Origin of the sequence: Mangrovicoccus algicola, assembly GCF_014903745.1 — a bacterium.
GTDB classification, from domain to species: domain Bacteria; phylum Pseudomonadota; class Alphaproteobacteria; order Rhodobacterales; family Rhodobacteraceae; genus Mangrovicoccus; species Mangrovicoccus algicola.
The window spans coordinates 1-57,631 of record NZ_JACVXA010000033.1; the positions used below are offsets into that span (position 1 = coordinate 1).

Below are 57,631 nucleotides of genomic sequence, written 5' to 3' on the forward strand. Positions count from 1 at the left end.
GGTCCGGTCGCGGCGCAGCCGCAGCCGCCCCGCCACGGCCCGGGCCAGGGGCAGCGCCGCCAGCGCCGCCCACAGGGGCAGCGCATGGGCGGGGTCCCAGACCGGCAGCGGGAAATGCAGCGAGCGGTTCGACAGATGCACCGGCCCCAGCGACAGCGCCTCGCGCACATGCGGCAGACCGGTCACGGCGGCCACGAAAAGCACTAGCAGGATCAGCAGCTTGGGCAGGTTGCGCAGAAGCTCCACGTAAAGCAGCGCCAGCCGCGCGCCGACCCGGCTGGGTCCGACCGAGGCCAGCCCCACCGCCAGCCCCGCCAGCGTCGCCAGCACCAGGCTGACCGCTGCGAGAAGAAGCGTGTTGAGAACCCCGGCCAGCACGACCCGGGCATAGCTGTCCTGCGGGGAGTAGCGCAGCAGCGTCTCGCTGACATCGAACCCGGCCTGGCTGCCGAGGAAGCCGAATCCCGGGGTCATGCCGGATCGCTGCATGTTCGACAGGACATTGGCCGCGGCCAGCCCGGCGAGCAGCAGGAGCCCGGCAAGAACGGCCAGGTCGGCAAGCGGCAGCCTGCGCTGCGGAGGTGGTGGAGGACTGGGCGGAATCATGACATACCTCTGAAACTGCGCTCCTTACACTCCTGTATACAGGAACATCGTATTGACGCATAGATGGCAGGACAGGAAAATGCCGACCAACAGGAAGAAAGACCGACCCGAATGAACAGAGCCTCGAAGGCCGAGACCGCGCTGGACTCCATCCGCCGGGATATCTGCATCCATGCCTCCGACGGCGAGACGGTGCTGCACGAAACCGAGTTGTCCCGCCGCTTCGGCATGTCGCGGACCCCGATCCGCCAGATCCTGCAGCGCCTCGCCTATGAACGGCTGGTGCAGACGCGCTCGGGGGTCGGCACCGTGGTCACGCCGCTGCTGGAACAGGACCGCCTGCGCGACCTGCGCAGCTACAAGGGGATCATCGACGCGATCCTGCGCCACGACCTGCCCGCGCTGAGCGTCTCACAGCATGCCGACATCCTGGCACTGGAAGGGTTCGCGCGCTCGATGCAGCCCGATGACCCGGAGCTGCAATACGAGCTTCTGACCCGGCTGCATGCCGGGCTGGCCCAGCTGGTGGAGGACCCGGTGCTGGCCGATGCCTTCTCGGCCAGCTTCTGGCGCGCGGTGCGCTGGTACATGCGCGACCTCGCCGCCGATCCGGGCCGGGCGACCGAGAGGCTGAAGGGCCAGATCGCCGATATCACCGGCTATGCCGACCGGCGGGCCGCGGACCTGTTCGCGCGGGTGCGCGACAATACCCGCGGCTGAGCCCGCCCCGGCAAGGAAAGGCAAGGCGCTCAGGGTTCGCGGATCGCCTCCTGCCGGTAGCGTTTCAGCGGAGAAAGCAGGAAATCCGCGATCCGGCGCTGGCCGGTGCGGATCTCGGCGGTGACGGCCATGCCGGGCGGGATCCGCACCGCTGCGCCCTCGGCCAGGATATCCGGGCGCTCCAGCGCGATGCGCGCCTCGTAGACCAGCCCGGCCGCCTCGGTCTCGATCGCGTCCTGCGACAGCGACACCAGGGTCCCGGGAACGGTGCCGTAGCGGGTGAAGTTGAAGGCCTCCAGCTTCACCTCGACGGGCATGCCCTCGCGGATGCGGCCCATGTCGCGGTTGAGCACGCGGGCGCGGATCTCCATCCGCGCATCGGCGGGAACGATCACCATCAGCGGACTGCCCGGCTGGACCACCCCGCCGACCGTGTGCACGGCCAGCTGCTGCACCGTGCCCGCCACCGGCGCCCGCAGCACCCGCCGGGCGCGGCGGGCCTCGGCCCGCTGCAGCGCCAGCTCGATCTGGGCCAGCGCGGTCTCCGCCTCGGTCAGCGCGGCATAGGCCAGGCGCAGCCGGTCGGCGCGCTGATAGGCCAGTTCTCGATCGATGGCGACCAGCCCCGTCCCCGCCTCCGCCAGCCGGTTGCGGCGGATCTCCAGGTCGTGCTCGGCCTCGATCAGGCTGGCCTGGACCTGCTGCCATTGCGGACGGGTGGTCAGGCCCTTGTCGTAGAGATCGCGGCTGGCGGCCTCGCGTTCGCGCAGGATCGGCAGGATCTCCGCGCTCTTGGCCAGTTCCGAGACCGCCGAGCCCTGCGCCGACAGGCGGCGGCTGCGCTCGGCCTCCAGGCTGGCCCGTTCGGCGGCAAAGGCCGCCAGGTCGCTCTCCAGCTGGGTGCGGTGGATGCGCACCAGCAGCTCGGGCGCGCCGGTTGCCGTCGCGTCGAACCCGGCCTCCTCGCCGAGGAGGCTGCCGATGAAGGCCCGCTGCCGCGCGGTTTCCAGCGCCTGTTCGGCGCGCTGTCGGCTGAGCTGCCCGAAATCGACCTCGTCCTCGGTCGGGTCCAGTTCCACCAGCACCTGCCCGGCCGCGACCGTCTCGCCGTCGGCGACATGGATCGCGCGGACCGTGCCGATCTCCAGCGGCTGGACCAGCTTGTTGCCGCCCACCGCCACCGTGCGCCCCGGGGCGACGGCGACGACATCGACCTTGCCCAGCACCGCCCAGCCGATGGCGATGCTCAGCATCGCGGCGATCACCAGCGCCAGCGCCCGCCCCGCGGGATTGGCCGGGGTCTCAAGGATCTCCAGCGCGGCGGGAAGGAAGTCGCGCGCCGCCCCGGGCAGCGCGGTGGTCCGGGGGGAGGGATCGCCCGTCATCGCCATCACGCAGCGCTCGCGCTGTCGCCGGACTGGATGCGCCACAGCCGCGCATAGGCGCCGCCCGCGCGCAGCAGCGCGTCATGCGATCCGTCCTCCACCACCCGCCCGGCCTCCAGCGTCAGGATCCGGTCGGCATGGCGCACGGTGGACAGGCGGTGGGCGATGATCATCACCGTCCGCCCCGCGCAGATGCGGCGCATGTTCTGCTGGATGATGCGTTCGGATTCGTAATCTAGGGCCGAGGTCGCCTCGTCGAAGATGAGGATCCGCGGGTTGCGCACCAGCGCCCGCGCGATGGCCAGCCTCTGGCGCTGCCCGCCCGACAGGTTCGAGCCGCGTTCGCCGACCAGCGTGTCGTAGCCCTCGGGCAGGTCGGCGATGAACTCCTCCGCCCCGGCCATGCGCACCGCCTCCACCACCCGCTCGAAGGGCATGCCGGGATCGGCCAGCGCGATATTCTCGCGCACGGAGCGGTTGAACAGAAGGTTTTCCTGCAGCACCACGCCGACCTGCCGGCGCAGCCAGCCCGGATCGACCGTGGACAGGTCGATGCCGTCGACCTGGATCCGCCCCGCCGAGGGCAGGTACATGCGCTGCACCAGCTTGGCCAGGGTCGACTTGCCCGAGCCCGAGGGGCCGACGATCCCCACCACCTGGCCCGGCGCGATATCCATCGAGATATCCGTCAGCACGTCGCGCAGGTCGGGCCGGTAGCGGAACCGCACCTGGTCGAAGACGACCCGGCCCTCCACCCGTGCCAGCGTGGCGCGGTTGGGATTGTATTGCGGCTCGGTCGGGGTGTTGAGGATGTCGCCCAGCCGCTGCACCGACAGCCGCGCCTGCTGAAACTCGTTCCACAGCTGCGCCAGCCTCAGGATCGGGCCGGTGACGCGCGAGGCCAGCATGTTGAAGGCCACCAGCTGGCCGACGCTCAGCGCGCCGTCGACCACGGCCAGCGCCCCGAAATAGAGCGTCAGCGCCGTCGTGATCTTGCTGACCAGCTGCGTGGCCTGCCCGGCGATGTTGCCCAGGTTGGTGGTGCGGAAGGAGGCGCCGACATAGGCGGCCAGCTGTTCCTCCCACCGGCGCTGGGACTGGGGCTCCACCGACAGGGCCTTCATCGTCTCCATGCCCGTGACGCTTTCCACCAGGAAGGCCTGGTTGCGCGCGCCATGCTCGAACTTCTCCTCCAGGCGGTGGCGCAGCACGGGGGTGACGAAGACCGCGAGCAGAACGTAGAAGGGAATGGACCCCGCCACGATCAGCGTCAGCATCGGACTGAAATACCACATCACCGCGAAGAACACGACGGTGAAGACCGCGTCGATCAGCAGGGTCAGGGTCGATCCGGTGATGAAGTCGCGGATCGTCTCCAGCTCGCGCACCCGCGCCACGGACTGCCCGACCTGGCGGGATTCGAAATAGGACAGCGGCAGCGCCAGCAGATGGCGGTAGAGCCTCGCCCCCAGCTCGACATCGATGCGGTTGGTGGTATGGGCGAAGATATAGGTGCGCAGCCCGCCCAGGACGACCTCGAAGACCGAGACCACGACCAGCGCGAAGACCAGCACGTCCAGCGTCGTCAGCCCGCGATGGACCAGCACCTTGTCTATCACCACCTGGAAGAACAGCGGCGTCACCAGCGCCGCGAGCTGCAGGAAGAAGGAGGCGATCAGCACCTCGGCGAAGAGCCTGCGGTATTTCAGGATGGCCGGCACGAACCAGGAGATGTCGAAGGTCGAGCCCCTGCCGCCCAGTCTGGCGCGGCGCGCGATCTGGACGACCCGCCCGGTCCAGTCCTCCCGGAAGGCGGCCGCCTCGCGGGCGACGACCTGTCCCGCCAGCGCATCGAGAAGCAGGACCTTGCCCTCGCGCAGCCCGCCCAGCACCATGAAGGCGCCCGAACGCATCTCGACGATGGCCGGGACGGGCAGGTCCTTCAGCGCGGACCACCCGATGCGCGACACCCGCGCCTTCAGATCCATCCGCCGGGCCGCGCGCACCATCGCCTCGGCCGACAGGGGGCGCCCGGGTTCGGCATATTGATGGCGCAGCTGCGCGGGATCGGCGGGCAGGCCCAGGACCTGCAGCAGGTTGACCAGGCAGACCAGTCCGGTATCGGTCGCCGCCCCGTCTTCCTGCGGCCCTGCCCCTGCCGCCGCCGTCTCGGGGGTGTCGCGATGGATCTGTCGCATGTCCTGTCCTCCGGATGGGGGGATGGTTCCTGTACGTGTATACCGGGATACCAATCACAAGTCACAGTTTCATGGCGTTTCCGCGGCCAGCCCCGCGGAATTTCCGCAGGGCTGCCCTTTTTTGCGGCACCCGCCCCGGCGCCCGCCGGACCGGGCCGGTCCGACGCGGCCCGGCTCAGGCGGCGAAGGTCAGCCCGCCCGTGGGTTTCCACGCCGCCGCCAGCGCGATCTGCAGGTCCTCGTCCCCGCGCAACGCGGCATGGCGGTCCTCGATCATGCCCTCGGCCGGCGACCAGGCGGCCATGGCCTCGACCAGCTGCTGCGCCGCCGCCCCCGTCAGGCTGGACCCGGCGATGCGGAACTCGTCCATGCGATGCGCGCTGGTGTCGTCATAGGCGTACCAGTTGCTGATCTGGTGGCGGCTCAGCACCGTCTCGCCACCGCCAAGCACCTCCAGCAGCAGGTGATCGCCGTCGCGGCTGAACCACAGATCCCGGGCGCCGACCTCCTCCGCGGCCTCGCCGATCTGCAGCACGTCGCGGGAGGTGTCGTCCATCGTGCTCAGCGCGCCCGGCCCGTCCTCCAGCGCGTGATCCGGGGTCTCGATGACATTGTCCCCCGCCCCGGCATAAACCACGAACAGGTCGTCCCCCGCGCCGCCGATCAGCGTGTCGTCACCCGCCCCGCTGCGCAGCGTGTCATTGCCCTCTCCGCCCAGCAGGAGGTCGTTGCCGACCCCGCCGAACAGCAGGTCATCCCCCGCCTCGCCATAAAGCGCATCCGCCCCGCCGCGGCCGGTCAGCGCATCATCGCCCGCCCCCCCGAAAATCTCGTTGGCCAGGTTATCGCCCGTCAGCGTGTCGTCGCCGCGCGATCCCGCCAGGTCCTCGATGCCGGCGAGATGGTCGATTTCGGCGCCCAGAACGGCCCGGCCCGCGGCAAGGTCGACCTCCACGCCCCGGTCGAGATCGCCGAAATCGGCCAGGTCGCGTCCCGCCCCGCCATCGAGCGTGTCGCTGCCGGTGCCGCCGGCGAGGATATCGTCGCCCGCCCCGCCCAGCAGCAGGTCCGCCCCCGCCCCGCCATGCAGGCCGGACCCCGTCGCGGCGGCGCGCAGCGTGTCGCCCTGGTCCGAACCCTCGGCCAGCGCAAAGCCCGACAGGCTGTCCGTGCCGCTGGCGGTCACGGCCAGTCCCGCCTGCAGGTCGATCTCCACCGCCCCGCCGCGGTCGCGGTAGCTGACCATGTCGAGGTCGCCCCCGTTGCCGGTCAGCACATTGCCGCCGCCGCCGCCGATCAGCACCTCGGCCACGCCCCCGGCGCCGGCCAGCGTGTCGGCGAAACGGGTGCCGATGATCGTCTCGATCCCGTCGATCCCGCCCCCGGCGACGCCCGCCGTGGCGAAGCGGCCGGTGCCCAGGTCGATCTCCACCGCCGCCGCGGCCGCGGACAGGTCGAGCGTGTCCATCCCCGCGCCGCCGGTCAGGGTGTCCCCCGCCAGGTCCCCGGTGAACAGGTCGTCCCCGTCCCCGCCATCGAGCCAGTTGGCCTGCGCGCCGCCGGTCAGCGTGTCGTCATGGGCGCTGCCGATGGCATTCTCCACCCCGGCGAAGTCGATCCGGGCGCCGCCGGACAGAACCTCGCGCGCCGCGATGTCGATCCGGACGGCCTGCGCCGCCCCGGACAGGTCGATCCAGTCCGACCCCGCGCCGCCGTCGATCTGGCTGTCGACGACCAGGCCCGGCACCGCCCCGGCGAACATGCCCCCGGCCACGATCGTGTCGTCGCCCGCCCCGCCATCGACCACGGCCGCGCCGGTCCCGGCATCGAGATGGTCGCTGCCGCCGCGGCCCCGCAGCACGTCCAGCCCGCCATTGCCGAAGATCCGGTCATCGCCGTCGCTGCCGTCGAGCATGTCGGCGTGATCCGTCCCCGACAGCTCCTCGAAGCCGCTGACCGTGTCGGCGAAGGCCGCGCCGCCGGACGTGCCGGTCACTTCCCCGGTGCGCAGGTCGGCGCGGATCCCGGCGCCGAGCCCGCGATAGTCCAGGCGGTCGGCCTCTTCCGCCAGTTCCGGCGTGCCGGGCGCGGCCGCGGGATCGGTTCCCCCGTCCAGCAGGTCGTTCCCGGCCCCGCCGAAGATCGTGTCGCTGCCCGCGCCGCCCGAGAGCGTGTCATTCCCGGCCCCGCCCTCGATCACGTCGGCCAGCACCGTGCCCTCGATCCGCTCGTCGCCGACACCGCCGGCCAGGAACAGGCCCCGGGCCTGGGCGATCTTGTATTCCTCCAGCCCCGTGCCGATGCGCACCCGGCCCCCGGCCTTCCAGCCCTGCGCCTGCGCATCGTATTCGCCGCGCCACAGCCCGGCCCAGATCTCGGCATCCGCGGGCAGCGCGCCACCCGCGGCCGCAAGGGCCGCCTTGCGCGCCTCGAACGCGGCGATCATCGCCTTGATCCCGTCGCGGGTCAGATATGAATAATGCGAGAATTCGTGATCCGACCAGGTATGGACGGCCTCGACATCGCGGCCCGATTCCGTGGCGGCGGCCGCGGCGCGGACCTCTTCCGCCTCGTATTCGCCGTTCCACTTCGCCAGGAAGGAGGCGGCGCCCGCCCCCTCGTCCCAGACCGACAGCACGACCTGCGCGCCGTTGCTGGTCCTGGAGTTGAAGTAATCCGCCACCCGCACCGAGTTCATCGCCTCGGTATCGTTGTCCGGGTCGTCATCCAGCAGCGCCTCAGGGTTCAGCGGCGCGGCGGCATCGGCGAAGACCCGGTGATCGGGCATGAAGATGAGCAGGTCGTCGCCCTCGCGGCGGAACATCACCGCATCCTCCATCAGCTCGACGCTGTAATCGCCCAGGCCCAGCCTTTCGCCGAGGATGATCTTGTCCTCGGTCTCGTCGCCGAAGCCCAGCTTCTGCCCGGCCGCGTCGAGGATCACGCCGTCCTTCAGCCCGTAACCGAGGATGTAGCGGTCCTGGTCCTTGGACCCGGCCGAGCCGCCGAAGGCCACGGTGTTGCGCCCGCGCATGAGGATCGTGTCATGGGACTTGGTCACGCCGCCATCCTGCAGCGCCGACCAGGCCGCGCCGAAGGTCTCGGGATCCAGCTCCGCCTGGCGGCGCAGCTCCTCCGCCCCAGCGTCGCTGTCGCCGATCATCTCGCCGGCATCGCTGTCGCGCGAGAAGACCAGAAGGTCCTCGCCGCCGCTGCCGGTGAAGGTGTCGCCGTCGCTGAGCGCCTCGACATAGGCCTTGGCGCCGGGCGACAGGGTGATGCTGGCCGCGCCGAGATTATGCACCAGCGCGCGGCTGGAGCTGCCGCCGAGGATGTAGTAGTTGTTCTCGCCCCCGACGCCGAAGACCACGTCATTGCCCGCCAGGTAGATCGAGTTCTTGGCGCCGTAGGCCATGACGAAGTTGTAGCCGCCCCCGGCACGGGCCTTGGACTTGTTGCCCACGACCAGGATCGTGTCATTGCCGTTGCCCAGGCGGATGTCGTTGCGGTCGCCGACGGCCAGAACGGTATTGTTGCCCTGCTGGTCATGCACGGTGTTGTAGGCGCCCAGCCCCAGCAGGTAGTCATCCCCGCCATTGCCGTTGAGATAGCCGTATTTGCCGATGCTGAGGATGAAGTCGTTGCCGTAGCCGCCGAAATTGTGGCCGACCTCGCCCATGGCGATCATCAGGTCGTCGCCATGGCCGCCGAACTGCATGTTGCCGCCGCCCGCCGCGACGAGGATGTCGCCGTCGCCCTGGAGGATGTCGAGCGTCTCGGTGATGTTGCGCAGGTTGTCGAGCGGCCCGCCCTCGCCCACGGACACCACGTCGCGGAAATTCACGATCGTCTCGTAGAGGGCCGAGAAATTGGGAATGCCGGGAATGACCGGGAAGCCGGAGGGGCCGAAATAGAGATCGCCCAGCGAACCGTCCCCCACGGAGTCGGTTTCGTACATGAACGCCTCCAGCTCGGCCAGGGGATCCGTGTCGGTCACGGCCTCGGGATCGGTGTCCTCGCCGTCCTGCGGCTGGAAGAAATCGGGGGTGTTCTCGCCAAGGTCGGGCATGAACCCGCCCAGCATGTTCCCGGCCATGGCGAAGGCGTCATTGCCCAGCAGCGCGTTGATCCCCTGGGCCCCGGCCGAGCCCACGGCCCCGCCGAGGATGCTGGAGGGCAGCGTCAGGTCGATCCAGAAGGCATTGAGGAACTGGCCCGCCACCGCGTTCCAGTCGGTGCCGTACCCCTGGATCGAGCCGTCGGCATTGTAGCCGTAATTGAACATCTCGCCGAAGGTGAAATAGGGAATGGTGATCCCGATATCGCCGAAATTCTGGAACCACTCGACGAATTCGATGGTCCGCTGCGTCGCGGTCCAGTGCTTCTGGTCGGTGGCGGCCTTGTTGAACTTGTCCTTGCTCTGGAACAGGGCATCCGCGTTCTTTTCGTGCGGCGTGTTCACCCACATCGCGATCAGCTCGTTCAGGGACAGCGCCTGGGCATGGGCCGGGAAGAAGGCGGCGATCGAGAAATCGACCAGGAAGGCCGAGGCGTTATCCCCGAAGACGAGGTTGCCCGAGCCGTAGGTGACGACGATATCCGCCCCCGCCCCGGCCTGCACCACGTTGCCGCCCTGCTTGAACCCGTCCGTATAGGCACCGACGATCTCGTCCATCGCGCTGCGGATTTCATAGCCGTCCTGATAGGTGCCCGCGTTGCGCACCAGTTTCTGCGACGCGGCGCGCCGCTCCTTGATCTGGGCATTCAGCGCGGTGTTGTGGCGCTGCGGTCCGAGGACGGGATCCTGGGAGGTCCTGGTGAACAGCCCGGCCAGGCTGCTCATGCCGCTGCCGATGCCCGCCAGGCCGGTGGAGATCGCCTTGGGGAACTTGGTGATCTGCGATTCCGACGTGCGGCGGGCATACTGGCCGGAATTCTGCCCCGCCCCGCTGCCGTAATTCACCGCCGTGCTGCCGGAGACGCCGAACAGCGCGAGCATGCCGAAATTGCCCAGGGCCGACGCCGCGTTGCGTCCGACATCGGCGATCACGGTGCTGCGCTTGGTCGAGGCGAAGGAGACCGGCCCCCCCACCTTGCCGGTATCGCCGAGATAGCCCTTCTGGACCTTGCCGAAATCCAGAGCCGAATTCACCGCAGCCCCGAGCCTCTCGCGATAGCTGGCCGCGGCGGCCTCCTCCGACGGGCTGCCCCCGACCGAACCGATATTGACCAGCAGGTCGTTGGAGAACCCGTATTCGATCACGGCGTTGTTCTGCCCGACGGTCAGTTTCATCCCGTCCATCGGACCGCTTTCGCCGCCGATGCGGAAATTGTTGTCGTCATCGCCCTCGATCACGCTGCCGACCCGGATCACGGCGTTGTAGCTGCCCTTGGTCACCGCGATCTCGGAGCCGTTGCCGACGGTCACGCCCAGGTTGTAGCGGCCCATCATGCCGCGCAGGCTGGATCCGTCGCCGATCTTGATCGCGGCATTCATCGAGCCGTTGAACAGCGACAGCGAATCCCGGCCCCGCGCGGTGCGAAGCGCCCCGTCCCCGTCCAGGTTCAGCCCGCCATCGGGGCTGCCCGCCACGAAGATCCGGTCCTCGCTGACATCGACCGACACATTGGAATCGCCGCTGGCGGCATGCACGAAATCGAAACCGTGGCCATGGTCGCGCTCGCCCGCGGCAAAGGCGGTCTCCTCCTCGGAGCCCTCATCGATGCGGTCGACATAATTCGCCACCAGGTTGAAGCTGCCCCGCTGCCCGACCACCGTGCGGCCGTCGCCGATGCGGAAGAAGATATTGGCGGCGAAATCGAAATCGAGGCTGCCCAGTAGGGTCTGCAGCGCATTGGTGGAACCGACCTTCTGCGCCGCCTCCCCCAGCTGCCGGCCCGCATCTCCCTGCCCCGGATCGGTGCCGTTTGCGGTCTTGGCGAAGGGCTTGGACTTGGAATTCAGCCCCACCTGGGTGAAGATGACGTCGCCCTTGCCGAATTTCGCCCCGATATTGGCCGAAACCTGGTTGGCGACCTGGTTGTACATGGTCGACAGCGAGGGCGACTTGGTCGCGGAATTGCCGATCTTCTGCGCCGCATCCCCGATCGCCTCCGACGCGCCGCCCAGATCCGGGCCGCCGCGCCCGCTGCCCGGCATGCCGTTCGCCGCATCCTCGATGCCGGTTTCGACATCCGCGGCCAGGGTGGTGAAGCGCAGCATCATCGCGGCAAAGGCCTCGTCATTGCCCGGACGCAGCAGGCTGGACAGCCGGTCGGTCTGCATCTGCGGCCCTTCCCGGCCATGCCCGGCCTCGCCGTTCTCGGTCATCAGGATGTCGAGGATCCCCAGGGCGCGTTCGCCGTCATGCGGCGGGATCGGGTCGGTCAGCGCCTGCGTCACCGCCGCGGCGCTGTCCACGGTCTTGGCCGCCTTGGCCGTCCTGCTGCCGGGGCGCACCTTCGACACGGACACGCCGATGAACATGCCGTCGCCGACATGGATGGCGACATTCGCCTGGCCGTTCAGCAGCGCCACGGTGGAGCCGTCGCCGACCTTGGTCGCGACATTCAGGATCCCGTCCGCGGCGATCACCGTGGTCCCGTCACCGACATGGGTGACGATATTGGCCTGGCCCGCGCCGATCATGACCGTCGCGCCCTTGCCGTCGCGGCCCGCATAGCTGTTGCCGATCTTGGTCATCACGTTCAGCTTGCCGACCTGCACCGCGACCGTCGTGCCGTCGCCGACATGGGTCACGACATTGGCGATGCCGCCATAGCCGAGTGCGACAAGCACCCCGTCGCCGGCCTTGGTGACGGCATTGACCTTGCCGCCGACCGCGGCATACATCGCCGAATTGTCGCTGTTGACCACGCTGAGCACATTGGCCTTGCCCAGCATGGCGACCCCGACCGTGCCGTTGCCGACGCGGGTGACGATATTGGCGGTGCCCAGGAAGATCCCCACCATCAGCCCGTCGCCGACGCTGGTCGCCACGTTCACCCGCCCGGCCATGACGAAGACGGTGCGCGCCGCCGCGCCATGGGCATTCACATGGGTCGCGACATTCAGGTTGCCGCCCATGAAGAAATAGGCGTCGCCCGCGCCGACCTTCGTCGCCACATTGACCGACCCCAGCATCACCGCGACATAGCGGCCGTCCCCGGCATGGCTCAGCGTGTTGATATTGCCCATCTGGATGCCGGTGACATTGCCGTCGCCCTGCTTGTGCGCGACATTGAGATAGCCGCCCATCACGGCGACCAGGTTGCCAGTCCTGTCGGCGCTCTGGTCGGTGCGCATCCCGCCGTGATAGACGAAATTGGCCGTCCCCAGCGCGAAGGCATAGAGATCCCCGTCGCCGTCCTTGCCGGCGAAGTTCGAATGCCCCGCCTGGATGGCGACATCCTTGTTGCCCTCGCCCATCAGCGCGACATTTCCCGCGGCCAGCTGAACGGCCACGTCATTGCCGTCCCCGCCGAGAAAGACATTGCCCAGCCCCAGCATCAGCGCGACATCGTCGCCGTCGCCCGCGCTGATATAGTTCAGCGCCGAGGCGGCGATGACGAAATCGTCCTTGGTCCCGAAGGAGGCGACATTGGCCAGGCCCGCCAGGATCGCGGTGTTGTAATTGGCCCCCGCGAATTCGAAACCGAACCCGGCCTTGGCGCCGATCACCCCGTTCTCGTCATCCTCGACATCGCCGATCTGCGCGATATCGGTGCCGGAGGCGACGGAGTCGTCCCCGGCATCCTCCTCCTCCTCGGCGGCGCGGGCGCCCTCGGCCTCGGTCTCCGCCGCCACCTCGTCGGCGGATCTGCGCGCCTTCTCCAGCCCCGCGGCGTGACGCTCCAGTTCCGCATCCACCCCGGCGGTCAGGGCGGCCTCGTCGATCGCGGGCGCCTCCTGCGGCGCGGCGGCGGCGGGGTCGGCGCGCGCCGAGACCTCGGCCTCTGCCATCACCGCCCAGTCATCGCCCAGCTCCGCGCCCGGCTCCGTGCCGGTTGCCGGATCCGCCGGGGCGCCGCGGGCGGCCATCGCCTCCTCCAGGCTCGGGACAGGATCGCCGGGCTCCGCCTGCGGATCGTCGGCGACCGCCGGACCGGTGGCCGCCCCCGCCGTCTCTCCCAGGTCGAGCGCGCCCTCGATCGCCTCCAGGTAGATCCCGGGATCCGAGAAGGCATCCTCCTGCCCCCCCTCGATCCCGTCGATCGTGGTGTCGATCACCGCGCCGGTGGCGCCCGAGATGACATCGACCAGCGTCAGTTCTCCCTCCGCCTTCTCGGAGGCGGCCACATCCTCGCCCCCGTCGCGGATGACGCTGAAAGCGCCGTAGGATTCGATGCGGTTATTGTCGCCGGAGGTGGTGATCACGTTGGCGATGCCGAAGCTGCGGATCGTGTCCGCCTGCGCGCCGGTGGTGATGACGTTGACCGATCCGACCGCGGTGACATCGGCATGGCCATGGATCCGCGCCACGTTGGCGCGACCGCCCAGCAGCGCCGTGGTGGTGCCGGTGACATCGGTCGTCAGCACATTGGCCCCGCCCAGCATGGTGACATCGACATCGCTGGCGGCCCCGGCCGTCTCGGTGCCGGCACCCCGGCCCATCCCGGCCAGCAGGACATTGGCGCCCCCGGCCAGCACGGCCTCCGTGTCGCCCGCGCCGCTGCGCGTCACCACGTTGGCGCCGCCGGCCGCCGTGACCGACAGATCGCCCGATACGACATCATGCACGATCACGTTGGCGATGCCCGCACCGGTGAAATCCAGATCGCCGGTCGCGCCCCGGCGGGTCACGGCATTGCCGCCGCCGCCGCCGAGGAACACGGTATCGCCGTGATCGGTGAGATGGGTGACGATATTGCCCAGCCCGACACCGGTGAAGGCGACGTCGCCGGAGGAGCCCGTCCCGCCCTGGCGGGTGACGACATTCGCCCCCCCCGCGCCCTGGAAAACGATATCGCCGTGATCGACCAGCGAGGTGACGGCATTGCCGATCCCCGCCCCCGAGAAGACCACGTCGCCGCGCGATCCCGTCCCGGCGGCCAGGCGGGTCAGCACATTGGCCGCCCCCGCCCCGGCGAAATGCAGATCGCCGTCATTGACCTCGTGCGTGATCACATTGGCGCCTCCGCCCCCGAGAAAGCGGATATCCCCCGTGCTGAGGGCGTCCCCGGCGCGGGTGACGACATTGGCCAGCCCGATGCCGGTGAAGTCGATGTCGCCATGGCGGATGGTCGATGTGATCACATTGGCGCCGCCGCCCCCTGCAAAGAGGATGTCGCCCTGCGATCCGTCATGGAAGGACTGGCGCGTGATCACGTTCGCCGCGCCGATCCCGGCAAAGTCGATATCGCCGGTCACCACCTCGCTGCGCACGATATTGGCGCCGCCGCCGCCGCGGAAGACGACATCGCCGGTGGAGTCCTCCACCTTGTTGACCCGGCGCACGTCATTGCCCGCCCCGACCCCGTCGAAGCGGATATCGCCGTGCTGGACCCAGGACAGGACCTCGTTCTTCGCCCCGGCGCCCGCGAAGATCACGTCCCCGGTCGTGCCGTCTCCGGCCATCCAGCGCCGCACCTTGTTCAGCGCGCCGCCGCCGGTGAAGACGATATCCCCCTGCAGCACCCGCGAGGTGACGATATTCGCGCCGCCGCCGCCGGTGAAGATCACGTCGCCCGTCGCCAGGTCGGACCCGATCCGGCGGACATGGTTCGCGGCCCCGCCGCCGGTGAAACGGATATCGCCGTGATCCACGAAGGAGCGCAGGATATTGGCCCCGCCGCCGCCGGTGAAGTCGATATCGCCGCGGCTCTCGCCCGCGCCCTCCTTCTCCAGCAGGTCGATCAGGTTGGCCGCCCCGACCCCGTCGAAGGCGACCGATCCGTCGCGGGTCTCCAGGTAGATCTCGTTATAGCCCCCGGCCCCGGCAAAGCGGACCCCGCCGCGATCGGCCACGACATCGATGACGTTCCAGGCGCCGCCCCCGGCGAAATCGACCTCGGCGAAGCTGTCCGTGCCCAGCCCGGCGGCCACGATCTCGTTATAGGCCCCCGCGCCGCGGAAGGTGATGCGGCTCTCGGCGGCCTGGGTGCCGATGATGTTGGCCCCGCCGCCGCCGACGAAGGTCACCTCGGCGCGGCTGGCATTGCCGGTCTCGTCCTGGGCGCGCACATCCACGATGTTGCCCGCCCCGATCCCGTCGAAATCGACGGCCCCGTCATCGGACTGGACGAAGATCGAATTGACAATGCCCGCGCCCGCGAAATCCACCCGCGCCCGGTCGGCCAGCACGTCGATATCGGTATAGCCCCCCGCCCCGGCATAGGAGATGTCGGCGGTCGAGTCCGCGCCGTATCCGGTGGCCGAGATGCGGTTATGGGCCCCGGCGCCGTTGAACTCGATCTCCGTGCGGTTGGCGCCCACGTCGATCACGTTATTGGCCCCTGCCCCGTCGAAGCGGACCTTGGCACGGGTGGTCGCCGACGGCGTCGGCGCCTGGCTCGTCGCGGTGGCGGCCACCGTCCCGATCCTGCTGCCCAGGGACAGCATGCGGTTGCCTGACGCGACCCCGCCCAGCAGCGTCCCGATCTTGCGCGTCGCCTTCTGCACGTCGCCTTCCAGCGTGCCGATGCTGATGCGGTTATCGGCGCCCGCGCCGGTGAAATCCACCTCGGCGTCATCGGCGACCACGCTGATGCTGTTCGCGATGCCGCCCCCGGCGAAGCTCACCTTGCTGGCGGCGGCCCGGGTGCTGATCTCGTTCTTCGCCCCGGCACCGACGAAATCCACGTCGATGCGCGACCCGTCGCCATCCGTGGCGGCGGTGCCCTTGATGCTGTTCGACCCGCCCGCCCCGCGGAAGCGCAGCAGCGCATCGTCGGAGACCGTCTCGAGCTGGTTTGAGAAGGCCGCCCCCGCATAGTCGATGCCGCCCCTGGTCACGATATCGACCGCACCGGCCGCGCCGCGGAAGGTGATGTCGCCCGATCCGCTCTTGCGGACCTTCACCGATCCGGCGGCGCCATTGACCTGCAGCGCGCCGGTCGTGTCCTCCACCGTCACCGCGCCCGCGCCCAGGTTGACCGTGTCGTCGCCGCCCTTGGCCTTCACCGTCCCGGCGATCCCGATCGCGTTCAGCGTGTCGTTGCCCTCGGTTCCCGACAGCTCGCCCGTGAAGGTGAATTCGACCACGTCCTTGATGATCTCGACGGCCTGGGTGACCGCCTTCTTGACTTTCTTGACGGCTCTTCTGATGCGGCGTCCGAAACGGGCCATGGGTCAATCCTGTATCTGAAAGGAGGGCCTCCGCCGGAAACGGCGCGGCGGGGCAAGGGGGCGCGGAAGCGGCCGGGACCTGCCCCGGCCGCCGGAGGGATCACTCGGCGGCGGCGGGCGGCGCGGCATCGGCGCCGGGCAGCAGGCCGGCCTCCACGTGGCGGCTGATGATCTGCTGCATCTTGGGGTCATCGACCAGGCCCTTGATGACGGAGACCATGTAGAGGAACCCGTTGAGCGGCATGATGACCTGCTGCTTGCGGCGCAGGCGCGGTTCGGGATGGCTCTCGCCGGGCAGGGTGGCAACCCCGTCGGCGAGGCTGTCGGGATCCTGGTCCACCATGGTCATGCGCACGATGCCGTTGTTGAAATTGATCGCCGTCACGGTGTCGACATAGATATCCTGCATCATCTGGTCTCCTGTTGCTGCGGGATGCGGCCGGGAATGCCGGAGACGCCGGCGTGCCGCGGTGGTCCCGGATTTGGGTCACTCACTACCTGTATACACGCATACCTGATTCGCGCGCGTTTTGCGCGCTTCCTTTCGCGAAACTTTTGCGACAGGGCACGCCGGGCCCGGTCCTGCCTGCCGCAGGGGCAGCCTGCCTCGATATCGGGCAGTACCGGAACGGCTGCGGTCGCCGGGGCGCGGGGCGCGGGGCGCGGAAGGCATGCGGACGGAATTGCGGGCATGGCGGCTCTCCCTGAAGGGCGCCGGTTGCGGCGCCGGGGCTTTCAGGACAGTCGTCGCGCGGTCGGGAATGGTTCAAAACCCTGCCGGCGGCCGGAAAGGGGACGGCCGGAAAGGGGGCGGGCGGCAGGGCCCGGGATCAGGCCTGCATCTCGTGCACGAAGGCGGCGATCCGGGCCAGCACGGCCGCGCCCTCGGGCAGGGCATCCGGCCAGAGCGGAAAGAGATGGAACAGCCCCGGCACGACGCGCAGCCGCAGGTCGGCCCCGGCCAGCGCCGCCTCGCGGGCCAGGATCAGCGTGTCGTCCAGCAGCATCTCCGCCCCCGCGGCCTCGAGATGCAGGGGAGGCAGGCGCGACAGATCGGCGAGGACCGGCGAGGCCTCCCCCGCGCCGGGATCGGCGCCGGGCATGGCCATGCGGAACAGCCGCGCATCGGTGGCATCGTCATTCATCGCATCCCCGTCGCGGTCACGCGTGCGGCTCCGCCCGCTGCGGTCGGTATTGGGCGAGACCAGCGCCAGCCCCGCCACGTCGCATCGCAGCGCGGCGCTGAGCGCAAGATGGCCCCCCGCGCTGTCGCCGCCCAGGACGGCCGCGGGCCCCGAGGCCCGGGCAACGGCCATCGCGTCCTCCAGCATGGCAGGCCAGGGATGTTCCGGCGCAAGCCGGTAGCGGGGCAGCAGCACCCGCAGCCCCTGCGCCGCCAGATACCGCGCGAGAAGCCCGTGGGTCTCCGGCGCGCCGAAGACATAGCCGCCGCCATGGAACCAGACCAGTTCCGGCCCTGCCCCCGCCGCCAGGCAGGGCACGCCGCCGCGTTCGGTCTCCACCAGCTGCGGCTGCGCTCCGGCCAGCCGCGCGAAGCCGCGGCGCATCTGCGCGGGCGATCCCTCCACCGGGATCCGCGCGATCCGCGCCCGCAGCGCCGCCTCCGTTCCCGGCCGGTCCGTCCTGTCCTGCGTCATCGCGCCTGCTCCCGTGGTGCCGTGCGGGGACAAGCCCGCGCCGCCGTCCCGGTTCCCGCATGGCGCGCGGGAACCGGCCCCGGCCTGCGCTGTTGATCCGGCGACCCAAGGAAAGGAACTGTCATGAAACTGGGTATCGACGGAAAACTGGCGGTCGTCACCGGCGCCGCGGGCGGGATCGGCCGGGCGACGGCACAGGTCCTTGCCGAAGAGGGCGTGCGGCTGTTCCTGACCGATACGGATGCCGATCAATTGCAGGCCGCGGCCGCCGAGATCGGCCCGGCGGTGGGCGGCACCCGTGCGGCCGACCTCTCCGATCCCGGGGCGATCGCGGATCTCGCCGGGCGCATCGCCGAGGCCGGGGGGGCCGACATCCTCGTGCACATGGCCGGGGTGACCGGGGCCAAGGGCGACCCGCTGGAGATGCGCGACGAGGACTGGGCGGAATGCTGGACCGTCAATTTCATGTCCGCCGTCCGCATGAGCCGCGCCCTCGTGCCCGCGATGGCGGCGAAAGGCTGGGGCCGCGTGGTCTTCACCGTCTCGGAGAACGCGGTGCAGCCCTATCCCGACGAGGCGGTCTACAATGCCTCCAAGGCGGCGCTGCTGAGCTATACCAAGGCGCTGTCGCTGCCCTACGGGCCGAAGGGCGTGCTGGTCAACGCGGTCATGCCGGCCTTCATCGAGACCCCCATGACCGACGGCATGATGGAGAAGCGCGCCGAGGCGATGGGCGTTTCCAGGGAGGAGGCGATCGAGAGCTTCCTCGCCGAGGAGCGCCCCTATCTGAGCCTGCGCCGCCGCGGCCGCCCCGAGGAGGTCGCCTCGGTCGCGGCGCTGCTGTGCTCGGACCGGGCCGGGTTCACCAACGGTTCCGCCTGGCGCGCCGATGGCGGCGCCGTGGCCTCCATCGACACCTGAGGAGAGACGCAGATGACCGACGGACATGTTTCCCACCTGCCCGAGCCCGAATATATCGACGATCACTATCGCGGCTCGGGCAAGCTGGAGGGCAAGCGGGTGTTGATCTCGGGCGGCGACAGCGGCATCGGCCGGGCCGTCGCGCTGCACATGGCGCGCGAGGGCGCGAAGGTGGCGATCCTCTACCGCTCTGCCGAGGAAAAGGCCGCCGAAACCCGCGCCGGGATCGAGGCGGAGGGCGCCCAGGCGCTGGTGATCCGCGCCGACATGGCCAGCACGGCGGATTGCGACAATGCCGTGGCCCAGACGGTCGCCGCCTGGGGCGCCATCGACGTGCTGGTGAACAATGCCGGGTTCCAGAAACCCTCCGCCAAGCTGGAGGAGGTGGGGGACGCGGAATGGCAGGCGCATTTCGACGTCAACATGGCGGGGATGTTCCGCCTGACCCGCGCCGCGATCGCGCATATGGCGCCGGGCTCGGCCATCGTCAACACGACCTCGATCAACGCCTTTGCCGGGCATGCCGCGCTCCTGCCCTATTCGGCGACCAAGGGGGCGATCTCGGCCTTCACCCGGGCGCTGGCCAAGCAGGTCATGGAGCGCGGCATCCGGGTGAACGAGGTGGCGCCGGGCCCGGTGGCCACGGATATCCAGAATGTCTTCGAGGATTTCGACGATGACATCCTGAAGAACATGGCCGCACCGATCGGGCGCGTGGGACAGCCGCGCGAGATTGCCCCGGCCTATGTCTACCTCGCCTGCCGCGACGCCGCCTTCGTCACCGGCCAGACGATCCACGTCAATGGCGGCATGATCCTGGGCAGCTGAGCGGGGCCGGGACCGCGGCGCCGCGGTCCCGCCCGTCCTTCCGCGCCCCGGCACCGGCGGCCCCCTCCCCCGCGAAACCCCGGATCCCGCATCGCCCCGCTGCCACCAGGCGGCGGGGCAATGCGCATGGGACATGCACGGGGGGAGCCGACGGCACCCGCATGGCAGGGCGCCCGCGGGACGCGGACTTTGCTACCCGGCGACGTCCGTACGCCCATGGGTGCCCTTTCCGCCCGTCCCGCCCGGGAAACTGCCCCGTGCCGGCGGCATCTCCGGGCCGTTGCACGGGGGCATTGCAGAGATCAGGCCGACGATACATGCCGGGCATGAGAGCATGTCCCTGCCCGGCCGGGTCATCGGGCGGCGCGGTGCCCGATGCTGCGCGCCGCCATGTTGGTCCCGGAGGCCCCACCCGCCGAGGGGCGGCGCCGCCCGGGGCGGGCCGGCTCACCAGAAGGCAAGCAGGATCCCGGCCATGGAGAGGGCCAGCACCAGCCCCCAGAGGCGGATATCCATCAGCAGGCCGCGCCCGTCGCGCATGCCCGCCATGGCCACCGACCTGTCCCAGATGAGCATTTCCTCCGGCGCCTCGCGCGGCGGGAAGACGGTGACCGACAGGCCCCAGTGCAGCAGGCAGGCGCCGATCGTCATCACCGCGACCGTGACCGTGAAATGCAGCGGCCAGATCCCGGCCTGCCCGGCGATGAACAGCACCACGCCCAGCAGATGCATCGTCACCAGCGTCGCGAAAGCCGCCCGTTCGCTGACCCGCGGGCTCATCGCGCCCAGGAAGAAGATCGCCACGATCGGCGGCACGATGATCGAGAAGGCCTGCTGCAGGTAGGACCAGATCCCGCCCGCATGCTGGATCAGCGGCGCCACGATCACCGCGACGAGCATGAAGCCCAGCGTGCACAGCGTCCCGTAGCGGCGCACCGTCTCGGGGGCCACCGGATCCTCGGGCCGGGTGACGAAGTCATGCACCACCAGGGTCGACGAGCTGTTGAGCGTCGAATCCACCGTCGACATGATGGCCGCGACCAGCCCCGCCAGGACCAGCCCGGTCAGCCCCGGCGGCAGGATCTGCGTGATCATCACCGGAAAGACCATGTCCTGCTCGGCCAGGTCCGGCAGCAGCGGCACCGCCATCGCCCCGGGCAGGACCATGATGAACAGCGGAATGCATTTCAGCAGCCCGCCCAGGAGGGCGCCGCGCTGCGCATCCTCGATGCTGCGCGCGCCCAGCACGCGCTGGACGACATACTGGTTGGTGATCCAGTACCAGAAGCCCAGCATCCAGACCCCCAGGAACAGCCCCGGCCAGGGCAGGCCCTCGTCGGAGGCGGGCTTGACCATCTCCAGGTGGCCGCCGGGCAGCGCGTCGCGCACCGTCGCCCAGGAGAAGTCCAGCGAGCGGAACATCAGGAAGGCGGTGATCGAACAGCCCAGCAGCAGGACGATCGCCTGCAGGATGTCGGTATAGACGACCGCCTTCAGCCCGCCTGCCGCGGCATAGCCCCCCGCGAACAGCCCGATGGCAATGCACGCCGCCCAGAGCGGCACGCCGGGGAAGAAGGTCGTCAGCACCACCCCGCCGGCATAGAGCCCGCCCGCGGTTTCCACCACCACCGTGAAGACGATGGTCAGCGCCGAGAAATACAGCCGCACCCGCCGGGAATAGCGCCGGTCGAGCCATTCCGGCGTCGTCGTCACCCTGGCCTTGAGATAGAGCGGCGCGAAGACGAAGGCGAGGATCAGCAGCGGAATGCCCGACATCCATTCGAAGGCGGAGCTGGCGATGCCCGTGGCATAGGCGGAGCCGGTCAGCCCGATGATCGTCGTGGTCGAGATGTTGGAGGCGAAGAGCGAGAAGCCGATCGCCCCCCAGGTCAGCGTCCGCCCGGCGAGGAACAGGTCCTCGCCCGTCTTGGTGCGCATCGACACCCAGACGCCGATGGCGAGGACCACGGCCAGATAGGCGGCGATCACGCCGATATCCAGCCCGGTTATATGCGATTGAACCTGCTCCATGCCTGTCTCCCTGTGCCGAGGCCTGCGGTGGGATCACGCGCGCGTGCGCCGCCCGTGTCCCGCGGGGGCAACGGCGCCGGAGCCCCCCCTGTTCCCGCGGCATTCGCTCCCGCGCCCCGCCGCCTCCCGCGGGCCGCGGGGCCGCTTGATGCGCCGGGCGGTCGGGCTAGCTGCGCCCCCGACGGGAAACGGCGCGGATGCGGATGGAGGCAAGGCCCATGTGGGAATGGATCACGGAGAATACCGACACGCTGCAGGTGATCGTCAGCCTGCTCACGACGCTGGTCTGGATCGTCTACCTGCATGTCTTCCTGTGGGGCTACATGCGCCAGACCCGCTCGGGGCTTCTGGTGACGCGGGCCGGGGCACAGGATGCGGAGGGGCGCTGCATCGTCTCGAACATGGGGTCGGAACCGGCCTTCCTGGTCGATGTGCTGGCCGAGTTCACGCTCGATGGCCGCCGCTCCACCGTCAGCGTGGTCGACCGCATCGAGCTGTGGGACCGCGAGACAGACCCGACGGTCGGGGTTTCGGCAGTGGGTCCGCTGGCCAGCGGCGGCTATGTCGATATCGGCAGCTTCTCCGAGATCCTGTCGCGGGCCGGGCGCAAGACCGGGCCGGAGGGCCCGCCCCCGCGGCCCGAGCGGCTGCGGCTACTGGCGGTGGCGGCGACCAGCCAGGCCCGTCAGCTGGTCGCCGCGCAGCGCGATTTCGACCTGGTCCCCGCCGAGCGCAGCGGGCGGCTTCAGGTGCTTCCGGTAGAGGTGGAAGCCACGCAGATCCGGTCCCGCCGCAGGCGCCACCAGCTGCGCGACCTGCTGCGCGAGCTGCAGCGGCAGGATGCGCTGGACCGTCCCGCCACCCCGGCCCGGTGATCCCGGCCCCAAGAGGCCCCGGGTCGGGCCCGGGGCGGGACGGCGCCGGGGGGCGTCGGCGCGATCCTTCTCCCGGCGGTCTCAGCCGCCGCCATCGCCTGCGGGCAGCGGCACCCCCACCGGACCGGACTCCGGGCGGTCCATCCGCGCATGGCGATATTCGGCGGGGGAGACGCCCCGCTCGGCCTTCAGCACCCGCGACAGGTGCGGCGCGTCGCAGAACCCGCAGGCGACCGCGATCCCGGAGATCGGCATATCCGTCATGCGCAGCCGCTGCAGCGCCCGGTCCAGCCGGATGCCGGTATAAACCTTCTGCGGGCTCTGTTCGAGATCGGCCATGAAGCGCCGTTCCAGGGTGCGCCGCGCCACCCCCAGCGCCGATGCCAGCGCCGCCACTGCCACGGGCATCTCGACATTCTGCTGCATCCGCAGCACGGCGCGCTTGACCAGGTCGTCGCGCGGCTGGCGGGCCAGTCCCTGGCCGGGCTGCGGCCGGGTTTCGCCATAGGCGGTGTCGATCATCATGATGTTGAGGCTCTTGACCGCCGCCGAATGGCCGATATGGCGGTTGACCAGGAAGGCCGCGAGATGCGCCGCCCCGTGACCGCCGGAACAGGTCAGCCGGTCGCGGTCGACCACGAAGATCTGGTCGGAGACGGGCAGCTCCCTGTCGAACCGGTCGATGAAGTCCTGGTGGTGGAACCAGCTGACGCAGCACCTGTATCCTGCCAGCAGGCCCTCCTGCTGCAGGATGAACACGCCCGTGCACAGGCCCACGACCGGGGTCCCCGCCGCGGCCATGTCGCGCAGCAGGCCGAGGCAGGCCGGGCTGAGCGAGGCGCGGTCGCTCATGACGCCGCCGACCACCACCAGGTAGTCGGGCCGCGCGGCATCGCGCAACCGCCCGTCGGGCTGGATGCGGACACCGCAGCTGGAGCGGATGGGCCCGGCGCCGTCGGACAGGACCGTCCAGTCGCACAGGATCGGCCGCGACTTGTCGGCCTCGTCCGCCGCCAGCCGCAGCACGTCGACGAAATTCGCGAAGGCCGAGAGCGTGAAGTTGTCCGCCAGCAGGAAGGCCACGCGCAGGCGGCGGCGCGGCGGGGCGGATCGTTCGGGCATGGCGCGGACCTCCTGGCGGATGGAGGCCATGGGGCCCGACCCTCCGGCCCCTGTCCATACTCCTCGGCCCGTCCCGCGCGCAATGGCGCAAAGATACAAGCCTCCCGGCGCAATCATCCCAGCCGCATCCGCCCGGACGCGCTATCGCTGGGGCACGACCCCACCCGAACCGCCGGATATCGCCCATGACCCGCTTCAACGCCTTCAGCCTGCTCAGGAACGCCGTCAGCGGACACAGGAACTGGACCGAGCAATGGCCCGACAGCCAGCCGAAGCCGGAATATGACGTGGTCATCGTCGGCGCCGGCGGGCACGGGCTGGGCTGCGCCTACTACCTGGCCAAGGAACACGGCATCACCAATGTCGCGGTGATCGACAAGGGCTGGCTGGGCGGCGGCAATACCGGGCGCAACACGACGATCATCCGCTCGAACTATCTCTATGACGAAAGCGCCCGGCTTTTCGATCATTCGCTCGACCTGTGGCAGGGGCTCAGCCAGGAGCTGAACTACAACGTCATGTATTCCAATCGCGGCGTGCTGATGCTGGCGCATAACCAGCATGACGTGCAGAGCTTCAGGCGGCATATCCATGCCAACCGGCTCAACGGGGTCGACAACCGCTGGCTGACGGCGCAGGAGTGCAAGGAAGTCTGCCCGCCGCTGAACATCGCGCCGGATGCGCGCTACCCGGTCATGGGCGGCGCCCTGCAGCAGCGGGCGGGCACCGCGCGCCATGACGCCGTGGCCTGGGGCTATGCCCGCGGCGCGGCCGCGCGCGGCGTCGACATCATCCAGAACTGTGCCGTCCAGGCGATCCGCCGCGGTCCCGACGGGGCGGTGACCGGGGTCGATACCGACAAGGGGTTCATCCGCGCCAAGAAGATCGCGGTCTCCGCCTCGGGGCATAACAGCATGGTCATGGCGACGGCAGGGGTGCGGCTGCCGCTGGAATCCATGCCGCTGCAGGCGCTGGTCTCCGAGCCGGTCAAGCCGGTCTTTCCCTGCGTCGTGATGTCGAATGCCGTCCATGCCTATTGCAGCCAGTCCGACAAGGGCGAGCTGGTGATCGGCTCGGGCACGGACCAGTACGTGTCCTATTCCCAGCGCGGCGGCCTGCCGCTGATCGAGCACACGATCGCCGCCATCTCCGAGGTGTTCCCGATCTTCAACCGCATGAGGATGCTGCGCAAATGGGCCGGGATCACCGACAACACCCCCGACCGCTCGGCCATCCTCGGCAAGACGCCGGTGCAGAACCTCTATGTCAATTGCGGCTGGGGCACGGGCGGGTTCAAGGCCACCCCCGGCGCGGCGCACCTCCTGGCCCACACGGTGGCCAGGGACGCGCCCCACCCGATCAACGCGCCCTTCTCGCTGGAGCGGTTCCGCACCGGGCGGCTGATCGACGAGGCCGCCGCCGCCGCCGTCGCGCACTGACATGCGCCCCAGGATGATTGCGCACCGAGGAGCCCCGCCATGCTGCTGATCCATTGCCCCTATTGCGACGAGACCCTGCCCGAGGTCGAATTCACCTATGCCGGGGAGGCGCATGTCATGCGCCCCGAGGACCCATCGGCGGCGACCGACGAGGACTGGCACGCCTTCCTCTTCCTGCGCGACAACATCAAGGGCGTTCATTTCGAACGCTGGCGCCATGTCCATGGCTGCGGGCGGTTCTTCAACGCCGCGCGCAACACGATCACCGACAGGTTCCTGACCACCTACCGGGCGGGCGCGCCGCGCCCCGATCCCGGCACCCTCACGGAGGGGGGCGAATGACCAGCTTCCGCGTTTCCGGAAAGGGACGCGTCGACACGGCGCGCCCGGTGAATTTCACCTTCGACGGCAGGACGTACCAGGGCTGCGCGGGCGATACCGTGGCCTCCGCGCTGCTGGCCAACGGCGTGCATCTGATGGGGCGCAGCTTCAAGTATCACCGCCCGCGCGGCGCCGTCGCGGCGGGATCCGAGGAACCCAATGCCCTGATCGGCACGCGGCGCGGCCCCGGCCGGTTCGAGCCGAATACCCGCGCCACCATGCAGGAGCTGCGCGCCGGGCTGGAGACCATGTCGCAGAACCGGTTTCCCGGCCTGTCCTTCGATATCGGCGCGGTGAACGATGCCGCCTACATGCTGTTCTCGGCCGGGTTCTACTACAAGACCTTCATGTGGCCGCGCAGCTTCTGGGACAGGGTCTACGAACCCTTCATCCGCGCCGCCGCCGGGCTTGGCGTCAGCCCGTCCCAGGAGGATCCCGACACCTATGCCTCGCGCAACCTGCATTGCGACCTGCTGATCGTCGGGGCCGGGCCGACCGGGCTGGCCGCCGCGCGGGCCGCCGCCGGCGACGGGCTCAGCGTCGTGCTGGTCGACGAGCATGCCGAGGCGGGGGGGACGCTTCTCTCGGAACCCCAGGCCGTGATCGACGGCCTGCCCGCCTGGGACTGGCTGGCGGCGGAACTGGCCGCGCTGAAGGATCTGGGCGTGCGTGTCATGACCCGCACCACCGCCATCGGCTATTACCACCAGAACATGGTCGGGCTCTGCCAGCGCCTGACCGACCATCTCGACAACCTGCCCGCCGACACGCCGCGCGAAAGGCTGTGGCGCGTGCGGGCGCGACAGGTGATCCTGGCCCAGGGCGCGCTGGAAAAGCCGCTGGTCTTTCACGGAAACGACCGCCCCGGCGTCATGCTGGCCGGGTCGGCCCAGACCTACCTGAACCGCTACGGGGTGCTTGTGGGGCGCCGGCCCGTGGTGCTGACCAGCCACGATTCCGCCTGGTATGCCGCCTTCGACATGGCCGGGGCCGGGGCGCAGGTGCAGGCCATCATCGACCTGCGCGGCGACGTCGCGCAGGAGCTTCTGGACGAGGCGCGGCGGCGCGACATCCCCGTCCGCCTCTCCGGCACGGTCACCGGCACCTCGGGGCGGCTGCGGATCTCGGCGGTGCGGGTCAACCCGGTCGCCGATGGCAGGGCGGGCCCGGCCGAGAGGCTGGCCTGCGACTGCCTGCTGGTCTCGGGCGGCTGGACGCCGTCGCTGCATCTCTTCTCGCATACGAAGGGCACGCTGGCCTGGGACGAGGACCGCACCACCTTCCTGCCCGAACGCACGCCCGAGGATTGCCTGATCGCCGGGGCGAGCCGCGGCCTGTGGGGGCTGGAGGCGGCGCTGCAGGACGGCGCGCAGGCCGGCATCCGGGCGGCCGGGGCCCTGGGCCGGAACCGTTCCGGGACGGCGCCGCGCGTCGAGGGCGACCGCCCCGGCACCGGCATCTCGGCAAGGGAATTGCCCACCGATCGCAGCCCCGGCCGCGCCAAGGCCTTCGTCGATTACCAGAATGACGTGACCGCCAAGGATCTGCGCCTGGCCGTGCGCGAGGGCATGCGCTCGATCGAGCATGTCAAACGCTATACCACCAACGGCATGGCCACCGACCAGGGCAAGATGTCGAACATCAACGGGCTGAACATCGCCGCCGACGCCCTGGGCAAGCCGCAACCGCAGGTCGGGCTGACCACCTTCCGCCCGCCCTACACGCCGACCAGCTTCGGCGCCTTCGCGGGCTATCACCGCGGCAGCCACTTCGAGGCGACGCGCCGGACCCGCATCGACGGCTGGGCCGAGGCGCACGGCGCCGCCTTCGAACCCGTGGGCCAGTGGCGCCGCGCCTGGTACTTTCCCCGTCCGGGCGAGGACATGCAGGCCGCCGTCAGCCGGGAATGCCGCGCGGTGCGCCGCTCGCTGGGCATCTTCGACGCCTCCACCCTGGGCAAGATCGAGGTCGTCGGACCCGATGCGGTCGAGTTCATGAACCGCATGTACACCAACCCCTGGACCAGGCTGGCCGTCGGCCGCTGCCGCTACGGGCTGCTTCTGGGCGACGACGGCTACATCCGCGATGACGGCGTGATCGCCCGCATCGCCCCCGACCGGTTCCACGTGACCACCACGACCGGCGGCGCCGCGCGGGTGCTGGCGATGATGGAGGATTACCTGCAGACCGAATGGCCCGACCTGCAGGTCTGGCTGACCTCCACCACGGAACAATGGTCCACCATCGCGCTGAACGGGCCCAATGCCGCCAGGCTGCTGGCGCCGCTGGTGGAGGGGGTCGAGCTGACCGAAGAGGCTTTCCCGCACATGTCCTGCACCGAATGCACCGTGGCGGGCCTGCCCGCGCGGCTGTGGCGGGTCAGCTTCACCGGCGAGATCGGTTTCGAGATCAACGTCCCCGCCCCGATGGGCCGCCGCCTGTGGGAAACGCTCTGGGAGGCCGGACAGCGCTATGACATCACTGCCTACGGCACGGAGACGATGCATGTGCTGCGCGCCGAGAAGGGCTATATCATCGTCGGCCAGGACACGGACGGCACGGTCACGCCCTATGATGCGGGCATGGGCTGGGCGGTGGGCAAGGCCAAGCCGGATTTCGTCGGCAAGCGCGGCCTGGCCCGCCCGGACCTGGTGGCCGCGGACCGCAAGCAGCTGGTCGGCCTGCTGACCGAGGACGGATCGCGGCTGGAGGAAGGGGCGCAGATCGTCTTCGATCCGCAGCAGCCGGTGCCGATGACCATGGTCGGGCATGTGACCTCCGCCTATCACTCGGACGCGACCGGCCGCCCGATCGCCCTGGCGCTGGTGCAGGGGGGGCATGAGCGGATGGGACAGACCGTCCATGTGCCGATGCCCGATCGCACGATCGCCGCGAAAATCACCGGGACCGTGTTCTACGATCCCGAGAACACCAAGCTGAAGATCTGAGCCGGAGGCGAGGACGATGACTGCACATGCCGATATTCCGCCCCCCGGCACGCTGATCCGGACCGCCGCGGCCCGGATCGGCATCACCGCCGCGCCGGGACGGCTGAGCCTGCGCGCCCGCGACGGCCTCGGCGCGCTGGGAACGGCGCTGGGGATCGACCTGCCCGGGCGGATCGGAGGCCGGGCCGGTCGCGACGCGATCGAGGCGATGTGCCTGGGCCCGGATGAATGGGTCCTGCTGAGCCCGCCGGAGGAGGTGGCCGCGCTGCTGGCGGCGGGGGCGGCGGTCTACGCCGCGCATCCCCACAGCCTGGTGGACATCTCGGGCCGCGAGACGACCATCGCCATCGACGGGCCGCGCGCGGCGGAGCTGCTGACCCTGGGCCTGGCGCGCGATCCGGCCGGGATCGCCCCGGGCGATGGGCGCCGCACCTATTTCGACGGGCAGACCGTGATCCTGTGGCGCGACGGCGAGACCCGCTTCCGCATGGATGTGTGGCACAGTTTCGCGCCGCATCTTCTGGGCCTGCTGGACACCGGCTGCCGCGAACTGGCCGCCGAGGCGCCCTGACCGCGGCGTCGGGGCGGGGTCAGGCCAGGGAGACCAGCATGTCGCAGACCCGGCGCGGATCGTACCTGTCGGGCTGCGCCCCGGCCAGCGGCAGGGTCACGCAATCGATGCCATGGCGGGCGGTGATCTCTCGCCGCTCCGTCCCGCTCCAGCGGGGATCGCACAGCACATGCGTGATCAGGTCGCGCGGCCGCGCGTCGGGCCCGGCATCGCGGCATAGCGGCGCCAGCAGGGCGGCGACCCGGTCCGCGGGCGCATGCCCCAAGGCCTCGGGATCGCTGCCCAGCCCGGGCAGGTAGATCTTGGGCACCCGCCGCGCCGCGACGGCGCGCCCGACCCCTGCGGGCAGCAGGTTGGCCACGACGCTGGAATAGAGGCTGCCGGGGGGATAGCAGATCAGGTCGGCCGCGCCGATCAGCGCGCGATTGCGCCCGGGCAGGCGCAGCTGCTGCGGCGCGATCTCGCCCGCCTCCCCGGACAGGAAGGCCCGCAGGATGCGCGTCTCCAGCGGCGCGACCTCCTTGCCGGTGATCTCGCGCTGGCCGGTCAGGATGCGGCCATCCTCCAGTTCCACGCCGAGCTGCAGATTGGCATCCACCACCGCCCGCACCGTGCCGCGCACATCGACCATCTTCGACATCAGGAACAGCACCGGCTCCAGCGCGCGGTCGTTGGACAGGTAGCCCCCGGCGATGATCAGATTGCCGATGCTGGCATTGCGATAGTCGAAATCCCGCGGCGCCCGCGCGGTGAAATCCTGCAGGAAGGACCGGATCAGCCGCCGCATCGGCATCGCGACGGCCCGCACCAGCGGATGGCGTCCCGCGGCCATCGCGGCGACCTCGGCGGCCAGATCGGCCGACGCCCCCAGCTTCGGCAGCCGGTGGGAAAAGAGGGCGTAGATGTCGGGCTGGCCCAGCACCGACTCGTCGGCCAGCGCCATCAGCCGGCTGCGCAGATCGCCCACGGCCGGCATGTCGAAGGCCAGGCGCAGGGTCTGCGAACTGCCGCCGCTGTCGAAGGGCGTGACCAGGTGGACGGAATTGTGGGTGTAGCGCTTGAGCGCGCGGGCGATGCCGTTGAGCGCGCTGCCGCCGCTGAAGAACAGGATGCGCGGTCCCAGATGCGGCATGCTCAGCGCCCGCGACACCCGCAGCGGGTCGGGCAGCTGCGCCTCGCGCGTGATGGTGATCCCGGCCATCTTCCTCTCCCGGTCCTGCAGGCGCCGCGTCGCGGTCCCGGCCAGATCGATGCCGGGGGCCGCCGCATCGTGATACGCGGCGCGGCCCCGGGCGTCATCCGCCGCCGCTGTCGCATCCCGCCCTGCCCTCCCGTCCCGCGACCGGGGGGCGGCCTCAGCCGCGCTCCTTCAGCCGCTCCTCGATCGCGGCCAGCCGCCGGATGACCTCGTCGCGATAGGTGTCGGTCGCGGCGTTGGATTCCTCGGCATGGGCATCCTGCATCGAATTCACGATCAGGCCCACGACAAGGTTCACCACCGCGAAGGTGGTGATCAGGATGAAGGGCACGAAGAACAGCCAGGCCCCGGGATGCACCTCCATCACCGGCCGCACGATGCCCATGGACCAGCTTTCCAGCGTCATCACCTGGAACAGCGTGTAGAGAGATGCCCCGAGCGAGCCGAACCAGTCCGGGAAGGTCGCGGCGAAGAGCTTGGTCGAGATCACGGCGGCGATGTAGAAGATCACCCCCATCAGCAGGAAGACCGAGGCCATCCCCGGCAGGGCCGAGATGAAGCCCTCGACCACCCGGCGCAGCGTCGGCGCCACCGAGATCACCCGCAGGAGCCGCAGGATGCGCAGCGCGCGCAGCACCGAAAGCGCCCCGGCGGCGGGCACCACGGCAATCCCCACGACCAGCAGGTCGAAGACGTTCCACGCATTGCGGAAGAACCGCAGCCCCCGCGCATAGAGCTTGGCCAGGATCTCGGCCACGAAGAAGGCCAGGCAGGCCGTGTCCAGCGCCGTGACCAGCGTGCCGGCGGTCTCCATCACCCGGCCCGAGGTCTCCAGCCCCAACAGGACAGCGTTGAAGAGAATGACCCCCATGATGGTGTTGCGCGTGGAGGGGCGGTCGAGAAAATCGGAAATGCTCTGGCGCATCTTGAGGCGGCTCCTGAAAGATCACCCCGCCTCTAGGATATCTGCCCGGCGCCTTCCAGCCCGGCGCTGCCGCGCCCGCAGGACCCGCATGGCCGCCAATCCCGCAGCTGCCCCGCAGGCAAAAAAAAAGGCCGAGACAAGCTCGGCCAAAGTCCAACAGGGAGGTTGAAGATGATGAGAGTTTCCTCTCACCGTCGTCTTCCTTGCCCCATTTATGGGCGGAGTGTGAACGAAGCAACCCGGCCAGCCCTGCAATATCCGCATGCCCGTCATGCATCCCAGGGCCGCAGACCTGCGCGGACGGACCGCCGCATGGTCCCGCTACGGAGGACGCGGCGTTTTAGTCGCTGTTTTATCTGCATAACCGCCGCCATGTGGGGCCGTTTTCATGTCCGGTAAAATGGGGGCGCGCCTGGTCCGGCGCCCCCTTCCCCGCTCAGAACAGGAAGTCGCTCTGGTCGAGATCGCCCAGATAGGTCCGTTCCAGGGTCAGCACGTCGCCCCCGCCGAAATCGATCACGACATCCTCGCCGTACTGGGTGGCGGCGGCCACGACCCCGGCCCATCCGCCATATCCGTCGAGCCGCAGCGCGATGACGTCCTCGCCGTCCTGGAAATCGGTGATCGTGTCATGCCCGCTGGCATAGATGAAAGTGTCCGCCCCCGCGCCGCCGGTCAGCCAGTCACTGCCCTGCCCGCCATCGAGCCGGTCATCGCCGGCGCCGCCGGTCAGCACGTCGCGCCCCGCGCCGCCCGAGGCCTTCAGCGAGATCGACCCGGCCTCCAGCCAGCGCGCATCGATGACGTCGTCGCCGCCGAGCCCCTTGACCACCAGCTTCTCGCTATTGGTGATGTCCAGCGTGAAATTCCCCAGGTTGACGCGCTCGAAGAGCACCCCGTCGCCGGTGCCGCGGATCTCGAAGTGATCGCCCGCCGTCTCGGCGCCATCCACCAGGACGGTGTCGTAGCCGAGACCGCCATCCATCACGTCGGACCCGTCGCCATTGTCCCAGGCCATCACGTCCCGGCCCTGCCCGCCGCGCATGTAGTCGTTGCCCTTCTCGCCTTCCAGCCAGTCATTGCCCGTGCCGCCCAGCAGGACGTCATCCCCGGCCCCGCCGGTCAGGATGTCGTCCCCGGCGCCGCCGTCGGCCTTCAGGCGGATTGCCCCGGCCTCCAGCGCCGACGCGTCGATGACGTCGTCACCGCCCTGCCCGTTGACCTCCAGCCGCTCCGTCCCCGCGATGTCGATCGTGAAGGGGCCCAGATTGGTGCGCGCGAAGGACACGTCGCCCGCGCTGCCCGCGATCACGAAGGCATCCCCGGCCCCGTCGGCGCCGTTGACCACCCCCGTGTCATGGCCCAGCCCGCCCTGCATCACGTCCGAGCCGTCGCCGTTGTTCCACACCATCGTGTCGGCCCCGGCGCCGCCGCGCATCAGGTCATTGCCCTTCCCGCCGATCAGCAGGTCGCGGCCGGCCCCGCCCAGCAGGGCATCATCCCCGGCGCTGCCGATCAGCACGTCCCGCCCGGCGCCGCCATCGACGCGCAGATCGACGAGCCCCGCGCCCAGACCGGAGGCATCCACCGTGTCGTCGCCGCCCAGCCCGTTCACCGTCAGCCGCTCGGTATTGCGGATATCCAGCGAGAACGGCCCCAGGTTCACCCGTTCGAACGCGACGCCGGCTGCGCTGTCGCGGATCTCGAACAGGTCACCCGCACCGTCTGCGCCGTTGACCAGGGCGGTGTCGCGCCCGGCGCCGCCCTCCATCACGTCCGACCCGTCGCCGTTGTTCCACACCATCGTGTCGGCGCCGTCGCCGCCCAGCATGACGTCATTGCCGCGATCGCCGATCAGCGTGTCCGCCCCGGCCTCGCCTGCCAGCACGTCATCGCCATCGCCGCCGCGAAGCACGTCGTCCCCGGCGCCGCCCGCGACCACGTCATTGCCGTCGAGCGCCTCGATCAGGTCCTCCCCCGGGCTGCCTGCCAGGATATCCGCCTCGGGCGTGCCCGGAATGTAATTTGCGGCCATCGTCTCTCTCCTCGATCCGGTGCGAAACCGTCTGTTGCCGAAGGCGCCACCGCGGCACCATCGAGGCATGGTCGACCCGGGGCGGCGTCCGGTTCAGTTTATTTCCGCGCCGCCCGGGCTTGTTCCGGTGCGCACAGGCAGGCAGGATCCGGGCATCCGGCGGAACCCGCGCGACAGGCCGTTACAGAATCAAGTTGCCGAAGGGAAAGTTGCGTGGCACAGATTGTGTCGTCGCAGGAACACGCCATTTTCCGTTTCCTGCGACGATAGCTGGACCAGACGCCAAAAACCCGGTTAAGAGGTTGGCAGGCAGGATTCGAGGACAGAGCGCATGGACGACCGCAGGCAGGCAGGTCTTTTCACGCCACAGGCGGAGAGCATCTCCGAAAGCATCATCCGCAACGCGGCGACCTTGTCGGATGCGCTGGACCATCACATGCGCCACAGCTTCCGCCCCGAAACCCGCAAGACCCTGCGCAAGTTCTCCCCGGCCGAAGTGTCCGAACTGACCGGGATCAGCCTGTCGAACCTGCGCACGCGCCACCAGGAAGGCGATTTTCCCGATGTGGAGACCGATGCGCGGGGGCGGCGCCTGTATGACGCGGCCGAGATCGCGCAGATCCGCGAGATCATGGCCCAGACCGGGCGCAACGGGCATATCTATCAGCCCGGCCGCCGCGAGGGCGACGCGCTTCAGGTGATTTCGGTCGTCAACTTCAAGGGCGGCAGCTCCAAGACCACCACCGCGATCCACCTCGCCCAGCGATACGCGCTGCGCGGCTATCGGGTTCTGGCGGTGGACATGGACCCGCAGGCGAGCCTGACGACCATGTTCGGCTATCGCCCCGAGCTGGAATTCGTGGATCACGGCACCGTCTATGACGCGTTGCGCTACGAGGATCCGGTGCCGATGAGCCAGGTGATCCGCAAGACCTATTTCCACAATCTCGACCTCGCCCCGGCCGGCCTCCTGCTGTCGGAATACGAGACCGAGACCGCCTATGCGCTGCAGCACCGGATCGAACCGCCCTTCACCCAGCGCCTGTCGATCGCGCTGGACGAGATCGAGGCCGATTACGACCTGGTCATCATCGACTGCCCGCCGCAGCTGGGCTTCACCACGATGACCGCCCTTCTCGCCTCGACGGGGCTGCTGATCACGGTGATCCCCTCGATGCTGGACATCGCCTCGATGGCGCAGTTCATGGAACTGGCCGGAGAGACGGTGCGCACGCTGGAGGAACAGGCGGGGCCGACCGACTGGAAGTTCATGAAATTCATGATCGCCCGCTACGAACCCACGGATGTGCCGCAATCGCAGATGGCAGGGTTCCTCAAATCCATCCTGCTCGACCAGGTGCTGCACACGCCGATGCTGAAATCGACCGCGATTTCCGATGCCGGGATGACCCAGCAGACGGTCTATGAGCTGGAGCCGGGGCAGATCGTGCGCAAGACCCGCGACCGGATCATGGAAAGCCTCAACGGCGTCGCGGACGAGCTTGAAACCATCATCCAGCAGGCCTGGGGACGGAGGACCGACTGATGGCGCGCCGCAACATGTTCCAGCCGCCCCGCCCTCCGGCCGAGCCCGGCACCCCGGCCCAGCCCGCCGCCCCGTCCGGGCGCAGCGGGTTTCCGGCCACCGGCGCGATGACCGCGATGAAGACGACCCTGCGCGATCTCAGTTCCAACGCGGTGCGCGAGATCGACCCTGCGGTGATCGAGGAGGACGGGCCGCGCGACCGGCTGGCCTTCTCCGACCGCGAGGTGGCGGATCTGGCCGACAGCATCCGCGAACACGGCCAGCAGGTGCCGATCATGGTGCGCCCGGTCGCCGAACGGCCCGGGCATTACCGCATCGTCTATGGCCGCCGCCGCCTGCGCGCCATCCGGCTGCTGGGGATCCCCGCCAAGGCGATGATCCGCACGCTCAGCGACGAGCAGGCGATCTTGGCCCAGGGGCAGGAGAACAGCCAGCGGCTGGATCCGAGCTTCATCGAGAAGGCGCTGTTCGTCGGCGAACTGGCCGCGGCGGGCTATTCCAACCCGGTGATCATGGATGCGCTGGCCATCGACAAGGCGATGCTGTCGCGGATGACGAAGGTCTGCGATCACGTGCCCGCCGGTCTGGCCCAACGCATCGGCCCCGCCCACGGCATCGGCCGCCGCCGCTGGGAGGACCTGGCCGAAGCCCTGCGCGATAGCGGCGCAGACCCTGACGCGATCGCGTCGCAGGCGCTGGATCACCGGCCCGAGGCAGGTTCGGACGACCGTTTCCTCGCCGTGTTCTCGGCCCTTCGCCCGGCGGCTGCCGCCCCTGCCCCGTCCGCCCGCGCCGCAAGCCGGATCAGCGACCGCGATGGCCGCCCCCTGGCAGAGATCCGCAGCACCGCCCGCAGTGTCGGGCTGAAGCTGGCGACGGCAGAGCAGCCGGAATTCAGCCGCTGGTTCGCCGAGAATGCCGAAGAGATTCTGCGCCGTCTGCATGACGAGTGGCAGGAAGACCGGGACCCACAGGCATAAACGTCCCGGAAGACTGACCGAAACCCCAACCAGAGGAGCACAGACGAGGCGCAGCAGATAAAGAAAGAGCCCCCCGAGAAAATCCCAGAGAGCCCGATCTGTCTTTAGCATCTTCAGGTCTACCAGCTTCTCGCCAGTCGTCAAGCACATCCGATTCGGGTGACCGAAAGGTGTGTCCTGCCGTCACTCCTGCGCCGTCTTCATGCGGTCCGGAAACAGGGATTTGCACGCCGGGGCCATGACGCCGCCCTTGTGATCGAGCATGACCCCGATTGCCACGCTTGTCCCGCGGAGCCCTGCTCCGACGGAAGGGAGCCCGTTGTCCGCGGACAACCGCTTCGCCCTGATGCCCGCCCTGCGCCAGGCCCGTGCCGTGCTGGGCCTGTCCCCGGCCGTGCTTGCCACGCTGGAGGCGATGCTGACCTGCCTGCCGAAAACCGGCAGCGCGCATGTCGTCTTCGCCTCGAACGAGACGCTGATCCGGCGGCGCAACGGGGTCTCGGACCGGACGATCCGCCGCCATGTCGCGCATCTGGCGGCGATCGGCCTGCTGCGGCGCTGTGACAGCCCCAACGGAAAACGCTACAGCCGCCGCAACCCGCTGACCGGGGAAATGCTTCGTTTCGGGTTCGATCTTTCCCCCCTGTTCGGACGCGCCGACGAGATCCGCCGGATGGCCGCCGCCGAAACGGCCCGGCAGGAGGCCTGCGATGTGCTGCGCCTGCGCATCCGGACCGTCCTGTCCGCGGTGCCCGAGGAACAGCGGATGGACCTGCTGCGACGGTTGCGCCGCCGCCTGTCCCTGGAGGAACTGGAAGACATCCTGGCCCCCCTGCGCAGCCTGGAGCCCGACACGAACACCATGCCCACCCCCCCTGACCATCCCGCAACCGAGCTTGTCACATCGGACGGAATGACCGCCACCGACAGCCAATCTGTCCGCCACTGTCAGAGATCCAACCAAGAAACCCGGAAAGACTCGCCCAGCGAACTGCGCCCGGACCAGATCGGCGCGGCCTGCCGGTTTGCCCTGTCCTTCTCGGCAACGGACATATCCGGCTGGCCGCAGCTCTGCGATCATGCGGACCGGCTGGCTTCGATGATGGGCATCGACGGAGATAGCCTGCGACAGGCCAAGGCCAGATGCGGACCCCGTTCCGTGGCCAAGACCCTGATGCTGATTGCCGAGATGAAGTCACGGGTGAAAACCGCGCCCGCCTATTTCCGATCCGTGACCACGGGGATGCGCGCGGGCGATTTCGATCCCGACAGGCTCATTGCAAGGCGGCTTCGGGCCGGGGCGGCATGATGCCGGACGTTGTCCGCGGACAACCGCAGCAATCGCGGCTATGGTCATTCTCCGGCTGGCACGCGACAACTGCCCAGCGACCCGAACCATCCGAGGAGAAGCAGGCATGAAGCGCAAGGGACAAGGGGAATTGTCGCAGGATCCGCATGCCGTCCGCGAGATCCGCGAGAAGACCCTGGAAGTCGCCATCGGCCGCGAAGTGAGGGAATTGCGCCGGCGCCAGAGACTGACCGGCGCGGAACTGGCCGCAGCGGCGGGGTTGTCCGTGGGCATGCTGTCCAAGATCGAGAACGGGGTGATCTCGCCGTCGCTTGCCACGATCCAGACCCTGGCCCATGCGCTGCGGGTGCCGCTGGTCCAGCTTTTCGCCGGGTATGAGGAAACCCGCGGCTGCATGCATGTGAAGGCAGGGCAGGGGGTGGAGACAGACCGCGCGGGAACCCGGGCGGGGCACCAGTATCACCTTCTGGGGCATATCGGCTCGAACGACTCCGGGGTGGTGGTCGAACCCTACATGATCACGCTGGACAACCAGAGCGACACGTTTCCGACCTTCCAGCACGAGGGGATCGAGATGCTCTACATGCTCGATGGCGAGATGGGCTACCGCCATGGCGACCAGCTGTACCGGATGGAGCCGGGCGACACGCTGCTTTTCGATTCCGATGCCCCCCACGGTCCGGAGCAACTTGTCCGCCTGCCGATCCGGTATCTGTCGATCATCACCTATCCGCAGCAGGGGTGAGACACGGCCTGCCCGGAAAGCAGGCAATCCCGACGGTAGCCGGATGAAATCGGCCCGCGCCTCTATTTTTTCCTAGCAGGAATGTTTATTTCCTCTTAGGGGTGTTTCGAAAGGCGGCACCGGCCGCATCCAAGATCATCCCGGAGGACCCATGTGTGGCATTGTCGGCCTGTTCCTGAAAAATGATGCGCTGCATCCCCGGCTGGGCGACATGCTCGGCGACATGCTGGTGACGATGACCGATCGCGGGCCCGACAGTGCCGGCATCGCCATCTACGGCCCCGCGGGGGAGGGAACGAAGATCACCGTCCAGTCCGACACGCCCGGCGCCGCCTTCGATGGGCTGGCGGAGGCGCTCAGTGCGGAGCTGGGTGCTGCGGTGACCATGACGCGGGCGGATACGCATGCGGTGCTGCACATGCCGGAGGCGGTCGCCGCCGCGGCCATCGCCGCCCTCGAGGCACGCGGGCTGCGCGTCATGGGGACGGGCCGGTCGATGGAGATCTTCAAGGAGGTCGGCCTGCCTGCGGATGTGCTGGAGCGTTTCGGCATCCGCGCGATGGGCGGCACGCACGGGATCGGCCATACCCGCATGGCCACGGAATCCGCGGTGACGACCCTGGGGGCGCATCCGTTTTCCACCGCCGATGACCAGTGCCTGGTGCATAATGGCAGCCTGTCGAACCACAACCAGATGCGCCGCCGCCTGGCGAAGAAGGGCGTGATGACCCGCACCGAGAACGATACCGAGGTGGGCGCCGCCTATATCTCCTCGCGCATCGCCGAGGGGGCGACGCTGGGCGAGGCGCTGGAGGGGACGCTGAAGGATCTCGACGGGTTCTTCACCTTCGTCACCGGCACCAGGGACGGGTTCGGCGTGGTGCGCGACCCGATCGCCTGCAAGCCCGCGGTGATGGCCGAAACGCCCGATTACGTGGCCTTCGCCTCCGAATACCGCGCCTTCGCCGATCTGCCCGGGATCGAGGCCGCCCGCGTCTGGGAACCCGAACCGGCAACCGTCTATTTCTGGGAGCGCTGAACGATGTCCGTCCTCGACCTGCAGGCGATGGGCCTGCGCGCGATCAATACCACGCTGCAATCCGCCGCGGGCTCCGGCGACAGTTTCACCATCGCGAACCCGCGCGGCAGCCACGCGGTCGCCGTCGGGCTGGACGGCCCGCTGAACGTGACCGTGCAAGGCTCCACCGGCTATTACTGCGCGGGGATGAACAAGGAGGCCGAGATCACCGTGGAGGGATCGGCGGGGCCGGGCCTGGCCGAGAACATGATGTCCGGCACCGTGACCGTGACGGGCGATGCAAGCCAGTATGCCGGGGCGACCGGGCGGGGCGGGCTGCTGAACATCCGCGGCAATGCCTCTTCGCGCTGCGGCATCTCGATGAAGGGCATCGACATCGTCGTGCATGGCAATATCGGACACATGTCCGCTTTCATGGCGCAGAAGGGCAACCTGGTCGTGCTGGGCGATGCCGGGGATGCGCTGGGGGACAGCCTCTACGAGGCGCGGATCTTCGTGCGCGGCAAGGTGGCGTCGCTCGGCGCCGATTGCGTCGAGAAGGAGATGCGCCCCGAACACCTGGAGATCCTCGCCGACCTCCTGTCCCGCGCGGGCGCGGATGCGGCGCCCGGCGAGTTCCGCCGCTACGGCTCGGCGCGCAACCTCTACAATTTCAACATCGACCACGCGGACCAGTACTGATGGACAAGACCCCCAAGACCGAGCCGCGCCAGAGCTGGACCTTCTCGCGCGAGGTGAATGCCGAGATCCGCCGCGCCGCGGCCACCGGCATCTACGACATCCGCGGCGGCGGCGCGAAGCGCCGGGTCCCGCATTTCGACGACCTGCTGTTCCTGGGCGCCTCGATGTCGCGCTACCCGCTGGAGGGATACCGCGAGAAATGCGACACCTCCGTCACGCTGGGCACCCGCTTTGCCACGAAACCGATCGAGCTGAAGATCCCGGTGACCATCGCGGGCATGTCCTTCGGCGCGCTTTCGGGCGCGGCCAAGGAGGCGCTGGGGCGCGGGGCCACGCTGGCGGGGACCTCGACCACCACCGGCGACGGCGGCATGACCGAGGAGGAGCGCGGCCATTCCGAGAAGCTGGTCTACCAGTACCTGCCGTCCCGCTACGGCATGAATCCCGACGACCTGCGCCGGGCGGATGCGATCGAGATCGTGGTGGGGCAGGGGGCGAAACCTGGCGGCGGCGGCATGCTGCTGGGCCAGAAGATCACCGAGCGCGTCGCGGGAATGCGCGACCTGCCGCAGGGGGTCGACCAGCGGTCTGCCTGCCGTCACCCGGACTGGACCGGGCCCGACGACCTGGAGATCAAGATCCTGGAGCTGCGCGAGATCACCAACTGGGAAAAGCCCATCTACATCAAGATCGGCGGCGCGCGGCCCTATTACGACACGGCGCTGGCGGTGAAGGCCGGGGCGGATGTCGTGGTGCTTGACGGGATGCAGGGCGGCACGGCGGCCACCCAGGACGTGTTCATCGAGAATGTCGGCCAGCCGACCCTGGCCTGCATCCGTCCTGCCGTCCAGGCGCTGCAGGATCTGGGGATGCATCGCGAGGTGCAGCTGGTGGTCTCGGGCGGCGTCCGCACGGGGGCGGACATGGCCAAGGCGCTGGCGCTCGGCGCGGATGCGGTGGCCATCGGCACCGCCGCGCTGGTGGCGCTCGGCGACAACGACCCGAAATGGGAGGCCGAGTACCAGGCGATGGGCACCACCGCGGGGGCCTATGACGACTGGCACGAGGGCCGGGACCCCGCGGGGATCACCACCCAGGACCCGGCGCTGGCGGCGCGGCTCGACCCGGTCGCGGCCGGGCGGCGGCTGCGCAACTACCTCAACGTGATGACGCTGGAATGCCAGACCATCGCGCGGGCCTGCGGCAAAAGCCATGTCCACAACCTCGAACCCGAGGATCTCTGCGCGCTGACCATGGAGGCCGCCGCCATGGCGCGCGTGCCGCTGGCGGGCACCGAGTGGTGGCCGGGCAAAGCCGGGTTCTGAACAAAGAGTGAAGGACGGGGCGGGCACGGATCCGCCCCGCGCATGTGACAGGGAAAAGGATGCGACGATGACCGACCTCGCCGCCTATGCCGCCGATCGCGGCATCAAGTATTTCATGATCTCCTATACCGACCTCTTCGGCGGCCAGCGGGCCAAGCTGGTTCCGGCCCAGGCCATCGCCGGGATGCAGCAGGACGGCGCGGGCTTCGCGGGTTTCGCCACCTGGCTGGACCTGACGCCGGCGCATCCCGACATGCTGGCCGTGCCGGATGCCTCCGCCGTGATCCAGCTGCCCTGGAAGCCCGAGGTTGCCTGGCTGCCCGCCGATTGCGTGATGGAGGGCGAGGCCGTCGCGCAGGCGCCCCGCAACGTGCTGCGCCGCCTGGTCGCCGAGGCCGCCGCGCAGGGGCTGCGGGTCAAGACCGGGATCGAGGCCGAATTCTTCCTGCTCTCCCCGGAGGGCACGGCCATCTCCGATGCGGCCGATACCGCCGACAAGCCCTGCTATGACCAGCAGGCGGTGATGCGCCGCTATGACGTGATCGCCGAGATCTGCGATTACATGCTGGACCTGGGCTGGGGCCCCTACCAGAACGACCACGAGGACGCCAACGGCCAGTTCGAGATGAACTGGGACTATGCCGATGCGCTGGTGACGGCGGACCGCCACAGCTTCTTCAAGTTCATGGTCAAGTCGGTGGCGGAAAAGCACGGGCTGCGCGCCACCTTCATGCCCAAGCCCTTTGCCGGGCTGACCGGCAATGGCTGCCATGCCCATGTCTCGGTCTGGGATGCCGAGGGCCGCGTCAACGCCTTTGCCGACCCCTCGAAGGAGCTGGGCCTGTCCGGCCAGGGCCGCAGCTTCCTCGGCGGGATCATGACCCATGCCGAGGGCTTGGCCGCGATCACCAACCCGACCGTCAACAGCTACAAGCGGATCAACGCGCCGCGCACCACCTCGGGGGCGACCTGGGCGCCCAATGCCGTGACCTGGACGGGCAACAACCGCACCCACATGGTGCGCGTGCCGGGACCCGGGCGGTTCGAGCTGCGCCTGCCCGACGGCGCGGCGAACCCCTATCTGCTGCAGGCGGCGATCATCGCGGCCGGGCTGTCGGGCCTGGCATCGGGGGCCGATCCGGGGCCGTGCCGCGACATCGACATGTATGCCGAGGGCCACCTTGTCACGGATGCGCCGCGCCTGCCGCTGAACCTGCTGGATGCGCTGCGGGCCTTCGATGCCGATGAGGGGCTCAAGGCGATGCTGGGGCCGGATTTCTCCGCCTCCTACATCCGCATGAAGATGCAGGAATGGACCGATTTCACCGCCCATTTCACCGATTGGGAACGCAGGACCACCCTCGATATCTGACCCGCGCTCAGTCCCCGGGCACCGTCCCGGCCCGGCCTTGAGCCGGGCCCTCCGCGCGGCGCAGGCTGGAGGGGGCGATGCCGAATTCGCGGCGGAAGGCATCGGAGAAATGCGCCTGCCCGGCAAAGCCGGTCATCAGCGCCACGCCTGACAGGGGCAGCCGGGTCGAGACGATCAGCCCGCGCCCGGTCTCCAGCCGGATCCGCCGGTATTCGGCCATCACCGAGCGTCCGGTGGCCGCGCGGAACTGCCGCCCCAGCTGACGCGGCGAGATCCCGCACAGCGCGGCGATCTGTTCCAGGTCCAGCGGATCGGCGACATGGCCGTCCATCAGCTCCAGCGCATCCGCCACAGGGCGGGGCAGGGGGCCATAGCGGGCCGCGCGCGATGCGGTCTGGGGCGCCTCCGCCCCGCGGATCTCGGTCTGGATGAACCAGTCCGAGATCCGCTGCGCGAAGGCGGTGCCATGGTCGCGGGCGATGATCGCATGCATCATGTCCAGCGGCGCCGTGCCCCCCGCACAGGTATAGCGGTCGCGGTCGATGACGAAGAGCCGCCGCTCCAGCAGCCCGTCGCCCGGCATCGCCGCGACCTCGTCATAGTGGTGCCAGTGCACGGTGAAGCGCCGCCCCGCCAGCAATCCCGCCCGCGCCAGAACCACCGCCCCGCCCGAGATCCCGCCCAGGGCCGCGCCGCGCCGGTCCGCCTGCCTCAGCCAGCTCATCAGCGCCGGATCGGCCATGCGCCCGGGGCTGCCGCCGGCCACCACGAAGACCAGGTCGTGATCGGGCGCGACCTCCCGGAACGGACGCGCCGGGAAGGCGGCGCCAATGGAGGACCGCGCCTCCGCCCCCCCCGTCGACAGCAGCGTGATGTCATAGGCCGCCCCCGGCGCGAACAGGTTCGCCGCGCGCAGCGGCTCCAGCGCGGCGGCGGTCGACATCAGCGCATAGCCGTCGACCAGCAGGAAGGCGATCCTGCGCATGGGCCGTTTCCCCCGTTTTGCCAACGTGACGTTATTACGAATGTGATTGTCCATTTTCAAGAAGCATTGCCCGCCGCCGCGGTGTAGGAAGGCCGGGAATGAAGGAGCGGACCGGATGAGATTCTCGGGACTGAGACTGGTGAAGGAGGCCCTGACGGGGCATCGCGGCTGGGAGCCGCTCTGGCGCGACCCGGATCCGCAGCCCCGCTACGACATCGTCATCGTGGGCGGCGGCGGGCACGGGCTGGCCACGGCCTATTACCTGGCCTCGGTCTTCGGACAGGCGCGCATCGCCGTGCTGGAGAAGGGCTGGATCGGCTCGGGCAATATCGGGCGCAACACCACGATCATCCGCTCGAACTACCTGCTGCCGGGCAACGAGCCCTTCTACGAATTCTCGATGAAGCTCTGGGAAGGACTGGAGCAGGAGCTGAACTTCAACGCGATGGTCAGCCAGCGCGGCATCGTCAACCTGATCCATACCGATGCGCAGCGCGACGCCTATCGCCGCCGCGGCAACGCGATGCGCCTGGCCGGGGCGGATGCCGAACTGCTCGATCGCGACGGCGTGCGCGCGCGGCTGCCCTATCTGAATTTCGACGATGCGCGCTTTCCGATCAAGGGCGGGCTCGTGCAGTCCCGCGCCGGGACCGCGCGCCATGACGGCGTGGCCTGGGGCTATGCCCGTGGCGCCGACCGGCGCGGCGTCGACCTGATCCAGAATTGCGAGGTCACCGGCCTGCGCATCGAGGGCGGCGCCGTGACGGGCGTGGAGACTACGCGCGGCCCCATCGGCGCGGGCAAGGTCGGCGTGGCGGTGGCGGGCAGTTCCTCGCGCGTCATGGCGATGGCCGGGATGCGCCTGCCGATCGAATCCCATGTGCTGCAGGCCTTCGTCACCGAGGGGCTGAAACCCCTGATCGACACGGTCATCACCTTCGGCGCGGGGCATTTCTACATCAGCCAGTCCGACAAGGGCGGGCTGGTCTTCGGCGGCGATATCGATGGCTACAATTCCTATGCGCAGCGCGGCAACCTCGCCGTGGTCGAGGACGTGGCGGAGGGCGGCATGGCGCTGATGCCGATGATCGGGCGGGCGCGGCTCCTGCGGTCTTGGGGCGGCATCATGGACATGTCGATGGACGGCTCGCCGATCATCGACCGCACGCCGGTGGAGGGGCTCTACCTGAATGCCGGCTGGTGCTATGGCGGGTTCAAGGCGACCCCGGCCTCGGGCTATGCCTTCGCGCATCTCCTGGCCACCGGCCGGCCGCACGAGACCGCCGCCGCCTACCGGCTGGACCGCTTCGCCCGCGGCCAGCTGATCGACGAGAAGGGCGCCGGCGCCCAGCCCAACCTGCACTGAGATCCCGCCATGCTGATCCCCCATCCCCTTCTCGGCCCGCGCGATGCGCAGGAATTCACCTATCTCGGCGATGCCGCGCTGATGAACCGTCCCGATCCGGCCGCGGGCGAGGACGCGTTCTGCGACCATGTCTATCTGCGCGGCAACCCCGCGGGCGTGCATCGCGAGCTGTGGTTCCACGAACAGGGCGACCGCTCCTGGCTGGTCGTCACCCGCAACACGCTGACCCACGAGATCCTGGGCGCGGAACTGGCCACCGACGTGGCGCGGAGGTCCGAATGACCCGCCTCTCCGGCCATCTCGTCGATACGGCGCGGCGCCTGAGCTTCACCTTCGACGGCCGCGCCTTCGCCGGCCATCCCGGCGACACGCTGGCCTCGGCGCTCCTGGCCAATGGCGTGCAGCTGATGGGCCGCAGCTTCAAGTATCATCGCCCGCGCGGGCCGATCGCGGCAGGCAGCGAGGAGCCCAACGCGCTGGTCACGCTGGGCCGCGGCGCGCGGGCAGAGCCGAACACGCGGGCGACGGTGGCGGAACTGTTCGACGGGCTGGAGGCCTCGAGCCAGAACCATGCCGGGTCGCTGCAGCGCGACTGGCTTGCGGTCAATGACCGGCTGGCCCCCTTCCTCGCCGCCGGGTTCTATTACAAGACCTTCATGTGGCCCAAGGCGTTCTGGGAGAAGCTCTACGAGCCGGTGATCCGCAAGGCGGCGGGGCTGGGGGCGCTGTCGGGGCTGCCGGACCCGGATGCCTATGATCGCGGCTACCGTCATTGCGACCTTCTGGTGATCGGCGCGGGCGCGGCGGGGCTGGCGGCGGCGCTGGCGGCCGGACGGGCCGGGGCGCAGGTGATCCTGGCCGAGGAGGATTTCCGTCCCGGCGGCCGGCTCCTGGCCGAGGGCGGGCTGCTCGATGGCCGCCCGGCGCCGGACTGGGTGGCGGAGGTCGCCGCCGAGCTGGCCACGCTGCCGAATGTCCGGGTTATGACCCGCACCACGGTCTTCGGCGCCTATGACCACGGCATCTTCGGCGCGGTCGAGCGGGTTTCCGACCACCTGGCGGAGGCCGGGGGGGGCGTGCGCCAGACCCTGTGGCGGATCACGGCCCGGCGCAGCGTGCTGGCGGCCGGGGCGACCGAGCGGCACATCCCCTTCCGCGACAATGACCGCCCCGGCATCATGCTGGCGGGCGCGATCCGCGCCTATGCCAATCGCTGGGGCGTGACCGGACAGAGGCAGGCGGCCGACCCGGTGGCGATCTTCGCCAATGGCGATGACGGCCATCGCACGGCGGCGCAGCTTGCGGCGAAGGGCGTGCCGGTCCTCGGCGTGATCGACCCGCGCCGCGACGCGCCGAACCTGGGCGGCTACGAGACCTTCGCCGGCGCCACCGTGACCGGCACGCGCGGGCGGCTGGGGCTGACGGCGATCGAGGTGACGCGCGGCGGCCGGGCCGAATGGCTGGATTGCGGGCTGCTGGGCGTCTCGGGCGGCTGGAACCCGAATGTGCACCTGGCCTCGCATCACCGCGGGCGTCCTGTCTGGGACGAGGCGCGGCTGGCCTTCCTGCCCGGTCCGGGCGGGCCTGCGGGGCTGATCCCGGCGGGCGCGGCGGCGGGGCAGGGCGGCACGGCCGAGGCCATGGCCGACGGGCTGCGCGCGGCCGCGCAGGCGCTCGGCGACCTGGGGATCGCCCCGGCGCCGGTGCACCTTCCGGCGGCCGAGGCGGAACCGGCGCGGCAGGAGGCGTTCTGGCATGTCCCCGGCAAGGGCCGGGCCTGGGTCGATTTCCAGAATGACGTCACGGTCAAGGACATCGCCCTGGCGCATCAGGAGAACATGCGCCCGGTCGAGCACCTGAAACGCTGGACCACGCTGGGCATGGCGACCGACCAGGGCAAGACCGCCAATGTCACCGCCCTGGCCGTGATGGCGGAACTGACTGGCAAGGCGATCCCCGAGACCGGCACGACGATCTTCCGCCCGCCCTATACCGGCGTGTCGCTGGGCGTGCTGGGCGGCGGCGATACCGGCCGGGGCTTTCGTCCGACCCGCCTGACGCCGAGCCATTCCTGGGCCGAGGCCGAGGGCGCGGTCTTCACCGAGGTGGGGGCCTGGATGCGGGCACAGTATTTCCCGCGCCCCGGCGAGACCCATTGGCGCGAGAGCGTCGACCGCGAGGCCCGCGCCGTGCGCGCCGCGGTGGGGATCTGCGATGTCACCACGCTGGGCAAGATCGACGTGCAGGGCGCCGATGCGGGGGACTTCCTGAACCGCATCTATGCCAACATGATGGGCACGCTGCCGGTTGGAAAGGTCCGCTACGGGCTGATGCTGCGCGAGGACGGGCATCTGTATGATGACGGCACCTGCGCGCGGCTGGGCGAGGACCATTACGTGGTCACGACCACCACCGCGAATGCGGGCACGGTGTATCGCAACATGGAATTCGCCCGCCAATGCCTGTGGCCCGATCTGGACGTGCAGCTGATTTCCACCACGGATGCCTGGGCGCAGATCGCCGTGGCCGGGCCGCGCTCGCGCGAGCTGCTGACGCGGATCGCCGACGGGGCCGACCTGTCGAACCAGGCCTTTCCCTTCATGGCCTGCGGCGCGATCACCGTCTGCGGCGGGCTGCGCGCGCGGCTCTTCCGCATCTCCTTCTCGGGGGAACTGGCCTATGAGATCGCCGTGCCCGCCCGCTATGGCCATGCGCTGATGGCGCGGCTGATGGAGGCGGGGGCCGATCTGGGCGTGACCCCCTACGGCACCGAGGCGCTCGGCGTGCTGCGCATCGAGAAGGGCCATGCCGCGGGGGCCGAGCTGAACGGCCAGACCACCGCGCGGATGATCGGGCTGGAGAAGATGGTGTCGCGGAAGAAGGACGCGATCGGCGCCGTCATGTCCCGCCGCGGCGGGCTGGCCTCGGAGACGCGGCGGCTGGTCGGGCTGGTGCCGGTCGATCCGGGCGCCGGGGTGGTGCCGGGCAGCCATCTCTTTGCAGCCGATGCGCCGCAGGACACCGCCCATGACCAGGGCTGGATCACCTCCGCCTGCTTCTCGCCGCATGTCGGGACGATGATCGGCCTGGGCTTCCTGGAGAATGGCGAGGCCCGGATGGACGAGGTCATCACCGCCGCCAACCCGCTGGAGGGGACGGAGGCCGCGCTGCGCGTCGTCTCCGCCCATTTCGTCGACCCTGAAGGAGGTCGCCTGCGTGACTGACCTGATCCCGATGACGGCGCTCGGCGGCGCGGCCCCGCGCAGCCGCCGCCACGGCGCGCTGAGCCTGGTTGAGCGCCCCGATATCGCGCTGGCCTCCCTGGCGCTGCGCCGTGGCGCCGTGGCGCCCGCGCCCGGCGGGCTGGTGCTGCCCGGGCCCGGCGGGCTGGCCTCGGCCGATGGGCTGGCCGCCTTCTGGACCGGGCCGGGCCAGTGGATGGTCGAGGCGGCGGGCCAGGCGGAGGCGGATTTCGCCGCCGCGCTTGCCGCGATGGCGCCGGGCTGTTCGGTCACCGAACAGACGGATGGCTGGGCCTGTTTCGAGGTGGCGGGCGATGCCGCGGCGCTGGAGGCGCTGGCCGAGCGGCTGGTGAACCTGCCTGCCGCGGCCCTGGCGCCCGGCAGGGCCACGCGCACGGTGCTGCATCACATGGGCGTCTTCGCGCTGCGCCGCGATCCCGGATGCCTGGCGCTGTGGGGGATGCGTTCGGCCGCAGGCTCGCTGTGGCATGCGCTGGATCAGGCGGCGCTGCGCCTGACGGCCTTCGACGAGACCTGAGGCGGCAGGCCATGGCCCGCCCTGCCGGTCCTTCCCCTGACCGCCTGACATTCAAGAAAGAGAGCCCCGTGACCGACGCCTCCTCCCTCTCCCGCGCCGATGCCGACCGTCCCGCGACGGCCGCTGCGCGCTATTGCCTGACCGTGACCTGTCCCACGACCCGCGGCATCGTCGCGGCGATCGCGGTCTTCCTGGCCGAGCATGGCTGCAACATCACCGACAGCGCCCAGTATGACGACGCCGCCACGGGCCGGTTCTTCATGCGGGTCAGCTTTGCCGCCGAGACCGGCGCGGGGCTGGCCGAGCTGCGCCGCGACTTCGCCGAGATCGCCGCCGGGCTGGAGATGGATTTCGCCTTCCATGACGAGGCGGTGAAGATGAAGGCGGTGATCATGGTCAGCCGCTTCGGCCATTGCCTCAACGACCTTCTCTACCGCGTCCGCATCGGCGCGCTGCCGGTGGAGGTGGTGGCGGTGATTTCCAACCACATGGATTACCAGAAGGTCGTGGTGAATCACGACATCCCCTTCCACTGCATCCCGGTGACGAAGGAGAACAAGCCCGAAGCCGAGGCGCGGATCATGAAGGTGGTCGAGGATGCGGGGGCCGAGCTGATCGTGCTGGCGCGCTACATGCAGATCCTCTCGGACCGGATGTGCCAGCAGATGTCGGGGCGGATCATCAACATCCACCATTCCTTCCTGCCCTCCTTCAAGGGCGCCAACCCCTACCGCCAGGCCTTCGAGCGGGGGGTGAAGCTGATCGGCGCGACCTCCCACTACGTCACCGCCGATCTCGACGAGGGCCCCATCATCGAGCAGGACACGGTGCGCGTGACCCATGCCCAGTCGGCGGCGGATTACGTCAGCCTCGGGCGCGACGTGGAGGCCCAGGTCCTGGCCCGCGCGATCCATGCCCATGCCAATCGCCGGGTGTTCCTCAATGGCAGCAGCACGGTGGTCTTTCCCGCCTCCCCGGGCAGCTTCAGCTCGGAGCGCATGGGCTGAGCGACCGGCGCGGGGCAGAATTTTGGTTCGGCGGGGCAGGTTTCGCGCCCCCGCCGTTCCGGAGCCGCGGCATGGGACGGCGGCATGTCCCTGCCGGGCGGCTCTTGCGGGAAAAAATTCCCTATTTTCCGGGGCGAATTGCCCATGAGGGAATAATGGCTTAGATCTTTCCGGGAATTCAGGAAAAATTTCGGAGCCATCATGTCCCTCTTCTCGCGCGCCCCGCTCTCCCGCCGCCGGCTGGTGAAGAACAGCCTCGGCGCAGGTCTTCTGGCCTTTGCGGGCCTTGCCGGGCCTGCCCAGGCCGAGGAACAGGAGATCCTCAACGTCTCCTACGACATCGCCCGCGAACTCTATGCCGCGCTGAACCCGGTCTTCGCCGAGGAATGGAAGGCCGAGACCGGCAACGACCTGACCATCCAGCAGAGCCATGCCGGATCCTCCAAGCAGGCGCGCGCGATCCTGCAGGGGCTGCAGGCCGATGTCGTCACCTTCAACCAGGTGCTCGACGTGCAGGTCCTGGCCGATCGCGGCGGCTTCGTCGCCGAGGACTGGAAATCGGCGCTGCCCAACAATGCCTCGCCCTATTACTCGCTGCCCGCCTTCCTGGTGCGCGGCGGCAATCCCAAGGGCATCGAGGACTGGGACGACCTGGTGCGCGAGGATGTCAGCCTCGTCTTCCCCAACCCCAAGACCAGCGGCAACGGCCGCTACACCTACCTGGCGGCCTATGCCTATGCGCTGGAAGCCTCCGGCGGGGACGAGGCGGCGGCGCTGGATTTCGTCGGCAAGCTACTGAAGAACGTGGCGGTCTTCGATACCGGCGGGCGCGGCGCGACTACCACCTTCGTGGAACGCAATATCGGCGACGTGCTGATTACCTTCGAGGCGGAGGTGGAGAACATCCGCGCCGCCGAGGATGACGGCGCCTATGAGCGCGTCGTGCCGGAAACCTCGCTTCTGGCGGAATTCCCGGTCGCGCTGGTGGAGAAGGTCGCCGAGCAGCGCGGCACCGCCGATATCGGCCGCGCCTATCTGGAGTTCCTCTATTCGACCGAGGCGCAGCGGATCATCGCGTCCTTCAACAACCGCGTGCACGATCCGGAAGTGGTCGAGGAAACCGCCGACCAGTTCCCCGAAGTGCGCCTGCTGACCGTCGATGACGTGTTCGGCAGCTGGGAAGAGGCGCAGGAAGCGCATTTCGGCGATGGCGGCACGCTCGATCAGGTCTTCCGCAACTGATCGAGGCGCCTTAGACCGCTGCAAGACAATCCCGTCCCGGCCGCAATGCCGGGACCTTTCCGTTCGAGGTGCACGCGATGGTATCGCTCCGTTCCGCCCCGCCCCGCGTGATCCCGGGGCTGTCGCTGTCGCTGGGCATCACGCTCCTGTTCGTGACGCTTGTCATCCTCTTGCCGCTGTCGGGTCTGGCCTGGCAGCTGGCGCAGCTGGACCTGGCCGATTACCTGCGCATCATCGGATCCGAACGGACGCTGGCGGCGCTGCGCGTCACGGTCACGGCGGCGGCGATGGCGACGCTGTTCAACGGCATCTTCGGCTTCATCGTGGCCTGGGTGCTGGTGCGCTACCGCTTTCCCGGCCGCGAGACGCTGGATGCGGTGATCGACCTGCCCTTCGCGCTGCCCACGGCGGTGGCGGGGATCGCGCTGGTCTCGCTCTATGACGGCTCGGGCTGGATGGGGCGGCTGCTGGAGCCGCTGGGCATCCAGATCGCCTATAGCTGGTGGGGCATCGTCACGGCGATGACCTTCACCTCCTTTCCCTTCGCCGTCCGCGCGCTGCAGCCCGCCATCGAGGAACTGGATCCCGACGAGGAACGCGCGGCGCTGACCCTGGGGGCCTCGGGGCCCGCGCTGTTCCTGCGGGTGATCCTGCGGCCGCTGATGCCCGCGATCCTGACCGGGGTGGGGCTGTCCTTCGTGCGCTCGCTGGGCGAATTCGGGGCGGTGATCTTCATCGCGGGCAACATGCCCTACGAGACCGAGATCGCCTCGCTGCTGATCCTGATCCGGCTGGACGAATTCGACTACCCGGCCGCCGCCGCCATCGCGGGCACGCTGCTGGGCGCCTCGCTGGTGCTGCTGGCGGCGATCAACATCGCCCAGCACCGGATGCAGGCCTATCTGAGGGAGGCCCGCTGATGCTGCGCCGCCTGCTGATCCTGGCCGCGCTGGCCTTCACCGTGATCGTCGTCATCCTGCCGGTCGTGTCGATCTTCCACCGTGCCTTCGCCGAGGGGGCAGGGGCCTACTGGACCGCCGTCTCGGATCCCGAGACGCTGGCCGCGATCCGGCTGACCATCGTCACCGCGCTGATCGTGCTGCCCCTGAACACCGTCTTCGGGCTGGCCGCGGCCTGGGCCATCGCAAGGTTCGAGTTTCCCGGCCGCAGGCTCCTCCTGATCGTGATCGAGGCGCCCTTCGCCGTCTCGCCGGTGGTGGCAGGGCTGTGCTTCCTGCTGATCTACGGTGCCTATGGCCCGGTCGGCGCGGCGCTGGCCGACTATAACATCCAGCTGATGTTCAACCTCACCGGCATCGTGCTGGTCTCGGCCTTCATCACCTGCCCCTTCGTGGTGCGCGAGGTGCTGCCGGTGCTGCAGGTCACCGGGCTGGACGAGGAGAAGGCGGCGCTGACGCTCGGCGCGAATGGCTGGCAGATGTTCCGCCATATCGTGCTGCCCAATGTGTCCTGGGGGCTGGCCTATGGCGTCATCCTCTCGGCGGCGCGGGCGATGGGCGAATTCGGCGCGGTCAGCGTGGTTTCGGGGGCGATCCGCGGCCAGACCATGACCCTGCCGCTGCAGGTGGAACTGATGTATAACGACTACAACGCCACCGGCGCCTTTGCCGCCGCCACGCTCCTGACATTCCTGGCGCTGGCCACGCTGGCGCTGCGGGGGCTTCTGCACCATTTCGGTCCGAAGAGGGATCAGGCCGCATGACATTCGACATCCGCAACATCCGCAAGTCCTTCGAGGGCACCGAGGTTCTCAAGGACGTGTCGATGGAGATCGGCACCGGCGAATTCGTCGCGCTGCTGGGTCCCTCGGGCTCCGGCAAGACGACATTGCTGAACATCGTGGCGGGGCTGCAGCATCCCGATAGCGGCACGCTCAGCCTCGATGGCGAGGACATCACCCGGCTGAGTGCCGGGGCACGCCATTTCGGCATGGTCTTCCAGTCCTACGCGCTGTTCCGCCACATGAGCGTGGCGGAGAATATCGGCTTCGGGCTGAAGGTCATGCCGCGCGGCAGCCGCCCGTCGCGGCGGCAGATCGCGGCGCGGGTGGAGGAACTGCTGGAGATGATCGAGCTGCCGGGGCTGGGCGAGCGCTATCCCGCGCAGCTCTCGGGCGGGCAGCGCCAGCGCGTCGCCATGGCCCGGGCGCTGGCGATCAATCCGCGGCTGCTGCTGATGGATGAACCCTTCTCGGCGCTCGATGCGCAGGTGCGCCAGTCGCTGCGCGCCTCGGTGCGCGACCTGCAGCAGAAGATCGGCGTCGCCGCCATCCTCGTCACCCATGACCGGGCCGAAGCCTGGGCGCTGGCCGACCGGATCGCGGTGATGGGCGAGGGGCGCATCCTGCAATATGACCGCCCCGAGCGCCTGCGCGAGGCCCCGGCCTCCGAGGCGGTGCGGGTTCTGGCGGCAGACGCGTCCTGACCCGCCCGCGATAGCCGGATCCTATCAGCCGACGAAAGTTTGATCTTGAATCACGGCTGAAAAAGGCGTTGATCGCCGCCGAAGCTGCGGTGCAGCATCGGCCGCTTCGCGGCCGGGGCACCGCCGGAACCGGAAGAAGCGAGCAGATCATTGGCCAGGGATGACGTGACGGGCAAGCCGTCCAGCGCGGCGGGCGGCTGGGGAGCCTTGAAAAGCGTGGGCCGCCACCTGATGGGCAGCCGCGCCCCCCTGTCGGGGGCGCAGACCATGCTGCGCGCCAACCAGCCCGACGGGTTCGACTGCCCGGGCTGCGCCTGGGGTGATCCCGAACACGGGTCCTCCTTCGAATTCTGCGAGAACGGCGTGAAGGCCGTCGCCTGGGAGGCCACGCGCGACCGGGTGACGCCCGAATTCTTCGCCGCCCATACCGTGACCGAGCTGCGCGGCTGGTCTGATCACGACCTGGAGTACCAGGGCCGGCTGACCCATCCGCTGCGCTACGACGCCGCGACCGACCGCTATCTGCCGGTCGACTGGGACACTGCCTTTGGCGAAATCGGCGCCGCGCTGAAGGCGCTGCCGCATCCGGATGCCGCGGAATTCTACACTTCGGGCCGCGCCAGCAACGAGGCTGCGTTCCTCTACCAGGCTTTCGTGCGGCTCTTCGGGACCAACAACTTCCCCGACTGTTCCAACATGTGCCACGAGGCCAGCGGCGTCGCGCTGTCGGCCGCCATCGGCATCGGCAAGGGCACCGTCCTCCTGGAGGATTTCGAGCTGGCCGACGCGATCTTCGTGGTCGGCCAGAACCCGGGCACCAACCATCCGCGGATGCTGGCGGATCTGCGCCGGGCGACCGCGCGCGGCGCGCGCGTGGTGGCAGTGAACCCGCTGAAGGAAAAGGGGCTGAAACGCTTCGCCGATCCGCAGGACAAGCTGGAGATGATCCAGGGCGGCAGCCGTCCGACCTCCACCGATTTCCTCTGCCCGCGGCTGGGGGGCGACATGGCGCTGTTCCGCGGGATGGCGAAACTGGTCTTCGCCGCCGAGGACCGCGCGCAGGCGGAGGGGCGTCCGCCGGTGCTGGATCACGCCTTCATCGCCGCCCATACCGAGGGGCTCGCCGACTGGCGGGCCGAGGTGGAGGCGACGGGCTGGTCCGAGATCGAGGCGCAATCCGGCCTGAGCCGCGACGAGATCGCCCATGCCGCGGGGATCTACATGGAGGCGGACCGGGTGATCCTGACCTGGGCCATGGGCATCACCCAGCACCGCCATTCGGTCGCCACCATCCGCGAGATGACCAACCTGATGTTCCTGCGCGGCAATATCGGGCGGCCCGGCGCGGGGCTGTGCCCGGTGCGCGGCCATTCCAACGTGCAGGGCGACCGCACGGTGGGGATCAACGAGAAACCCGCTGCCGCCTTCCTCGACGCGATGGAGCGCGAGCTGGGCGTGCCGATGCCGCGCGCGCCGGGGCATAACGTGCTGGGGGCGATCGGCGCGATGCTGGACGGCAGCGCGAAGGCCTTCGTCGCGCTCGGCGGCAATTTCGCCCGCGCCACGCCCGACAGCGCGCTGATCGCGGCGGCGATGATGCGGCTGGATCTGACCGTGAACATCGCGACCAAGCTCAATCACGGCCACCTCCTGCCCGGGCGCGCCTCCTATATCCTGCCCTGCCTGGGCCGGACCGAGATCGACCGCAACGCCGCAGGCGACCGCCAGATCGTGTCGGTCGAGGATTCCATGGGCATGGTGCACGGATCGGGCGGGATCAACCTGCCCGCCGCGCCGGGGCTGAGATCCGAGATCGCCATCGTCGCGGGGATTGCCGCCGCCACGGTCGGCTCGCAGGTGCTGGACTGGGACGCGCTGGCCCAGGATCATGACGCGATCCGCGACATGATCGCCCGGGTCCTGCCCGATTTCGGCGATTTCAACACCACGCTGCGCCGCCCGCGCGGGTTCCGGCTGCGCAACCGCGCGGCGGAACGGATCTGGACGACGCCGTCGGGGCGCGCGGTCTTCGACGCGCGGCCGCTGCCCGAGGCGACCGAATGGCAGCAGGCGGCGGGGCAGGCGGGCACCTTCGTTTTGCAGACCTTCCGCTCGCATGACCAGTACAACACCACGATCTACGGCATGGATGACCGCTATCGCGGGGTGTTCCGCGAACGCCGCGTGGTCTTCATGCATCCCGGCGACATCGCGCGCCTGGGGCTGGAGCCGGGCGCGCGCGTCACGCTGCGCGGGCTTCACGAGGACGGGGTGGAGCGGGTCGTCGAAGGGTTCCGCCTGGTCTCCCACGACATCCCCACGGGCTGCATCGCGGGGTACTATCCCGAGCTGAACGCGCTGGTGCCCCACGGGCTTTTCGGCGAGCAGAGCCATACCCCCGTGTCCAAATCGGTGCTGGTGCGGGTCGAGGCAGCCTGAGCGAAGCCCGGCCGGCCCCGCCGCAAGCGGCTCAGATGCGGATGCCGTAGCGGCTGATCTTGTCGTTCAGCGTGCGCCGCGCGATCCCGAGGGCGCGCGCGGCGCGTTCGGTATTGCCGCGGCAGCGTTCCAGCGCCTGGCGGATTTCCCGGGCCTCGAAGGCCGCGACCCGCTCGGTCAGCGGGGCGGGGGGACCGGCCGGGGCGGCCGCGCTTTCGGGCAGGTCCAGTCCCAGCGCCGCGCGTTCGGCCATGGCGCGCAGCTCGCGCACGTTGCCCGGCCAGGGACGGGCCATCAGCCGCTGGCGCATCGGGTAATCGGGCACCGGCGCCGGGCGGCCATGGCGGGCGGCGGCCAGCCCGGCGAAATGGCTGAAAAGCAGGAGGATGTCCTCGCCGCGGGCGCGCAGCGGCTCCACCTCGATTTCGGCCCCGGCCAGGCGGTAGAACAGGTCCGCGCGGAAACTGCCATCCAGGGTCAGGTCGCGCAGCCCGGTCTTGGAGGTGGCGACGATGCGCAGGTCCAGCTGCCGCAGCCGGTTTTCGCCCAGCCTTTCGACCGCCCGTTCCTCCAGCGCGCGCAGCAGCTTGGGCTGGATCGCGGCGGGCATCGCCTCGACCTCGTCCAGAAGAAGGGTGCCGCCCGAGGCGGTCTCCAGCTTGCCGGGGCGGTCGGCCGCGCCGGGAAAGGCGCCGGCGACATGGCCGAAGATCTCGATCTCGAACAGGCTCTCGGGCAGCGCGGCGCAGTTCAGCGCCACGAAGGGTCCGGCGGCGCGCGGGCTGGCGGCATGCAGCGCGCGGGCGACCAGTTCCTTGCCGGTGCCGGTCTCGCCCGTCACCAGGATGTCGAGCCCGGTCGGGGCAAGCGCGGCGATGCGGGCGCGCAGCGCCTCGGTGGCGGCGGACCGTCCCAGCAGACCGGCCTCCTCGCGGCGCGCGATATAGGCCTGCAGCCGTCCGATCTCGGCTCGCGCGGCGCGGGTGCGCAGGCCGCGTTCGATCACCGCCAGCAGATGCATGCCGTCATAGGGTTTCTCCAGGAAATCCTCGGCCCCCGCCCGCATGGCCTGCACCGCCTGGGCCAGGTCGCCATGACCCGAGATCAGCACGACCGGGCAGTCCGGATCGCGGTCGCGCAAGGCCTCCAGCAGGGCCTGCCCGTCCATGACCGGCATGCGCAGGTCGCTCAGCACGAGGTCGGGCCGCGTCGGCGCCGCCAGCGCGCGGCTGCCATCGGCGAAGCCCTCCGCGCGGTAGCCGGCCGCGCTGACCAGGTCGCACAGCGCGGCGCGATGCGCGGCGTCATCCTCCACCACATGGATCAGCGGGGTCATTCGGCGGCCTCCCGTCCGGTCGCGTCCTCGATCAGCGGCAGGATCACCGAGACCTCCGCCCCCGCGCCGGGATCGGAACGGATCTCCAGCCGCCCGCCGAATTGCTGCACCACTTCGAAACAGATCGCCAGCCCCAGTCCCAGCCCCTCGCCGCCGTGCGCCGAGAAGAAGGGCTCCGTCACCCGCGGCAGCAGCTCGGCGGGGATGCCGGGCCCGGTATCGCGCACCGACAGCACCAGGTTGCGCGCGGTCTGACGGATGGCCAGGGTCACGACGCCGTCGCCCGGCTCCACCGCGGCGATGGCATTGTGCAGCAGGTTGACCAGCACCTGTTCCAGCCGCGCGTGGCCGGCATTGACCATCGGATCGCCCGCGGGGGGGCTGAAATCCAGCTGGATGCCCGCCGCATCCGCCTGCGGCCGCGCCAGCGCCAGCGCCGAGCGCGCGACCTCGGCCACGGGAACGGGCGAGAGCGGCGCCGCCTCCTGGCGCGAGAAGTTCTTCAGGTGGCGGGTCATGCGCTGCATCCGCCGTATCTGTCCGCGCGCGGACTGAAGCCGGGCGGCGGTCTGTTCGGGGGCGCGGGAGAGGCCGAACTCGGCGGCGGTCAGCGTCGCCTCCATGGCCGCCAGCGGCTGGCTCACCTCATGGACGATCGCTGCCGACATCCGTCCCAGCGCGGCCATCTTCTCGGATTGCACCAGAGTGGCCTGGGCGGCGCGCAGATCGGCCTCGGCGCGGCGGCGGGCCTCGATCTCGCGCGCCAGCGCGGCGGTGCGGTCGCGGACCTTCTGCTCCATCACCTCGCTCTGGCGCAGGCGCAGCGCGATGAGCCGCCTGCGATGGCGCCGCATGTCGGCCAGTCCCAGACCCAGCAGCGCCGCCAGCAGCGCCAGCCCCCCGGCC

At 69.6% G+C, this 57,631-nt stretch carries 39 protein-coding genes and 1 pseudogene; 26 read left to right on the forward strand and 14 right to left on the reverse strand.

Translation table 11 applies throughout. The features are described from left to right. Positions 1–606: pseudogene (locus ICN82_RS11480) on the reverse strand (hypothetical protein); the annotation flags it as partial. A 111-nt stretch (positions 607–717) separates the two neighbouring features. Between ICN82_RS11480 and ICN82_RS11485 the strand changes: the two are divergent. Beyond that, on the forward strand, positions 718–1,326 hold the full coding sequence (locus ICN82_RS11485; protein WP_193182841.1) for a GntR family transcriptional regulator: 609 nt from the start codon (positions 718–720) through the stop codon (positions 1,324–1,326). A 29-nt stretch (positions 1,327–1,355) separates the two neighbouring features. Here the strand turns inward: ICN82_RS11485 and ICN82_RS11490 are convergent, their stop codons facing one another. From ICN82_RS11490 to ICN82_RS11510, 5 genes are all read right to left on the reverse strand, one after another. Beyond that, positions 1,356–2,717 (reverse strand): HlyD family type I secretion periplasmic adaptor subunit, encoded by a 1,362-nt coding sequence (locus ICN82_RS11490; RefSeq protein WP_226898443.1) that lies wholly within the window; start codon positions 2,715–2,717, stop codon positions 1,356–1,358. Continuing rightward, positions 2,717–4,909, reverse strand: coding sequence for a type I secretion system permease/ATPase (locus ICN82_RS11495; protein ID WP_193182845.1), 2,193 nt, complete (start codon positions 4,907–4,909; stop codon positions 2,717–2,719). The genes ICN82_RS11490 and ICN82_RS11495 overlap by 1 nt, the downstream gene beginning before the upstream one ends. Before the next feature lie 175 nt (positions 4,910–5,084). Beyond that, positions 5,085–16,196, reverse strand: coding sequence for a hypothetical protein (locus tag ICN82_RS11500; RefSeq protein WP_193182847.1), 11,112 nt, complete (start codon positions 16,194–16,196; stop codon positions 5,085–5,087). Positions 16,197–16,296: 100 nt separating this feature from the next. Further along, positions 16,297–16,608, reverse strand: coding sequence for a peptide chain release factor 1 (locus ICN82_RS11505; protein WP_193182849.1), 312 nt, complete (start codon positions 16,606–16,608; stop codon positions 16,297–16,299). Positions 16,609–17,026: 418 nt separating this feature from the next. Then, positions 17,027–17,854 (reverse strand): alpha/beta hydrolase, encoded by an 828-nt coding sequence (locus ICN82_RS11510; protein ID WP_193182851.1) that lies wholly within the window; start codon positions 17,852–17,854, stop codon positions 17,027–17,029. Positions 17,855–17,977: 123 nt separating this feature from the next. Between ICN82_RS11510 and ICN82_RS11515 the strand changes: the two genes are divergently transcribed. Continuing rightward, positions 17,978–18,775, forward strand: coding sequence for an SDR family NAD(P)-dependent oxidoreductase (locus tag ICN82_RS11515; RefSeq protein WP_193182853.1), 798 nt, complete (start codon positions 17,978–17,980; stop codon positions 18,773–18,775). Positions 18,776–18,787: 12 nt separating this feature from the next. Continuing rightward, on the forward strand, positions 18,788–19,603 hold the full coding sequence (locus tag ICN82_RS11520) for an SDR family oxidoreductase (protein ID WP_193182855.1): 816 nt from the start codon (positions 18,788–18,790) through the stop codon (positions 19,601–19,603). 447 nt (positions 19,604–20,050) lie between these two features. On the opposite strand, the gene ICN82_RS11525 is transcribed toward ICN82_RS11520, so the two are convergent. After that, positions 20,051–21,634: a sodium:solute symporter family transporter gene (locus ICN82_RS11525; RefSeq protein WP_193182857.1), complete on the reverse strand. Its 1,584-nt coding sequence runs from the start codon at positions 21,632–21,634 to the stop codon at positions 20,051–20,053. 218 nt (positions 21,635–21,852) lie between these two features. On the opposite strand from ICN82_RS11525, the gene ICN82_RS11530 reads away from it, so the two are divergent. Beyond that, a complete protein-coding gene (locus ICN82_RS11530; RefSeq protein WP_193182859.1) occupies positions 21,853–22,509 on the forward strand; it encodes a hypothetical protein in 657 nt (218 codons plus the stop codon). Between the two features lie 81 nt (positions 22,510–22,590). Here ICN82_RS11530 and ICN82_RS11535 read toward each other — a convergent pair whose 3' ends face one another. Continuing rightward, complete coding sequence (locus ICN82_RS11535; RefSeq protein WP_193182861.1) at positions 22,591–23,631, reverse strand: GlxA family transcriptional regulator; 1,041 nt, start codon at positions 23,629–23,631, stop codon at positions 22,591–22,593. Positions 23,632–23,816: 185 nt separating this feature from the next. Here ICN82_RS11535 and ICN82_RS11540 point away from each other — a divergent pair, with 185 nt between their 5' ends. Genes ICN82_RS11540 through ICN82_RS11555 form a run of 4 tightly spaced genes read left to right on the forward strand, consistent with a single transcriptional unit; the run spans position 23,817 to position 28,970 of the window. Next, complete coding sequence (locus ICN82_RS11540; protein WP_193182863.1) at positions 23,817–25,070, forward strand: sarcosine oxidase subunit beta family protein; 1,254 nt, start codon at positions 23,817–23,819, stop codon at positions 25,068–25,070. A 39-nt stretch (positions 25,071–25,109) separates the two neighbouring features. After that, positions 25,110–25,412 carry a sarcosine oxidase subunit delta gene (locus ICN82_RS11545; protein WP_193182865.1) on the forward strand — a complete coding sequence of 101 codons (303 nt, stop codon included), beginning with the start codon at positions 25,110–25,112 and terminating at the stop codon, positions 25,410–25,412. Continuing rightward, entirely contained in the window at positions 25,409–28,399 is a 2,991-nt protein-coding gene (locus ICN82_RS11550) for a sarcosine oxidase subunit alpha (protein WP_193182867.1), read from the forward strand. Before ICN82_RS11545 ends, ICN82_RS11550 begins: the two co-directional genes overlap by 4 nt. Positions 28,400–28,415: 16 nt before the next feature. Further along, positions 28,416–28,970 (forward strand): sarcosine oxidase subunit gamma, encoded by a 555-nt coding sequence (locus tag ICN82_RS11555; protein WP_193182869.1) that lies wholly within the window; start codon positions 28,416–28,418, stop codon positions 28,968–28,970. Positions 28,971–28,989: 19 nt separating this feature from the next. Here ICN82_RS11555 and ICN82_RS11560 read toward each other — a convergent pair whose 3' ends face one another. From ICN82_RS11560 to ICN82_RS11570, 3 genes are all read right to left on the reverse strand, one after another. Beyond that, positions 28,990–30,171 (reverse strand): GAK system CofD-like protein, encoded by a 1,182-nt coding sequence (locus ICN82_RS11560; protein WP_193182871.1) that lies wholly within the window; start codon positions 30,169–30,171, stop codon positions 28,990–28,992. 154 nt (positions 30,172–30,325) lie between these two features. Next, positions 30,326–31,093, reverse strand: coding sequence for an ion transporter (locus tag ICN82_RS11565; protein ID WP_193182873.1), 768 nt, complete (start codon positions 31,091–31,093; stop codon positions 30,326–30,328). A 436-nt stretch (positions 31,094–31,529) separates the two neighbouring features. Next, entirely contained in the window at positions 31,530–33,128 is a 1,599-nt protein-coding gene (locus ICN82_RS11570) for a calcium-binding protein (protein ID WP_193182875.1), read from the reverse strand. A 331-nt stretch (positions 33,129–33,459) separates the two neighbouring features. Between ICN82_RS11570 and repA the strand changes: the two genes are divergently transcribed. The 8 genes from repA to glnT all read left to right on the forward strand — a co-directional run bounded on the left by repA (position 33,460) and on the right by glnT (position 42,125). Further along, a complete protein-coding gene (gene repA, locus ICN82_RS11575) occupies positions 33,460–34,674 on the forward strand; it encodes a plasmid partitioning protein RepA (protein ID WP_193182877.1) in 1,215 nt (404 codons plus the stop codon). Continuing rightward, on the forward strand, positions 34,674–35,654 hold the full coding sequence (repB, locus tag ICN82_RS11580) for a plasmid partitioning protein RepB (RefSeq protein ID WP_193182879.1): 981 nt from the start codon (positions 34,674–34,676) through the stop codon (positions 35,652–35,654). Before repA ends, repB begins: the two co-directional genes overlap by 1 nt. A gap of 319 nt (positions 35,655–35,973) precedes the next feature. After that, complete coding sequence (gene repC, locus ICN82_RS11585) at positions 35,974–36,963, forward strand: plasmid replication protein RepC (protein WP_193182881.1); 990 nt, start codon at positions 35,974–35,976, stop codon at positions 36,961–36,963. Positions 36,964–37,069: 106 nt separating this feature from the next. After that, positions 37,070–37,708, forward strand: coding sequence for a helix-turn-helix domain-containing protein (locus tag ICN82_RS11590; RefSeq protein ID WP_193182883.1), 639 nt, complete (start codon positions 37,070–37,072; stop codon positions 37,706–37,708). Between the two features lie 151 nt (positions 37,709–37,859). Further along, entirely contained in the window at positions 37,860–38,747 is an 888-nt protein-coding gene (locus ICN82_RS11595) for a class II glutamine amidotransferase (RefSeq protein WP_193182885.1), read from the forward strand. Positions 38,748–38,750: 3 nt separating this feature from the next. Beyond that, entirely contained in the window at positions 38,751–39,428 is a 678-nt protein-coding gene (locus tag ICN82_RS11600; protein ID WP_193182886.1) for a GltB/FmdC/FwdC-like GXGXG domain-containing protein, read from the forward strand. After that, positions 39,428–40,753, forward strand: coding sequence for an FMN-binding glutamate synthase family protein (locus tag ICN82_RS11605; protein ID WP_193182888.1), 1,326 nt, complete (start codon positions 39,428–39,430; stop codon positions 40,751–40,753). The genes ICN82_RS11600 and ICN82_RS11605 overlap by 1 nt, the downstream gene beginning before the upstream one ends. Positions 40,754–40,820: 67 nt before the next feature. After that, a complete protein-coding gene (glnT, locus tag ICN82_RS11610; RefSeq protein WP_193182890.1) occupies positions 40,821–42,125 on the forward strand; it encodes a type III glutamate--ammonia ligase in 1,305 nt (434 codons plus the stop codon). Positions 42,126–42,132: 7 nt separating this feature from the next. On the opposite strand, the gene ICN82_RS11615 is transcribed toward glnT, so the two are convergent. Continuing rightward, positions 42,133–43,110, reverse strand: coding sequence for a GlxA family transcriptional regulator (locus ICN82_RS11615; RefSeq protein WP_193182892.1), 978 nt, complete (start codon positions 43,108–43,110; stop codon positions 42,133–42,135). Between the two features lie 115 nt (positions 43,111–43,225). Between ICN82_RS11615 and ICN82_RS11620 the strand changes: the two genes are divergently transcribed. From ICN82_RS11620 to ICN82_RS11665, 10 genes are all read left to right on the forward strand, one after another. Further along, positions 43,226–44,476 (forward strand): sarcosine oxidase subunit beta family protein, encoded by a 1,251-nt coding sequence (locus ICN82_RS11620; protein WP_193182894.1) that lies wholly within the window; start codon positions 43,226–43,228, stop codon positions 44,474–44,476. 9 nt (positions 44,477–44,485) lie between these two features. Next, positions 44,486–44,758, forward strand: coding sequence for a sarcosine oxidase subunit delta (locus ICN82_RS11625; RefSeq protein WP_193182896.1), 273 nt, complete (start codon positions 44,486–44,488; stop codon positions 44,756–44,758). Beyond that, entirely contained in the window at positions 44,755–47,700 is a 2,946-nt protein-coding gene (locus tag ICN82_RS11630) for a sarcosine oxidase subunit alpha family protein (RefSeq protein ID WP_193182898.1), read from the forward strand. Before ICN82_RS11625 ends, ICN82_RS11630 begins: the two co-directional genes overlap by 4 nt. Further along, positions 47,693–48,256 (forward strand): sarcosine oxidase subunit gamma, encoded by a 564-nt coding sequence (locus ICN82_RS11635; RefSeq protein ID WP_193182900.1) that lies wholly within the window; start codon positions 47,693–47,695, stop codon positions 48,254–48,256. Before ICN82_RS11630 ends, ICN82_RS11635 begins: the two co-directional genes overlap by 8 nt. A 68-nt stretch (positions 48,257–48,324) precedes the next feature. Beyond that, positions 48,325–49,263 carry a formyltetrahydrofolate deformylase gene (purU, locus tag ICN82_RS11640; RefSeq protein ID WP_330998996.1) on the forward strand — a complete coding sequence of 313 codons (939 nt, stop codon included), beginning with the start codon at positions 48,325–48,327 and terminating at the stop codon, positions 49,261–49,263. A gap of 201 nt (positions 49,264–49,464) precedes the next feature. Next, positions 49,465–50,505: a thiosulfate ABC transporter substrate-binding protein CysP gene (gene cysP / locus ICN82_RS11645; protein ID WP_193182904.1), complete on the forward strand. Its 1,041-nt coding sequence runs from the start codon at positions 49,465–49,467 to the stop codon at positions 50,503–50,505. Positions 50,506–50,582: 77 nt separating this feature from the next. Further along, the gene (cysT, locus tag ICN82_RS11650; RefSeq protein ID WP_193182906.1) at positions 50,583–51,425 is read left to right on the forward strand and encodes a sulfate ABC transporter permease subunit CysT; all 843 of its coding nucleotides are present in this window, start codon (positions 50,583–50,585) and stop codon (positions 51,423–51,425) included. Then, complete coding sequence (cysW, locus tag ICN82_RS11655; protein ID WP_193182908.1) at positions 51,425–52,228, forward strand: sulfate ABC transporter permease subunit CysW; 804 nt, start codon at positions 51,425–51,427, stop codon at positions 52,226–52,228. The genes cysT and cysW overlap by 1 nt, the downstream gene beginning before the upstream one ends. Then, positions 52,225–52,950, forward strand: coding sequence for an ABC transporter ATP-binding protein (locus tag ICN82_RS11660; RefSeq protein WP_193182910.1), 726 nt, complete (start codon positions 52,225–52,227; stop codon positions 52,948–52,950). Before cysW ends, ICN82_RS11660 begins: the two co-directional genes overlap by 4 nt. A 150-nt stretch (positions 52,951–53,100) precedes the next feature. Beyond that, positions 53,101–55,389, forward strand: coding sequence for an FdhF/YdeP family oxidoreductase (locus ICN82_RS11665; RefSeq protein WP_193182912.1), 2,289 nt, complete (start codon positions 53,101–53,103; stop codon positions 55,387–55,389). Positions 55,390–55,420: 31 nt separating this feature from the next. Here ICN82_RS11665 and ICN82_RS11670 read toward each other — a convergent pair whose 3' ends face one another. Both ICN82_RS11670 and ICN82_RS11675 read right to left on the reverse strand, forming a co-directional pair. Continuing rightward, positions 55,421–56,725, reverse strand: a complete 1,305-nt coding sequence (locus tag ICN82_RS11670; RefSeq protein WP_193182914.1) for a sigma-54-dependent transcriptional regulator — start codon at positions 56,723–56,725, stop codon at positions 55,421–55,423. Continuing rightward, on the reverse strand, positions 56,722–57,631 hold a 910-nt coding region (locus ICN82_RS11675; protein WP_230978203.1), incomplete at its 5' end, for a sensor histidine kinase. The genes ICN82_RS11675 and ICN82_RS11670, both read right to left, overlap by 4 nt.

What these genes read in the sequence shown, in the direction of transcription:
- ICN82_RS11570 (WP_193182875.1), bottom strand. Translation starts at nt 33,128, where the DNA reads ATGGCCGCAAATTACATTCCGGGCACGCCCGAGGCGGATATCCTGGCA.
- ICN82_RS11565 (WP_193182873.1), bottom strand. Translation starts at nt 31,093, where the DNA reads ATGCGCCAGAGCATTTCCGATTTTCTCGACCGCCCCTCCACGCGCAAC.
- ICN82_RS11500 (WP_193182847.1), bottom strand. Translation starts at nt 16,196, where the DNA reads ATGGCCCGTTTCGGACGCCGCATCAGAAGAGCCGTCAAGAAAGTCAAG.
- ICN82_RS11605 (WP_193182888.1), top strand. Translation starts at nt 39,428, where the DNA reads ATGGACAAGACCCCCAAGACCGAGCCGCGCCAGAGCTGGACCTTCTCG.
- ICN82_RS11670 (WP_193182914.1), bottom strand. Translation starts at nt 56,725, where the DNA reads ATGACCCCGCTGATCCATGTGGTGGAGGATGACGCCGCGCATCGCGCC.
- ICN82_RS11495 (WP_193182845.1), bottom strand. Translation starts at nt 4,909, where the DNA reads ATGCGACAGATCCATCGCGACACCCCCGAGACGGCGGCGGCAGGGGCA.
- ICN82_RS11620 (WP_193182894.1), top strand. Translation starts at nt 43,226, where the DNA reads ATGAGATTCTCGGGACTGAGACTGGTGAAGGAGGCCCTGACGGGGCAT.
- ICN82_RS11600 (WP_193182886.1), top strand. Translation starts at nt 38,751, where the DNA reads ATGTCCGTCCTCGACCTGCAGGCGATGGGCCTGCGCGCGATCAATACC.
- cysW (WP_193182908.1), top strand. Translation starts at nt 51,425, where the DNA reads ATGCTGCGCCGCCTGCTGATCCTGGCCGCGCTGGCCTTCACCGTGATC.
- ICN82_RS11525 (WP_193182857.1), bottom strand. Translation starts at nt 21,634, where the DNA reads ATGGAGCAGGTTCAATCGCATATAACCGGGCTGGATATCGGCGTGATC.
- cysT (WP_193182906.1), top strand. Translation starts at nt 50,583, where the DNA reads ATGGTATCGCTCCGTTCCGCCCCGCCCCGCGTGATCCCGGGGCTGTCG.
- ICN82_RS11520 (WP_193182855.1), top strand. Translation starts at nt 18,788, where the DNA reads ATGACCGACGGACATGTTTCCCACCTGCCCGAGCCCGAATATATCGAC.
- glnT (WP_193182890.1), top strand. Translation starts at nt 40,821, where the DNA reads ATGACCGACCTCGCCGCCTATGCCGCCGATCGCGGCATCAAGTATTTC.
- ICN82_RS11560 (WP_193182871.1), bottom strand. Translation starts at nt 30,171, where the DNA reads ATGGCCGGGATCACCATCACGCGCGAGGCGCAGCTGCCCGACCCGCTG.
- ICN82_RS11625 (WP_193182896.1), top strand. Translation starts at nt 44,486, where the DNA reads ATGCTGATCCCCCATCCCCTTCTCGGCCCGCGCGATGCGCAGGAATTC.
- ICN82_RS11515 (WP_193182853.1), top strand. Translation starts at nt 17,978, where the DNA reads ATGAAACTGGGTATCGACGGAAAACTGGCGGTCGTCACCGGCGCCGCG.
- ICN82_RS11630 (WP_193182898.1), top strand. Translation starts at nt 44,755, where the DNA reads ATGACCCGCCTCTCCGGCCATCTCGTCGATACGGCGCGGCGCCTGAGC.
- ICN82_RS11510 (WP_193182851.1), bottom strand. Translation starts at nt 17,854, where the DNA reads ATGACGCAGGACAGGACGGACCGGCCGGGAACGGAGGCGGCGCTGCGG.
- ICN82_RS11590 (WP_193182883.1), top strand. Translation starts at nt 37,070, where the DNA reads ATGAAGCGCAAGGGACAAGGGGAATTGTCGCAGGATCCGCATGCCGTC.
- ICN82_RS11550 (WP_193182867.1), top strand. Translation starts at nt 25,409, where the DNA reads ATGACCAGCTTCCGCGTTTCCGGAAAGGGACGCGTCGACACGGCGCGC.
- ICN82_RS11660 (WP_193182910.1), top strand. Translation starts at nt 52,225, where the DNA reads ATGACATTCGACATCCGCAACATCCGCAAGTCCTTCGAGGGCACCGAG.
- ICN82_RS11535 (WP_193182861.1), bottom strand. Translation starts at nt 23,631, where the DNA reads ATGCCCGAACGATCCGCCCCGCCGCGCCGCCGCCTGCGCGTGGCCTTC.
- repA (WP_193182877.1), top strand. Translation starts at nt 33,460, where the DNA reads ATGGACGACCGCAGGCAGGCAGGTCTTTTCACGCCACAGGCGGAGAGC.
- ICN82_RS11490 (WP_226898443.1), bottom strand. Translation starts at nt 2,717, where the DNA reads ATGGCGATGACGGGCGATCCCTCCCCCCGGACCACCGCGCTGCCCGGG.
- ICN82_RS11615 (WP_193182892.1), bottom strand. Translation starts at nt 43,110, where the DNA reads ATGCGCAGGATCGCCTTCCTGCTGGTCGACGGCTATGCGCTGATGTCG.
- ICN82_RS11545 (WP_193182865.1), top strand. Translation starts at nt 25,110, where the DNA reads ATGCTGCTGATCCATTGCCCCTATTGCGACGAGACCCTGCCCGAGGTC.
- ICN82_RS11485 (WP_193182841.1), top strand. Translation starts at nt 718, where the DNA reads ATGAACAGAGCCTCGAAGGCCGAGACCGCGCTGGACTCCATCCGCCGG.
- ICN82_RS11595 (WP_193182885.1), top strand. Translation starts at nt 37,860, where the DNA reads ATGTGTGGCATTGTCGGCCTGTTCCTGAAAAATGATGCGCTGCATCCC.
- cysP (WP_193182904.1), top strand. Translation starts at nt 49,465, where the DNA reads ATGTCCCTCTTCTCGCGCGCCCCGCTCTCCCGCCGCCGGCTGGTGAAG.
- ICN82_RS11555 (WP_193182869.1), top strand. Translation starts at nt 28,416, where the DNA reads ATGACTGCACATGCCGATATTCCGCCCCCCGGCACGCTGATCCGGACC.
- repB (WP_193182879.1), top strand. Translation starts at nt 34,674, where the DNA reads ATGGCGCGCCGCAACATGTTCCAGCCGCCCCGCCCTCCGGCCGAGCCC.
- ICN82_RS11505 (WP_193182849.1), bottom strand. Translation starts at nt 16,608, where the DNA reads ATGATGCAGGATATCTATGTCGACACCGTGACGGCGATCAATTTCAAC.
- ICN82_RS11540 (WP_193182863.1), top strand. Translation starts at nt 23,817, where the DNA reads ATGACCCGCTTCAACGCCTTCAGCCTGCTCAGGAACGCCGTCAGCGGA.
- ICN82_RS11530 (WP_193182859.1), top strand. Translation starts at nt 21,853, where the DNA reads ATGTGGGAATGGATCACGGAGAATACCGACACGCTGCAGGTGATCGTC.